Below are 55,851 nucleotides of genomic sequence, written 5' to 3'. Positions count from 1 at the left end.
GTCACGCTGCGTCTTTACTCACGCGACTAGGGTTGCAAAAAGGTTAGCTATTAGGCCCCGCGGTTAAACCCGGCGAATAGGGCCGTCGCGCCCTGCCGGGTAAACTGTGGACTATGAATAATGACGACGTCCAGCGCCCACCGAAGCTCGACAAGAAGGCTTATGAGGCCGAGCTTAAAAAGCTCCAGGCAGAGCTCGTCGAAATGCAGCAGTGGGTAGTAGAAACCGGTGCCCGAATTGTCATCGTGATGGAGGGGCGTGACGCTGCCGGCAAGGGGTCGGCCATTAAGCGCATCACGCAGTACCTGAACCCCCGTACCTGCCGTGTTGAGGCTCTGCCGGCCCCAACTAGCCGTGAGCAGGGTCAGTGGTACTTCCAGCGGTACGTCGAAAAGCTGCCGACTGCTGGTGAAATCGTGATTTTCGACCGCTCCTGGTACAACCGTGCCGGCGTTGAGCGGGTCATGGGCTTCTGCACCTCCCAGGAGTACCGTCGCTTCTTGCATCAGGCGCCGATTTTTGAGCGTCTGCTGGTCGAAGATGGCATTATCCTGCGTAAGTACTGGTTCTCTGTGTCGGACGAGGAGCAGGTTGCCCGCTTCAAGTCCCGCCGTGAGGATCCGCTGCGCCGCTGGAAGCTCTCGCCGATGGATTTGGAGTCCATCACCCGCTGGGAGGATTACTCCCGTGCAAAGGATGAGATGTTCATCCACACCGATATCCCGTCCGCACCGTGGTTCACGGTTGAGTCTGAGGATAAGAAGCGTTCGCGTATCAATGTCATCAACCACCTGTTGACGACCATTCCGTACGAGCGCATTCACCGCGATGTTCCGGAAATCCCGGAGCGTCCGGAGTCGGAGGGAAGCTACGAGCGTCCGCCGCGCACGGAGTTCCGCTATGTGCCGGACGTTGCCGCCAATCTCGAGGCTGACCGCGTAAAGGGCGCAGGCAAGTCCGATAAGAAGGGCAAGAAGCACAAGAAGGGCAAAAAGGACAAGAAGAGCAAGAAGAAGTAGCTCCTTAGTCTCAGTGAGGTTCTGGTCGTCAGAACCTTCGCAGCAGAACCTTCCCGTCAGAACCTTTCCCTGGTTAGTTATCTGTGTCACACTGGGTGACATGACTGCTACTGATAACGGTTCTGGCACTGCACGCACCGAGGTCGATGAGCCGAAGGTGCTGCGAGAAGTCCACGGGCGATCTGGTCACCTTCGGCTGAATAGGCCGAAGGCACTTAATTCGCTCGATTTGGATATGGTCACCGAGGTCGTCGAGGGGCTCCGCGCATGGCGTGACGACGACTCGGTGGACCACATTGTTGTTTCATCCGGTCACCCCAAGGCGTTTTGTGCCGGTGGTGATGTGCGCGCAGTTCGGCAGGCTGTGCTCGATGGCGTTCCGGAGCAGGGGGAGGAGTTTTTCCGGGATGAGTACGAGATGAACGCGATGATTGCGGAATTCGCGCAGTCCAAGCCATATATCGCGATTATTGATGGCATCGCTATGGGCGGTGGCCTTGGTGTTTCCATGCACGGCTCCCACCGAATCGTGACCGAGCGTGCCAGCGCTTCCATGCCAGAAATGGCAATCGGCTTTATTCCCGACGTTGGAATTACCCACTTTTCGCAGCATGTGAACACGCGGTTAGGAGGGCCCTCGTCGGCAATCGCGAGGTTTACCGGGCTGACCGGTTACCGCCTAACTGCGGCGGACATGCTGTGGTCTGGATGGGCGACACATGCGGTGCCATCCGCGCAGCTGGACGAGTTTGTTGCGGCTCTGGACCGCGATGGAATTGATTCGGCGCTCGCGGAGTATGCGCTCGATGTGGACTCAGCTGAGGCTCGTGATCTGCTCGGGGATCCGCAGTTGGCCGAGTGGAGCGACTGCATTGAGGCTTGCTTTGGGGCTGATACCTGGGCGGAGATTGAGCGAGCTCTCAACGAAGCCGCTGAGGCGGGCTCTTGTGCATCGTCAACAGTGGAGACTTTTCGCGACCTGCTGGCACCCGCCAACCCGGAAAGTCTCGTAGCGGCCGTGGAACTCTATGCGGCTAACTCGGCCCACGAGGTCACCTTGCAGGAGGCGCTAGACCGGGAGATGAAGCTTGGCGCTTACATGCGTCAGCACCCCAATTTTGCCGAGGGCGTGCGGGCAGTGTTGGTGGATAAGGACCGCGACGCCGCCTTTAAGCCCGCTACCGTGCAGGAAGTTGATGTCGAAGAGATTCGACAGCACCTTCGTTAGCTGGCTATGCGTTAGACAAAGCTGTGGCGGCCAGTCGTCGGCGCGAAATCATCGGCAATCATGGCCGCCAATTCGAGATAACTCTGGGTGGTGGCGGGCTGGAGATTGTCCAGCTCGATATTGGCACCATTCGCGATATGCGGATCGTAGGGGATGACCTGTACTGCGCGGCAGCGCTGGGCAAATAACTCGTGCACGGTCTCTGTGGACAGTCCCTGTTTATTTAGCTCGTTGACCACCACGACAGTGGTAGAGACCAGCCGTTCGAAGCCGTGCGCTGAAAGCCAGTCCAATGTCGTCCAGGCGCTTTTCACGCCGTCCAGTGCAGGCGTGGTGACCAGCACCAGACAATTGGCCGCAGACAGAATCGAAGCGGAGATGGGCTGCGTCAGGCCGGTACCGCAGTCTGTCAGACTCACGTTGTAATGCCGCCGAAGGATGTCGAGGGCCGCGCAGTATTCGCCGTCGGAAAGCGCGATCGTCGATGTCGGATTTTGGTCGCTGCCGACAACCTCCAGCCGCGATGGCGTGTGCGATGTATATGTACGGACCTGCGCGTATTTGTCCGTATCCGGGGCTCGGAGCAGATCGCGAATAGATGCGGGATTGGCTGCGGTGACGCGTGCGCCGAGGGTGCCAAAGTCCGGATTCGCGTCGATCGCGACGATTCGGTCACTGCGCAGGCTTGCAAGCGTGGCGCCCAGGCACATGGTTGTCGACGTCTTGCCAACGCCGCCCTTCACGCTGATAACAGCGATGTTGTAGTCACCGTAGATAGGCTGTCGCACCCGCTCTATCAGCTCGCGTTGCTTGCGTGCCGACGATGATTCCCGCGGTGAAATTGCGCCCCAGGTGGCCTTATGAACCCAGCTGCGCCAGCCCGACTGTGGTGCCTGCCGCGAGTTCAGGCTAGCGGCCAAGTCTGAGACGGAAACTGCGTGATTGACTGCGTGTTTGGTGGAAGTCATAGACTTCATCCCCTCCCCAAAAATCCCCAAAGTATGTCCCCGCCGTCGTTTTTACCACGCAGCCAGAACGACGGCGACTCCAAAGAAGGCATCGAGAATTCCGACCTGTTTCGGAGTCCACGGCCGAGCGCGGCGAGCGCCGGAGATTGGCATGGCAAAAGACCTGATGAGAAGCCCAATTGCGACGATGGGCACACCGATGCTGATGAGGTTCCGGTCGTGGAGGAGGAGCCACCCGATGATGGCCACGGCGGTAATGAGAACGTGATACGTGACCGAGCCAATGAGCCACTGGCGGTTGCCGCGCTTGCGAATCATAGTTTTTACATAGGGCACGGTGCCGACGAAATATCCAGCGTAGATAGCCGCAATTGCCCAAGCTTTCGGGGTTGGTCCGGCGATGATAGGCACCATGAGGCTAGCGGCCAGAACGGTGGAGACACCAGAGAGAAGTGAGCGCGGTCGGCGGCGGTAGGTCTCCCAAATAGCGATAGCGGCAAGAGGGGCAATGAGGGCGACCCAGGTGAGGAGGGAAACGTCGGCAAGCAGTGTGATGCAGCCGGCGACGGCAGTGAGCGCGGTGTATGTGGCGGCGGGTGCGAGGTGGCGGCGTTGGCGACGAGAGCGGAGCCAGACGCTCACGGCGAAGAATGCGAAGTAGCCGAGCAGCCAGGTCGCGGTGACGGCAAGGCCTGTCCCTGTGGGGGTGAGGGCGAGAGCGGTCAGCGGGGGAATGGTGACCATGAACCAGGCGCCGTGCTGGTCCGGAACCCAGCCAGCGGAGCGCTTGTGATGGGAGCGGCGGGCGGGGCGGGGAGGACGTGGTTGGCGGGGCTTTTGGCTCATACTACGCATTGTAGATGCGTAATTATGTCGAGGCTGTATTAGAACCTCATATTGAAACCTCATTGAATAAAATGCACATGCGCGCAAGGCGACAGTGCTAACGTTGAACTCGCATTCTCAGGGCGAGGTGAAATTCCTCACCGGTGGTGATGCTGCGGCTGACGCAGACAAGTCCACGAGCGCCCTACCTGTGGCCAGAAGGGTCGTCAGGTAGGGGACAAGCAGATTTCGGTTGGAATCCGAAACCGACGGTCATAGTCCGGATGAAAGAGAAGGAGTTGAATAATTCGTGGAATACGTGTCGGATTTTTTGGTGGGTTTCCTCACTGCACAGCTCAGTGTGGCGGGAGCGCCAATCTTGATTCGTGAAATTGTCGGTAACCTCTTTGGCCTGGCGTGTGCCTTCCTAGGTATGAAACGGAAGGTATGGGCTTGGCCGGTCGGCATTATCGGAAATGCCTTGCTGTTTACCGTCTTCCTCGGCGGAGTTTTCCACACGCCGCAAAATCTTGATCTCTATGGCCAGGCGGGGCGTCAGGTCATGTTTATCGTCGTCAGTCTCTACGGGTGGTTCAGCTGGGTCAAGAGCCGCAATCAGAGCGGTGACGAGGTCGCAATTGAGCCGCGGTGGGCGACGGCATCGGAACGCATTGGGATGATTACCGTGGCTATCTTCGCCACTGTGATCTGTGCCAATGTCTTTGAGATGCTGGGCTCGTGGGGGCCATGGGCCGATGCCTGGATTTTCGTCGGTTCGATGTTGGCGACCTGGGGTATGGCCCGCGGGTGGAACGAATTCTGGCTAATTTGGATTGCCGTTGACGCCGTGGGAGTGCCGTTGCTGCTCAAGGGTGGCTACTACCCGTCGGCGGCGCTGTACCTCTTCTACGGATGCTTCGTTATTTGGGGCTTTGTCTCCTGGGTTCGCCTCGAGCACCAGAGCGACAATGACCAGCAGAAGAGCTCCGAGACCGACCAAGTACCGGCTTTGGCAGCAGCCGAGCGGTAGGATAGTCCAGGTGAGCTTCCGACCAGATAACTCCCGTACCAACCGCGCCCATCAAGCCGAAGAGCGTGCCCGCAGTCTCGTGCAGGACGTCCTCGACCGCGAGGAGCGGGTACGCAACAATCTGGCCAGCGCTGATGTCGACCCGTGGACGATGCGTTTCGTCGTCGATGAGTCGATTTCTGAGGGCGCAATCATCACCTGGCGCAATGAGGCCACTCGTGCCCGCCGCATCATGCGCCGCTATGACATTCAGCGGGGCTACCGCGAGAAGTTGCGCGAAGTTGAAAAGCGCATCGATGCCATGTTGCACCTCGCGGAATCGCTGGAGGAGTCGTGGGACGCCGCGGCACACGCTTCGAAGAGGCTTTCCGACGCGGAGGCCCGCGATGTCGCCGCCTTTGAGCGTGAGCGCGAGCGGCAAAATGACGCGGCAGAGACTAAGCGGCAGCGTGAGGAGAAGGTCCGCAAGTTCCGTCGGAAAGCGGAAAATATTGCTACCGACGCGTGGGACGCGGGCCGTGACGCGCTGGAGAAGCTGCCGCCGCTGTCGTCTTCGTTGAAGGACATCGCGGCCAAGTTCCGTTCGCGGGGCTCGGAGGAGGAACCGCGCGAGGTACGGCGGGCAACTGCCCGCGACCTGCGCAAGGAGCCCCCGCTGCCGGAAGACTAGCGCTCCTCAGCTTTAGCTGCCTGGACTACCTCGGCGAGCTTGGAAATCTCCTCGTGAGAGGGGCGGATATCGGGATGCGTGCGACAGTAGTCCAGCAACAAATAGCCAGCCGTGCGAATGCGACGATGGCCGTCCCAGTGCGGAGCGGCGATTTTGGGGTCGTTGGTGGCCAAAGACGAGATGGCCTGGCGCTCGCTGAGCAGCTCGTACTGGAGGTCGCGACGAATATCGAGTGCCTGATTCGGAGTGCCGGTTAGCAGCGCGCCGAGAAGAGCACCCATCTGTCGATAGCAGCGCGGAATATGACGCAGGTAGTGCTTCTCAATGCTCTCGGTCGGCCAGAAGTGCAGGACAGCGAGAGCCAGCGCGCAGGCGATACCGACTTCCAAAACACGATCGGTCACAATCGGTGCGAGCTCGCCAGCGACATTTCCGCCCAGCAGCAGCGCCAGCGGAGTGGTGACGATCGTCGTCAGCGCATAGTTCTTCACCACGAGAATCTCCGCGCCGAATTGGCAGGCTGCAAGCGCGATAAGTAGCGTCCAGCTGTCCAGGCCAAAGGAAAAAAGCAGCGCATAGAGGAAAATTCCGATAATCGAGCCCACCATGCGGTGAATCCCTCGAATCGAACCGGCGGTGCGGTCGGGGCCCCACTGTAGAGTCATCAATGCGCTGACCACCGCCCAGTCAGGCCGGTCAAGACCGACGAGCACGCTGATGAGACCAGCTAAGCCGCCAGTAATAGCCACCTTTGCCGCAGTCATTGACGCATGGGAATAGCGATCGAAAGAGCGGAAGATTCGGTAACTCACGCTTGGTCGCGCGAGTGGAATGGTTGTCTGTGTCTCGTCGATAAGGTTAGGCGTGTCCACGATGTCCACAGCGCTGCCGTGCACGCCCAAGCGGCCGCGGATAGCAATCAGCCGCTGATGAGCAGCAATGACACGGTTGACCAGTTCCGTATGGGAGGGCTTGACGATTTTGCTGCCACGGATGATGCCTGCGTCGGCAAGCGATTCCCATGCGTCGGTGAGTGCAGTTTGCGCCTGGTGATGAACGGCGAACGATGTCGAGTCTGACTTTTCCATCGCCTCGATGGCTGATTCAAGGGATTGGACGGCCGCCATCTCGGGGCCGTGCGGATTCCACAACCGCGGTGCCATGCCGATGACTATCGCCGAAAGCACACCAACGGTAGCCCACATGGCGGTTTCAACCGGGTTGAAGCCAAGGCGGGCGACCATTGTTGTGCCGCCGGAGACCATCACAATGAAGAATGAACCTGGCGATGGCCATCACGCGCAGACGACTGCGGTAGGGGTGGCCTTCGCCATAGATGACCACGCACCCACCAGCGGCGATAAGGAGCATCTCCGAGCCATGTCCGGTGAGAAGTGCCACGGCACCCGGCAGGAATAGCGCGAGTGCTGCGCGGAGGGCACCTGGCCATCTCTGCGCACGGGAGTGGAAGGCAGTAAAAAGTTGCCATGCACTTGGTTGTGGAGGAAGCTCAACCGTTTGGCTCAATGTTGGTGAAATCTCCTTAAAACTCTAGTCAGCGACCAGCGTCTCGAGCGTGAACTCCGGGTGCTCCTTCTCAATGAAGGACAGCTTCCACTTGTCGCCGAAGAGGGCGATGAGGGCGCCGTCGGAACGCGTGAAGATCTCCACGCCGCGCTGCTTTGCCAGCTCAGGCGCGGTCTCTTCGTCCGTGCGGCGGGCGACGGAGTAGGGGATGGGCTCGGCGATGGTCTCGACGTTGTACTCGTTTTCCATGCGTGCCATCATGACCTCGAACTGCATCGGGCCGACCGCGGCCATCACCGGGGCGGCATCGCCGCGGGTATCGTTGCGCAGAATCTGCACCACGCCCTCGGCATCGAGCTGATCGACAGCTTTGCGGAACTGCTTGTACTTGCCCAGGCTCTTGGCGCGCAGAGTGCGGAAGTGCTCGGGCGCGAACTGCGGCATCGGCTTGAATTGAACCTTGCGGCCCTCGTAGATCGTGTCACCCGGCGCCAGTGAACCCGCATTGACCAGGCCGACAATGTCGCCCGGGTAAGCCGTCTCCACAGTCGAACGTGTCCGGCCGAAAACGGTCAAAGCATACTTTGTGGAGAAAGTACGTCCCGACTGCGCATGCGTGACCTGCATGCCGCGGTCAAACTCGCCAGAGACAACGCGCATGAAGGCCAGCTTGTCGCGGTGGTGCGTATCCATACCCGCCTGCACCTTGAACACGACGCCCGAAAAATCATCCGTCGGTTCGCGCTTTTCGACGATAGCCCCCTGGCCGCCAGCCGCTGCAGCGGCAACGGCAGCCGGGTCGGACTCGCGGGCACCAGGTGCCGGAGCCAGCTCGCAGAGAGTGTCCAGGATCTGGTGGACACCCCAGTTCAGCATGGCGGAGGCGAAAATCACCGGAGAGGTGTCGCCAGCGAGGTACATCTCCTGGTCGTGGTCAGCGCTATCGGCGGAAAGTAGCTCGGACTCCTCGGCTGCCGTCTCCCAGGCGTCGCCCTGCTCTGCGGAGGCCTCATCTGGGGTGAGGTGACGCTCAGCGGCGATAGTGGCGCCACCGGCAGTGCGCTCGAAGCCAATGAACTGCTTGGCCTGGCCGTCCTCACCACGCTCCAACAGGCCGCGGAAGTCGCCGGCCTCACCAACTGGCCAGTACAGCGGAGTCGGTTGCAGACCAATCTCCGCGACAATCTCATCCATCAACTCCAGGGGAGCCTTACCCGGGCGGTCCCACTTGTTGATGACGGTGACGATGGGAATTCCGTTGGACTTACAAACCCGGAACAGTTTCAACGTCTGAGGCTCGAGACCCTTGGCACCGTCGACAAGCATGACAGCGGCGTCGACAGCGGTGAGCACACGGTAGGTGTCCTCGGAGAAGTCAGCGTGACCAGGCGTATCGACGAGATTGATCATGTACGGCTCGCCGTCGTGCCCCTCTGGCTGGTACTCGAACTGCAGCGCGGAAGAGGCAATCGAGATGCCGCGATCCTTCTCCATGTCCATCCAGTCGGACACAGTCGACTTACGGCCGGCCTTGCCGTGGACAGCACCGGCTTCGTTAATGACATGAGCATGCAGCGCCAGCGCCTCGGTGAGCGTGGACTTACCGGCATCCGGGTGTGCGATGACGGCGAATGTGCGGCGGCGTGCGGCTTCTTCGGCGAGAGTGGTCACAGGGAAACTACGCTTTCCTTAAAAAGAAAATCGGAATAAGGGAATCGGGTTCAACCTTTCTAACTTACCGCTCCAGTGGGGTAAGGGGTCAATTGCAGTTAGAGGTTGAACAGCTCGCGCAGCGTCGTGATGACGCCTTCCTCCGCGTTCGACGGTGCGATGTCGGTGGCGCGGCGTTTGATTTCCGGGTGACCGTTGGACATGGCAAACGAACGGCCTGCGTGGTCGATGAGCTCGAGATCATTCAGGTAGTCAACGAAGCAGACAGTTTCGGCAGGAGAGACACCTAGGGCCTCCTGCAGGGCGGCGAGTGCCGTGCCCTTGTTGGTGTTGGCATCGATGAGGTCGACCCAGTGGGCACCGGAGACTACCGCGCGCAAGTGCGAGCTTTGGGAACGCAGGTAATCGGCCGATTCCTCTTCGACGGAGTAAGGATCAAAGGCGGCAATTTTGACGATGCCGTCCTCGGCGGCAGCGGCGATGACATCATCGACCTTCTGCAGCTTCAGGTAGTACTTGGCGGCCTCGTTGAACTGCAGCTGCTGAACTTCCTCCGGAATATTGAAATGCGGCGGGAAAAACTCCACGTATGCGCTGGCAGCGCCGCAGATAATAACCGACAGGGGAGTACGGCCCGCCGCCACACGGTTGTCGTTGAACTGGCGGATCGCGTGTACCAACTGAGTGACGATGTCGTGGTCGATACTGGTAACCGAAACCACCTCGCCCGCATCCGCGACATAGTTGCCGTTTTCCGCAATGATTGGGATGCGGTGTGCAATGGGGGCGAACTGGTCGGCCAGAGTTGCGTACTGGCGGCCCGACGCGGGAGCGAAGTGGACACCGCGGTCGAGCAGCTCCGTGACTACCGGCCAAAAGGACTCCGGGATTTCCTTGTCTTCATTTAGTAGAGTCCCGTCCATATCCGTGACTACAAGGCGGTATGGCGGCTGGGCGGGAGATTGCTGCTGGATATCCAGGGGTTCCGTCATGGCTCTTATTCTAACGGGTAAGTAGGGTTCAATTTTCTTCCTTGAGGTGTCTCCCGGTGTCTCCCCCGATTGGGTGAAAGCTGGGCCACAATACGGGGTACCCAGTTGAGGGCGATAGCCGGTGAATAGCGTGTGCGGGGTATTTTGAGGGGGAACTCATACTCATTTAAGCCAGGAGGATTTATGTCGGATTCGGCCCCCATCAAGCGCAATGACTGGAATGAGCGCATCAGCCTTGCAGAGCAGATGATCCCCCTCCTGGGACAACTGCGCCGCAACAATGATGTCGTGACTTCAATCTTCGGCCGCCGACTGGAAAACGTTACCGAGACCGGCATCATTAAGTCGCACCGCTACGCCCGTCGCATCACCTCGCAGGAGCTGCCCCTGAGTCAGACCCTGCCGATTCTGCAGGAACTGGTGAAGATGGATCTCGGCACCGCCTCCATTGACCTGGGCGCCCTGGCTACCAGCTTCGAAGAGGAAGGCGGCGATCTGCGCGCATTCCTCGAGCGTGAGCTTGCCGACGTCATCGGTGCCGGGACACAGACCCCGAAGACCGACATTGTCCTCTACGGTTTCGGCCGCATCGGCCGTCTGCTGGCTCGCATTCTGCTGGCTCGTGAGGCACTGTTCAACGGCCCGCGCCTGCGCGCTATTGTGGTTCGCCAGAATGGTGAGGACGACATTGTCAAGCGTGCTTCGCTGCTGCGCCGTGACTCCGTCCACGGTGCATTCGACGGCACCATCTCGGTTGACCGCGAAAACAACATTATTTGGGCAAATGGCACCCCGATTCAGGTCATTTACTCCAATGACCCGGCAACTGTTGACTACACCGCCTACGACATTAACGATGCGATTGTCATCGACAACACCGGTCGTTGGCGTGACCGCGAGGGACTGTCACAGCACCTTCAGTCCAAGGGTGTTTCCAAGGTTCTGCTTACCGCGCCGGGCAAGGGCGATGTGAAGAACATCGTCTACGGAATCAACCACAACATCATCGAGGAATCTGACAACATTTTGTCGGCAGCTTCGTGTACTACCAACGGCATCACCCCGGTGCTGAAGGTCGTCAATGACAAGTGGGGTGTCGAGTTCGGTCACGTCGAGACCGTCCACTCCTTCACCAATGACCAGAACCTGATTGACAACTTCCACAAGGGTTCCCGCCGTGGTCGCGCAGCCACCCTGAACATGGTTCTCACTGAGACTGGTGCCGCAAAGGCCGTCGCCAAGGCTCTGCCGGAGTTCGAGGGCAAGCTGACCGGTAACGCCATCCGCGTTCCCACCCCGGACGTTTCCATGGCGGTGCTGAACCTGACCCTCGACACTGAGGTCGACCGCGACGAAGTCAACAACTACCTGCGTGAGGTTTCCCTCAAGTCCGTTCTGCGCCAGCAGATTGACTACATCCACTCCCCGGAAGTGGTTTCCACCGACTTCGTCGGCTCCACCCATGCTGGCATCGTCGATGGTCTGGCTACCATCGCCAACGGTAAGCACCTGGTGCTCTACGTCTGGTACGACAACGAGTTCGGTTACTCCAACCAGGTCATCCGCATTGCTGAGGAGATCGCAGGCGCTCGTCCGCGGGTCTACCCGAAGCGCAAGCACATCGACGAGCTCTAAGGCGGCGGACCTGAGCTTGAGCTGCTGAGCCCTCGAACGCCCTCTTCCCCCCCCTCCAAAACCACGGGGGTTGAGGCGATGGGGAGGGCTTCGAGGCGCTCGTCGACGTGCCGGACGGGGGCGGAGAGATTTTCCTGTCCATCGACGACGACCTGGATTCCGCGTATGAGCCGTTCGAGTTGGTGAGGATTGTGAACCTGCCGGAACTGGGCGACGAGGATCTGGTTTTCGGCCTCCAGTTCCGGGCCTCCGGCGACATCGAGCACCGGCGGGGGGATGAAGATCCGGGAAAGTGATTTCGGGATCGTCGAATACGGCTCGGCGGAAGTGGCCCTGTTCGGCGTCTAGGGGACGGCCGCCACTCGGTCCCGATCCGCGTGGGGGTCCCTATGTGGATTGTCAACAGTCAGGCGGGACTTTCACGTACATCGCATGGGGGTGTTGTAGCCATCACTGATCGCCGGTCCGCATCATGCGGGCCGGCGGTGATCAACGCAGCGGCCTACGCAGCCGTGGCGATGTTTCTAGCAGGGATTTCTCGGAAGAACTCACACCGAGTCAACAGAGCACAGATGACATTGCAGCAGCTCCGGGCAAGCCACATCACCGCGGCATTGTGCTTCTGTCCTTCACCCCGTTTACGCAGGTAGTAGTCGCGCGATGCGGGATGGCAGTTCGACGCGATCCACGCCGATCGAAACATCGCGTTTTTCAACTGTTTATTGCCGGCCCTGGTGGGAAACTCGCCGCGGACCGACGTACCCGACTGCCGGGTGGTCGGCGCGATGCCGGCGTAAGCGGCCAAGTGCGCGGCATCGGCGAAGTCCTGGCAATCGCCGATGGACAACACGATGTTAGAGGCAGTCTTGATGCCTACGCCGGGCATCGACATCAAGACCTGGGCAAGAGGGAACGATTCGAGCATCTCCTCGACTTGCCCGGCGATCGTGTCGCGCTGTGCTTGAAGCGCTTTGATGTTCGCCGCCAGCTGGGAAATGACCAATTCTGCTGCCGCAGTGCCGGGTACCGTGACAGTTCGCTCGGCAAGGGCGGCGAAAAATGCGTCAACCAGGGCAGCAGGGGCCTTCTTGGCGCGGTTGCGTATCCACTTCAGGACCCGGCCTCGACCTGCGGCGGCCAGTTTTGTCGGACCTTCGTAGTGGATGAGCGAGTCCAGCACCAGCGTGCGGGAGAGAATCTCGCCTGCAAAGACGCGCTCGAGTACGGGGCGAATCTCTGTGAGCACGCTGGGAAGGCGGTTTTTCGTTCGGGGGGGGCGGGGGTAATTTCAGTAAATTGAGCCTGGCGTAAGGCGATAAGCATTGCCTAACCTAATACTGTTTCAGGTGGTGTTCCCGATCGGGAATCGGCAACGGAAGCGAGGCGGCGACGATGAACGGAAAACGTGGATCGACCGGAGAACCCCTCTCCGGAGGGGGAGCCGGGGACGCGGTGGCGTCGCAGACGGATGACGGGCGGTTGGTGCACGTCGCACCGGTCGCAGCGGGTGGCCGACCATCCACCCGCGACATGCTCGTCGCCGCCGCGATCGGCGTTGCGGGGTCTCTCATCATCGTGCCCCTGACCTACCTGCAGGTGTTTGCCGGCATCGCCCACATTTATCTCGTCGCGGCGACGCTCGGGTTGTGGTTCCTGCAGTGCGTTGTTCCCCTCATCGTCGTCCGCAAGCTTGGCGCGAGCCTCATCGCGTGCCTTGCCATGGGCGTCGTGTCCGCGGCGACCACCCCGTTCGGCGTCGCCGCAATCGGGGCGCTGATTATGGAAGGATTGCTCATCGAGCTTCCGTTCATGGTCACCCTGTACCGGCGGTGGACGCGTCCCCAGTTCGTGGCCTCGGCGATGTTGTTCTCCGCGCTGATGGGAACGATGGCCCCGCGCGCAGTCGGCGTCGACTCGCCGACCACGCCCATGACCCTGATCAGCTTCGCCGTAGCCTTGGCATCGAGCTTGGTGTTTTTGGTCCTGGGCTTTGCCGTCGCAAAGGGGCTTCGCAGCCGCGGGGTCACCCGGTGACCGGCGGAGCACCCGCGTGCGCCGGTGCGACACGCGGGACGGCCCCGGCCCGGTTACGGGTTAGTGGTGCAGGTGTGCGGCACGCCGATGGGCGATGGGCACCCGACATGGTGGATCTCTCCTTCGATTTCGGCACGATCAACGCCATCACGGGGCCCGTGGGATGCGGAAAGACGAGCCTGGCCCACCTCATCGCTGGACTGATCCCCTCGCACATCCCCATCGACCATGCCGGATTCGTGCACATCATCGATGCCGACGGCACCGAACGCCCCGTGGACGGGGACCGGGTCACCTTCGTCGGGCAAGACCCGGCGACGCAGGTGCTCACGCTCCGAGTCGTCGATGACGTGGCCATGGCCCTCGAGTTTTCCCTCGTGGAAGCCGGTATCGTCGCCAAGCGATCAGCCGAGGCTCTATCGGAGGTCGGGCTGTCAGAGCTCGCGGAGAAGGATCCGTGGGCTTTGTCGGGCGGGCAACGCCAGCGGATGGCCATCGCCGGTGCGGTGGCCAGGGCGCCGGAGGTCATGATCTTCGACGAGCCCGCGGCCCACGTCGACGAGGACGGTCGCCGGTCGCTGTTCGCCGCCATCCGTGATTTGCGGGCCCCGGGGCGCGTTATCCTGCTCATCGAGCACGACCTCCGCCCGTTCGACGGGTGGGTCGACACGGTGACGGTCCTCGATGCGGACGGGAGCGTCGCCGCCCACGGAGCGCCGGATGGCATCGCGGTGAAGGGCATTGCGACGACGGCCGCGACCGCCGGAACGCCGGACGCCAGTACGCCGGGCACGGGGGCGCCGGACCGTCCCGATCCGGAATCGGAGGCGGATGCCGTTCCACTGCTGGCCTTGACCGGAACCCACGTGGCCCGAGGCGGGGAGAGGATCCTGAACGGGGCCGATCTGACACTGGAACGGGGCGAGATTCATGCCCTAGTCGGTGCCAACGGAGCCGGTAAGTCCACCTTGCTGGCGGTGCTGTCGGGCCAGATGACGGCGGGAGCGGACCTCCGGATTGACGGCGCGTCCGCCCGGCGCGTGCCCGACGCCTTCGCGTCGTTGGCGTTCCAGAACCCCGAGCACCAGTTCACCCGCGCGACCGTCGCCGCGCAAATCGACTCCGCGCTGGCCGGCACGGACCCGCACGGACCACTCGGCGCCGATGAGCTGCGGAAACTGCGGGAAGCCCTGTGCCCCCGGGCACTTGACCCCGTCTCGCCGTTCGTCCTGTCGGGCGGACAGAAAAGACGGTTGGGCATCTTCCTGGCGGTGGCGGCCAATCGCCGTTTGCTGCTTCTCGACGAGCCGTTGGCGCACCTGGATTCGCCGAGCTCGCGCATCGTACTGGATGCCCTAGCGGAATACGCCGGGGCCGGCGGAACCGTTGTGTTCACGTGCCACGACCGCCGTGCTGCGCGAACGTGGGCGGATCGGGCGAGCATCGTCGCCGAAGGGAAGGTCGCCTGGTCCGGTCCCGCAGCCGACGTGCCGGCTTCCCCGGAGTCGTCCCGGCGGGATCGTGCACTGCCCGCGGCCGGCGCACGGACGTCCTTGGACGAAAGCCCCTGGACCAGTGGATCCGCCGCTCGAAGGCGCGCGGGGTTGAACGCCATCACGATTGTCGCGGCGGTGATGCTCGTCCTCGTCGCCGGGCTGCTCTCCGGCGGAGACGCCGTTCTCGCCCTGACGGGGGTCGCGTTCCTCGCACTCGCTGCGATCGCGGAACGCGACGTTCGGGCGACGGCGGGGAAGGTCCTTCTCGTCCTGTTAATCGGGGTGTTCTTCGGCCTGCTCGGGTGGCGCTCCGAGTTCTACGGAGGTGGGGATGCGGCGGAGGCCGTCCGCCACGGCATCCATCACGGACTGCTGCTGACGGCCGTGTTCGCGGGGACGGTCCTGGTCTCCGCGTGCATGCGCGTCGAGGAGCTTTTCGACGCCATGGTGCAACGCCTCCGGGTGCCCTACACATGGTGCACCATAGCGATTTCCGGGGTGAGCATCGCGGCGTTCCTGCGCAGCGAAATCCCCCATCTGACATGGGCGATTAGATTGCGCTCGATGCGACCGGGGCAGTCTTTCCGCTCCGGCTTCATCCGCGCGACGACGCCCGCGCGCATCGCCTTTCCCCTGTTCGTCAGCGCCGTGCGCTGCGCCGAAAAGCTGTCCCTGACCCTGGCGATGCGCAACTTCGGCCGCCATCCGCGGCGCACCTTCCGCACCGATTACCCCTGGCGAGTGCGTGACGGGTTCGTGGCCGCAGCGTCCGCCGCGGCCTTCGTCGCCGCCCTGGTGTCCGCAGTGACTTGACGGGCACCCGGAACCGGCGGGTCCCGGGCCCGCGAGCGTTTCCGAGCTTGTGCGGAGACGCGCCCCACCCAGTTTCTTCACCCTTTCCACCCTTCAGACACATCCGCCGGGTCACGCCATGCGGCCCGGTCCGCCCGGCACCGGCATGGCGCCGACAACCGAAAGAGGTACCAATGAACACGATCCGGACCATCAGCGACGTGCTTCGGGACAAGGCCGATGAGACGAAAAAGGGGATCACCTTCGTCGAGAATCGGCGGGACGTCTTCGTCCCGTATGGCCGGGTCCATGCGGAGGCGGTGGCGGGCCCGGTTGACGTCGACAGGGTGCGGACGCTCTCGGACATGATGCCCGGGGCCCCGATCCTGGTCGACGAACGCAGTCACACGCTGCTCACCGGCGCAAACGGTGCCGTGGTCGTGGGCGAGGACCGGCTGCTCGACGTGTCCATCGTCAATGACGCTGCCGCGGAACCGGGTGCGGCGATGCCGGGTGATGCTGAATCGGACTTCTCTCAGGCGGGGGACGTGGATTCCGGGGATGGCTCCGGGGCGGTCCCCGCGTTCCCGGTGCGAGGTGGGACGGCCGGCGAAGCCCTTATCCAGTTTTCGTCCGGCTCCACGGGATCGCCAAAGGGCGTCATCGTAACCAACGAGTCCGTGCTGAACGGTCTGCACGCGACGATCCCACGCCACGCACACCGGTACGAGAACAAGATGCTCACGTGGCTACCTTTGACCCACAACCTTTCGCTGATCGGCTTCCACGTCTACGCCCTTTTTCGTGGTTACGACCAGGTGTTGCTGCCGGTTTCCGAGGTGGTCGCCGATCCCCCGAGGTGGTTCGAGGCCGTGACCAGGCACCGGCCGAGACGACCGTCGTCCGGGCGACCGGCCCGGGTTCCTACAAAATGACCGCGGCGATTGCTGCCGCCACCGTTGTGGCGGTCGCGGGGAAGCCGGTCGCGCCGGGGTGCCGGGATCTCGTCGGCCACCCCCGGCTCCTCGAACCGGTCCTCGCCTTCGCCCGCGATGCGGGCATCCATATCGAGGTGCCGCATGACAACCCGACCACGGGGCCGCTGCCGACAGCGGCCCACTGCGATACCAAAGGAAAGGGGAAACGATGACGGATCAAGCTGAACGAGGTGCGGCGATTGTCGTCCGCGACCTCACGAAGAGCTACCCGATTGCGGGCAAAGCGGGCACCCCGCCCGAAGGCGGGGCAGGTGCCCCGCCGGACGGCGGCCGCAAGGGAAAGCGCGGTGCCCGGATGCGCAAGCATGTGCTCGACGGCGTGAGTTTCACCGTGCCCACCGGGGCGATCGTGTCGTTCCTCGGCCACAACGGTGCAGGCAAGACCACCCTCATCCGAATCCTGTCGACGCTCATCACCGCCGACTCCGGCGAGGTGAGCATCTTCTCGCGCGATGTGAAAGAGGACCCGGCGGGCGTGCGCGCTGACATTGCCACCACCGGCCAATTCGCGGCGATCGACGAGAACCTCACCGGCCGGGAGAACCTGGAGTTCTTCGGGCGGCTGCGCGGACTCGACCGCGCCGCCGCGGCCGCCCGCGCGACGGAACTGCTCGCGCAATTCTCGCTCGCGGACAGTGCCTCGACGTTGGCGTCGGCCTATTCGGGTGGCATGCGGCGCCGCCTCGACATCGCCGTGTCGCTGTGCGTCGTGCCCAGGCTGCTGTTCCTCGACGAACCCACGACGGGGCTGGACCCGGTCAGCCGCGAAGAGCTGTGGGGCTTCATCCGGCAACTGCGGGACGACGGAATGACCCTGGTGCTGACCACCCAGTACCTGGAAGAGGCGGAGGCGCTGGCAGACCACGTCCATCTGCTCAAGGATCGCCGCATCGTCGCCAGCGGAACGCCGGAGGAATTGCGCCGCGACTTCGGGTCGCACGTGCTCCGCGTGTCCTTTGCCACCGCCGCCGAGGCGGAGGCGTTCGCCCGCTGCCTCGGGGGAACGTGCCTGGACGGCGCCCGCGTCGCGGGGAAGTCGGTGTCCCTCGACGTCGACCCCGGACCGCGGGTCCTCGAGGCGGTGGCGCAGGCGATGGAGGCCTCGGAAGCGTCGCCGGATTCGCTGAGCGTGTCGCCGCCCACCCTCAACGAGGTGTTCATATCGATGAACGCAGGGGGTGCGGCGCGATGAGTGCGACGTCGGTCGCGGCGTTTCTCCGCCGGGATCTGCTGCTGTTGCGACGCAACACCGCGTCGCTGATCTCCATGTTCGTAGTTCCGCCGCTCTTCCTGCTGTGCCTGTACGCGGTGTTTGGGTACTCGGCGGGGCAATCCGGCTTCGGGTACCTGCGTTTCGTGCTCGGCGGCTGCCTGTTCCAGGCGGCGATGTTCACCGCCGCGGCGTCGGCGATGGCAGTGGGACAGGACGTCGAGTCCGGGCTCGTTGACCGCGTGCGCGTGTTGCCCGGGGCCACAGGCGGCTATGTCGCCGGCAGGCTCGCCACCGATGTGCTGCGGATGTCCGCGTCGATCGCGGCGCTGCTGGTCGTCGCGTGGTCCTGCGGCCTCGACATGGCTATCGGTGACGTCGCGTGGACTGTCCTGTGGTCGCTGCTCGCCGCGGCGGTCCTGTCCCTGGTCACGGACGGGGTGATCCTGATGGTGCCCGCCCCGGTGTCGACGGCCTCATCGATTCAGGCGCTGGAAATGCTGCTGCTCATGTTCTCCACCGCGTTCATTCCGGCGACCGCTTTGGACGGCTCCCTTCGCGACGTCGTGCGCCACATGCCTTTTTCGCCGGTGATCGAGGTGATTAGGGCGGCGTCCCCGGACGCCTTCCCGGATCGCGCCGGGGAAGAGGCCGCCCTGTGGCTCGGTGTCGCGGCGGTCGCCGGAATCGTCCTGTTCATCCGCCGGTTCACCTCGAGGAGCGAATCATGATCGGCCCCATCTTCGTGCATCTGCGGCGCATCGCCCACATTTGGCTGCGGCGCCCCGACTTCTGGTTCATGACGTTCATTGCTCCGCTCGTGTACCTGTTCATCGTCAACTGCATGTTCGGTGGCCTGGTCAGGCAGCTCACCGGAGAGTTCGAACTCCGGAACGCGGTCATCCTGGTCGTGACGGCGTGGGCGTTCATCCTGGCCATCACGGGATCGTCCACCGTGTTCGTTGAACGCAGCAATGGCTTCCACGAGCGGTTAATCACCATGCCGTCACCGTACGCGGCCGTGCCGGCCGCACGGATCATTGCCGAGTTCATCCGGATCATGGCGATGACGGCCGTCGTCGCGGCGGTGGCCGCCTTGCTTTCCGACGACCCCCCGGAGGTGTCCTGGTGGTGGAGGATCGCGGTGACCGGCGCGATGGTTGCCGCGGCGGCCGCATGCACCGGCACGTACATCGCGTTCTCCATCACCAGCCCCCAGGGTTCTGTGGCCCTCATCCCGTTAATCATCGTTGCGATGTTCGTCAACACGGTGCTCATGCCTGCCGACCACTTCCGTCCCCTCCTGCGCGGAATCGCCGGGCACACCCCCGTATCCGCGGCCGGCGAGGCCGTCAACGGCACCGGGGCTGCGGGTCTGGTGGTCTGCGCGGCCTGGTTCTTAGGCATCGCCGTGCTCGCGGCGTGGGGCATCGCCGTGAAAACGAGGCCGGGGGAGTCTGCATGACGGGCACGTCCACGGGGGCATCGCCGCCGACGACGGCCCGCGAACCCGAGCACCTAACCCGAAACGGCCGCGCGGACGCGGCCCACACACCCCGGAGACAGAACCAGATGAAGTCGATTGCCCAGATCGTCCAGAACAACCGCAGACTCCTTGCGGCCTACGAGGACAAGGTCCAGCCGAGGTTCCTCAGCCGCTATGCGCGTGAACCGATGGACGCCGCCGCCGTCGAAGGGCTCGGGGCCCGGACGGAATTCCACGTCGCCGACGTCCTCGCGCCACTCGCGGGAGAGCCCGGCAGGACCGATGAAATCTGGGTGTGCGGCGCGCTCCACCAAATGAAGGATGCGGGTGCCGCACTCGGCAGGGTTGCCGGGCTGCTCGCCGACGGCGGCATCGCTTACGTGCAGACGTTCGCCGAGGATCCCGACGTGAACGAGCGGGTCGACATGGCCGTCATGGCGAAGATGGGCCACCGGGTGTTCCGGGGCAGCGAGCTCGAGGACCTCGCCGAAGCCAACGGGCTGAAGCTGGGCGGAGCCTCACACGCCGGCATGGTGTACTTCTGCACTCTCACGAAGAAAAGCGCGATCGGGGAGGCGGGCAAGTGAGCGCTGTGGACGGGACCGTAGGCCCGTGGTCGCTGCTCGCCCCGATCCGGACTCGGATGCGTGCGGTGGTCGCGTTATCCGTCCTGTCGTCGGTGGCTACCGTCGCTTCGCTGGTCGGCATCATCGACATCGCGATGACGTACCCGGAGGCCCCGGAGCATCGGACGTGGTTGGCCGTGGCTGTCATCGTCGTCGCCGCAACGGTGCGCATGGCCGCGGACGGCGCCGCCGGCATGCTCTCGCACCGGGCGGATAACGACCTGCAGCTCCACCTCCGGCGCCGGCTGGTCGCCCAAATCCGGAAGTTGCCGCTGGGCTGGCTGGACGCCCGGCGCTCGTCGGGAATCATCGGGTCGGTTGAGAAGGACGTCGCGGCTGTCCACCAGCTCATGGGCCACACCGTCGGTGAGACCGTGGTGGCGGTGCTGGTTCCCCTGCTTTCCCTCATCGCGCTCGTCGCGGTGGATTGGCGGATCGCGGCGGTGGCGGTCGTCCCGGTGCTGGTCACCTTCGCCCTGATGGGCGTAATGATGTCGCGTGGCGCCGGCCTTCAGCGCGACTACGAGCGAGCCTCCGAAGGAGTGACGGCCGCGGTCATCGAGTTGGTGCGCGGCATCCCGGTGATGAAGTCCTTCGGACGCGCCAACCAGGGCTCGGGCCGCTACGATGCCGCGGCGTCGTCGTTCGTCCGCGCGTGGTCCGCCTGGTCCCGGCAGTCGAACATCTATCTTGGGCTCATCGACGTGGTGACGTCTCCGATCACGGTCCTCGCAGTGGTGTGCGGCGCCGGCCTCGCTCTGAGGGACGCCGCGGGCGGCACACCGGAAGGTCTCGTCGCCGGGCTGGTTCTCGGCCTTGGACTCTCCGCAGCGATCGTGCGGGTAGCCATGAACTCCGAACCCATCATCGCGGGGATTGCCGCCCTGAAGTCCATCGCGGAGGTGCTGGGCACGCCGCCGATCGCCGAGCCCGCCGATCCGGTGCCCGTGCGCGGAGGCGCGCTCGAGGTCCGGAACCTGGTCTTCTCCTACGGCGATGGGCCGCGGGTCCTCGACGGGATGTCCGCGACGTTCGAACCGGGGACCCTCACTGCGCTGGTGGGGTCCTCCGGTTCCGGAAAGTCCACCGTCGCCCGGCTGTTGGCGCGTTTCCACGACCCCGTTGAAGGCTCGGTGCTGCTGGGCGGCGCCGATCTTCGCGACATTGCCGTGCGCGACGTGCACCGCTCGGTGTCGGTGGTGTTCCAAGATCCGCAGTTGCTCACGCTGCCGTTGCGGGAGAACATCCGGCTGGCCAGGAGAGACGCCACCGACGGCGAAATCATGGCGGCCGCGAAGCTCGCGAACCTCGATGCGGTCATCGCGGCGCTGCCGAAGCGTCTGGATTCGGTGGTCAACGTCGACGTGACCTTTTCCGGTGGTGAGGCGCAGCGCGTGGCCATCGCGAGGTCGATCGTCACGGACGCGCCGGTGCTCATCTTCGACGAGGCAACCGCTTACGCGGATCCGGCTTCCGAGGCCCTCATCCAGTCCGCAATCGAGCGTTTGGCCCGTTCGCGGACGGTGATTGTGATCGCGCACAGGTTGAGCACGATCCGCAACGCCGACCGCATCCTCGTTCTCGATGGGGGAGCGGTCGCGGAGGCGGGTACCCACGACGAGTTGCTTGCGCGCGGTGGCCGCTACCGGGATTTGTGGCGCGCGTTCGCGCTCGACGACGAACCATCCGCCCCGCGGGGCACTGAATCAGACGATGAAAAGGCGGGGAACCGATGATTCGGGACTTGTGGTCGATGACGGATCGGCGTTCGAGAATGACGCTGGCGTGGCTCATTGCGTTGGCCGCGCTTGCCGCGCTGGCCCAGGGCGCAGCGTTCGTCGCGCTGCTGCCGCTGCTGTCGGCTCTGGCCGAGGGAGATGATGCGACGGCGTGGCGTTTCACCGGCGTCATCGCCGGCCTCGCGGCCGCCCATGCGGTGCTGTCTCTCGCCGCGGGGACGGTCGGCAGGGCGAATTCCGCAGCGGTGCTGTCGTCCCTGCTGCGTTCCCTGGGCGAACGCGTGCTGACGTTGCCACTCGGGTACGTCACCAAGTCCACGGCCGGCCGCTTTTCGGAGATGGCGTCGTCGGGTATCGCGTTTGCGGCGTCCGTGCCGCACGTGATCCTGCGGCCCGTCATCGCCGCGGTGGTTGCGCCGACCGTCATCGCCTTCGGAATTCTGGCGGTGGATTGGCGCGTCGGTTTGGTTCTCGTCGCGTCGGCGCCGGTGATCTTCTTCGCCTACCGGGCCATTGGCCGGGTCGGCGGGGAGTCGGACGAAGCGCATGCTGACGCCGTCGCTGCCGTCTCCGGCAGGCTGATCGAGTTCACCCGTTGCCAGCAGGCGATTCGCGCCGCGAGCGACGGTTCGGCGGCGGACGCGATGGTGGATGAGGCGATCCGGGCCCAACACGATGCGTTCGCGAAGGCGACGTCGACGCAGGGGGCGGCCATCGGACGGTTGAGTTCGGTCGTCCATGCGGTGTTCACGGCGGCGGTAATCGTCGCTGTGGCAGTCGCCGCGACGGGCGGGATGACGCCGGCGCATTTGGCGCCAATGCTCATCGTGGTCGTCCAGTTCACCGGACCGATCACCACGGCGGGAGCGTTGTCCGGCGGTTTCGGTGCGGGCCGCAACACGTTGGCTGCGTTGCGTGACCTGCGGGCAATCCCCGCCCTTCCCGAACCTGCCGCACCGGAGCCGCCCGACGGGCATGACGTGGAGTTCCGCGGCGTGAGCTTCGGGTACGGGGATAAGAAGGTTCTCGACGGCGTCAGCTTCCGTGCACCTCAGGGAGCGCTGGTTGCCGTAGTGGGACCGTCGGGGGCGGGCAAGACGACGGTCATGCGGCTGCTGTCGCGTTTTCATGATCCGGACTCGGGGGAGATCCTCATCGGCGGGGTGCCCTTGCCTCGGATCGGCACCGACGGCGTGAACTCGCTGGTGACCCCGGTGTTCCAGGAGACGTTCCTTTTCGACGCGTCCGTGCGGGACAACGTGGTCTTCGCCGACCCCGAATTCGGTTCCGGGCCTGGTGACGGGGACCGCTTGCGCGAGGCCGCCCGGCGTTCCGGGGTGGACCGCATCGTGGAGCTGCTGCCTTCCGGGTGGGATACCCCGGTGGGGGAGGAGGGGACGCTGCTGTCGGGAGGCGAGCGGCAGCGCCTCGCCATCGCCCGGGCGCTTTTGAAGGATTCCCCGGTGGTGCTTCTCGACGAGCCGACGTCCTCGCTGGATGCGGCCACTGAGCGGGCGATCGTCGGCACGATGGAGGCGTTGCGCGGCGATCACACCGTGATCGTCGTCGCCCATCGCCTGCGCACCGTCCGCGATGCCGACCTCATCGTCGTGCTTTCGGAGGACGGGACGGTCGCAGAACGGGGTACGCACGATGAATTGCTGGCGAAGGGCGGTCGCTACGCCGAGTTGTGGGCGTGCCGGACGGGGAGCTCCCCGGGCGCCTGATCCTCATCACCTGGTTGATGCCCTCACGGGCGCCCTGCCGCAGCTTCCCGAATCCCACCGCCAGGCGCTCGGTGGACAGAGCGAAACCGCCGACGAAAACGCCGAGCAGCACGAACACCGACGAGCTGTAAAGACTGAAGCTCCCGGGAACGCGAAAATAGCCCCCTTTTCTCATCCCAGTGAAAGTTGGGAGGGAAGGGGGGCTCGTTGCTGCCATTTGCCTCTATCTGCTACCGCCCGTGCACCTGGTTCTGAGCAATTTCCAGCCCGTGGCTGGCGATTAGCTCCACTGCCTCCGCCGCGGTGGGCAGGGTGAAAGCGAGTTCCTCGCGCTCCTTGGCATTGAAGTTGCGCAGCACATAATCAGCTGGATCCTGGCGGCCCGGAGGACGACCAATGCCAATGCGCACACGCATGTAGTCCTTCGTGCCCAACGACTTCGAGGTCGAACGCAGCCCATTGTGGCCATTCTCGCCACCGCCACGTTTGAGGCGGACCACGCCCGGGTCCAGATCCAGCTCATCGTGGACCACCACGACGTCGGTAGGTGCGATGTTGAAGAACTTCGCCAGCGCCGCGACCGGCCCACCCGACAGATTCATGTACGTCCGGGGTTTAGCCAGAATCACCTGTCGCTCGCCACCATCGGAGGTTTTAAACCGAGTCTGCACAATCTCAGCGTTGGACTTCTTGTGCACGCTAAACGACGACGGCATCGGAGAAGTCCGGCTAGCTAGTTCATCTAGCACCAGATGTCCGACGTTATGGCGGGTGAGTTCATATTTGGGCCCAGGGTTGCCGAGGCCCACGACAAGTAGAGGCGTGGTGGAGGCGTTCATGAGTTCAATCTTGGCACACTGTGCACGGTGTTTTGATTTTGGGGAGTGCAAAAAAGGGACGGACAAGAGCGTCCGTCCCTTTTTTGTTAGCTAAGCGTGAAAGCCTGTATTGGCTCAGTCAGCTAGAGCTATTCAGCGCTGAAATTACTCAGCGGATTCCTCAGCTGGCTCATCCGGGGTCTCAGCCTCGCCCATGCCCTCGATATCGGCATCGACGTCACCAGCCGGCTCTTCCTCCGGCTCGACAATGTTGAAGATGAGCAGGTCAGCGTCGTCGGTGAGGACCAGGCCCTCCGGCAGGGTAACGTCGCCGGCGTGAACCATGGTGCCGACCTCTGCACCCTCGACGGAGACCTCGATCTCTTCCGGAATAGCCAGAACCGGTGCGTTGACCAGAATGGTCTCGGCATCCTGCATGAGCAGGGCGCCCGGAGCGAGCTCGCCAGTCGGAACGACCGGAACCTCAACCTCAACCTTCTCGTCACGGTGAATGGCGAGCAGGTCAGCGTGGTCGATGTCGAGGGTCAGCGGGTTCTGGTCAACAGCCTTGACCATGGACAGCTGGGACTCACCCTCGATGTTGACGTCCAGAACAGCGTTGACACCGTGGTTACGGATGACAGCGTGGAAATCCAGAGTGTCAACGAGGATGTGCTTCGGGGCATCCAGGTCAGCGCCGTAGATGACAACCGGGATGTCGCCAGCAACGCGGGCACGGCGAGCGGCACCCTTGCCGAACTCGGTGCGGTTACGAGCATCAATCTTGATGATGTTGGGCTTTGCCATGAAAATGGACTCCTAAACGATTCGATATTGAGTCGTCGAGTCGAGCACGTGCCGCATCCATGCCACCGTGGGCGCAAAAGTTGGGCTGCGAGCGTCGCGTCGATAACGGCAACCACCTACTGTGGCCGCCCTCGCCGAGACTTACCGGAGAAATTGTAGTGGACTAACAGGTCAAACAGCAAACCCCGCCACCACCAGCAAAACTAGGTTGCTGGTCGCGGCGGGATGCCCGTCGGCAAGCGGAAAGAACTTATGCCTGACCCTCGAAGAGGGTGGTGACGGAACCGTTTTCGAAGATCTCGTGGATCGTCTTAGCCAGCAGTGGTGCGATTGGCAGGACGGTCAGGTTGTCCCAGCCCTCGGTGGACTGCGGCAGGGTATCGGTGGTGATGACCTCGCGGGCACCGCACTTCGACAGGCGCTCGCGAGCTGGGTCAGAGAAGACGCCGTGCGTGGTAGCGATGATGACATCCTCAGCGCCAGCCTCACGCAGCACCTTGACAGCGCCGGCGATGGTGCCGCCGGTGTCAATCATGTCGTCGATGAGCAGACAGGTCTTACCGGAGACCTCGCCGACCACGCGGTTGGCGACAACCTGGTTCGCGACATCGACGGAACGGGTCTTGTGAATGAAGGCCAGCGGGGCGTCGCCCAGGGTGTTGGCCCACTTCTCGGAAACCTTCACACGGCCGGCGTCAGGGGAGACCACGACCAGGTTGTCCAGGGAGTAGTTCTTCTTGATGTACTCCGACAGAATCGGCATGGCGTGCATGTGATCGACCGGGCCGTCGAAGAAGCCCTGGATCTGGTCGGTGTGGAGGTCCACGGAGACGATGCGGTCAGCGCCGGCGGTCTTGAGCAGGTCTGCGACCAGGCGAGCGGAAATCGGCTCACGGCCACGGTGCTTCTTGTCTTGGCGGGCGTATGGGAAGAACGGCAGGATAGCGGTGATGCGCTTGGCCGAACCGCGCTTGAGCGCGTCAATCATAATCAGCTGCTCGATGAGCCACTTGTTCAGCGGTGCCGGGTGCGCCTGCAGTACGAAGGCATCGGAACCGCGGACGGATTCCTCGTAGCGCACGAAGATTTCACCGTTGGCAAAATCACGAGCGGTCATCGGAGTCAGCTCTGTGCCGAGCTCCTTGGCAACTGCCTCGCCCAATTCCGGGTGTGCCCTTCCGGAGAAGAGCATGAGGTTCTTTTGGTTATCGATCCACTGGCCGGTCATCTGCCGTCTAGCCTTCCTGGTCTTCCTTGTTGTTGTCAGCGTTGTCAGCTACCTGCGCCGCCTGCGCTGCCTCAGCAGCAGCGGTACCTGGACGCTTCCGCTCGACCCATCCCTCGATGTTGCGCTGACGGCCACCACTGACCGCCAATGCTCCCGGAGGAACGTCGTCCTTAATAACAGTACCTGCACCTGAGTACGCACCATCACCCACGGTCACCGGAGCGATGAACATGGTGTCGGAGCCGGTGCGAACATGCGAGCCGATAACGGTGCGGTGCTTGTTGACGCCGTCGTAGTTCACGAACACGCTGGAGGCACCAATGTTGGAGTGCTCGCCAATCTCCGCATCGCCGACGTAGGTCAGGTGCGGAACCTTCGAACCGTTTCCAATCTGCGCGTTCTTCGCTTCTACGAAGCCGCCGAGCTTCGCGCCGACACCGAGTTTGGTGTTCGGGCGAATGTAGGTGAACGGTCCGACCGTCGCATCCTCGCCGATCTCCGAATCGGAACCGTGTGTACGTACGACGCTGGCGCGCTTGCCGACGACCATGTTGGTCAGCGTCGTGTCCGGTCCCACGGTGGCCCCGTCGCCAATCACGGTCTTGCCGTGCAGCTGCGTGCCCGGCAGAATCGTGACGTCGCGGCCGATTTCCACCTCAACGTCAATCCACGTGGTGTCCGGATCGACGATAGTGGCGCCCCCGCGCATAGCTGCCTCGCAGGTGCGACGGTTGAGCTCACGGCCAAGGGTAGCCAGCTGGACGCGGTCATTGACACCGGCGACGACGGTGGCGTCGGCGAGGCGGTGACCGCGTACTGAGCGGTCGGCCTCACGGGCGATGCCGATGACATCGGTGAGGTAGAGCTCGCCCTGGGCATTGTTGGTGTCCAGCTGCTTGAGAGCGTTTGCCAGGGTCTCGGCATCAAATGCGTAGACACCGGAGTTGACCTCGGTGATCTCGCGTTCCTCGTCGGAGGCGTCCTTTTCCTCCACGATGCGCAGAACTTCGCCGTCGGCGTTGCGAACGATGCGGCCGTAGCCGTGCGGGTTGTCAGCAGTGGAGGTCAGCACAGTCACGGCAGCGCGTGGCTTGCGGTTGTGCTCTTCGAGCAGTGCCTGGAGCGCTTCGGAATCCAGCAGCGGAACATCGGAAGTGGTCACCAGAATGGTGCCATCGAAGTTCTGCAGCTCGGGGTGCTCCAGCGCGCACTGAACAGCGTGGCCGGTACCGTTTTGCTCGTCCTGGTGGGCAATGACGACACCGTTGGAGTGCTCGGTATCCGAAGCCCAAGTCCCGATGGCGTCGATTACCTTTTCGCGCTGGTGGCCAACGACAACAGCAATCTCATCCGGATTAATGCCCTTGGCGGCATAGAGCGCGTGCTCCAACATGGTACGACCGCCGATAGCGTGCAGCATTTTCGGCGTATCGGATTTCATTCGGGTGCCTTGACCCGCGGCGAGAATGACCACAGCGGTGGCCGAACCGTTCGACATGAAACTTGCTACTCCTCGGTCAGGGTGCATCACGGTCACGGCGGGGCGAAAAGTCACTTCTTAATTAAGGGGCCGGCCCCCCGCTTGCTCTCCCACCAGGACTCGAACCTAGAATGCCGGTACCAAAAACCGGAGTGTTGCCATTACACCATGGGAGAATGGGGCAAACGCGAAAAATTGCATGGCTGATTCGACTCAGCCAACTCGCTTGCGCCTGCGATATACGATAGCAAGACTTTAGCCACTAATCTAAAAGCATGGCCTCCAATTCTCCGAGACGACGTATGACCGGTCCACAGCGCAAAGCTCAGCTGACAGAAGTCAGCCGTGGAATCTTTGCCGCCAAGGGGCTTGATGCCGCCTCAATGGAGGAGATCGCTGCCGCAGCCGGGGTCTCAAAGCCGGTTGTCTACGAGCATTTCGGCACCAAAGAGCGGCTCTACCAGGCAGTCGTCGACCAGGAGATGAAGACCCTGGAGGCCACGATTAGGGAAGCGTTGTCCCTGGGACGCTCGCGTTACCGCATCGAACAGGCGGTGTTGGCACTGCTGACTTATGTGGAGGAAAACCCGGAGGGATTCTCGATTATTTCTCGCGACCCCGGCGTGGCGGGTGGCTATGAGACGCTGCTGAATAATGCCACTGAGTCGGTTACGCCTATCCTCGCCGAGGCTTTCAAACGCGCCGGCTTCGACCCGGCCATGTCGGTGCTCTACGGAAACTGCATGGTCGGTATGGTTTCGCAGACCGCTCGCTGGTGGATGGAGAAGCGCAGTCCGGATAAGGAGACAGTGGCGGCGCACATCGTGAACCTGTGTTGGAACGGGCTGGCCGGCATGGAGGGTTCTCCGACTCTGCATGGCTCCGCTGATGTGCCAGCGGCCGCTGAGGGCGCGAAGTTCGGCGCAGGTGCCGCAGCGGACCCGATGCAGGTGGCGGAGAACGGCTAACCAGCACGCAGGGTGGATCCGGGGTGCATGGTTATATTGGGGCTATGCCAACTTCTGCGTCTTCCTCGGCGAAAGCCACACCCAGCATTCTGCCGAACCCGCTGTCGGGGCTGGAAAGCCTCGTTGTCACGGATCCTCAATTTGTCGGCGTGCTCGGGCGCATCGGCGAAGACGAGCTGGCGCTCACGGGTGCGGACGCGGTGCGTTCGCACCTTATTTACGCCATGTCTACGAAGGTGCCGGTGCTGGTCATCACGGCTACCGGCCGTGAGGCGGAGGACCTGACTGCCGAGGTCAAGTCGATGATCGGCGACCGTGTAGCTATGTTCCCCTCGTGGGAGACGCTCCCGCATGAGAAGCTTTCGCCAGCGGTGGATACCGTGGCGCAGCGTCGTAAGGCGCTTTACGACGTTCGCCGGGGCAAAGTCGACGTTCTGATTGCGGCGGCGCGCTCGTTGGTGCAGCCGATTGTGGACGACCTCGAGGCTGAAGCCAGCGCCCCCATTCACGTCCAACTGGACCGGGACTGCGAGAACCTGGTTGAGCGGCTGGTGCATCACGGCTATTCGCATGTGGACATGGTCGGCAGGCGTGGCCAGTTTGCCGTGCGTGGCGGCATCGTCGATGTTTTCCCTGCGACCGAAGAGCTGCCGGTACGTATCGAGCTCTGGGGTGATGAGGTCACCGACCTGCGCGCCTTTTCCGTCGCTGACCAGCGCACGATCTCTGAGGTAGAGGTCGACCAGCTGGATATCTTCCCGTGTCGTGCACTGCTTATCGACGACGACGTTAAGGCCGCCGTGGAGAAACTCGCCACCACGCGCTCGGGTCAGGTCCAAGAAATGCTCACCCGCATCGGCGACGGCCAGTGGGTGGAGGGCATGGAATCGCTGATTCCACTGATTAGTCAGCATCCGATGAAGATGCTCACCGAGGTCATGCCGGAGAAAACTCATGTGCTCATGTGCGGGCCGGAGCGCATTCGCTCTCGCGCACAGGACCTTATCAGTGCAGGCGAGGAGTTTATGGCCGCAGCGTGGGAAACTGCTGCGATGGGTGGCTCGGCGCCAATCGCCACGGATGGGCTGGAGCCCAGCGCGTACCGCAGCTTGGCCTCTATCCCGATGCCCACTTCGTGGCATATTTCCCCGCCCGGCATGTTGGAGGCGGGAGTCACCGAAGATGATGTGCTGCCGCTGACCTTTGAGCCTGGGCCCGCGCCACGCGGCGACTTAAAGGAAATTGGTCACCTGATGAAGCAGCTGCGCGATGCCACGGTCGCGGGGGAGCGAGTGGCGTACGTGGCGGCGACGCCCGCGGGGGCGCGTCGGCAAGCGGAAAAGTTTAGGGAAGCCGGAATTGCGACGCGCATGGCGGCGGGCCCGGAGTATCCCGAGTCCGGAAGAATTACCGTCTACCAGGGTGTTTTGCACGGTGGCCTGGTGTTCCCGCGAATCCCCGGTGGCGCGCTGACTCTGATTACCGAGCAGGACATCACAGGTAACCGCATCGCGGAAGGCGCGCTTGGTGGGCGCCGCAAGCCGGCGAAGCGCCGTGGTCGGGTGGACCCGCTGGCGCTGAAGGCCGGTGACTATGTCGTGCACGACACGCATGGCATTGGTCGGTTTGTGAAGCTCACTGAGCGCACCATCGGCACGGGCGAGGATCAGGCACGCCGCGAGTACGTGGTGCTCGAGTACGCACCGAGCAAGCGCGGAGGTCCCTCGGACCAGCTCTACGTGCCGATGGAGAGCTTGGATTTGCTGTCGCGCTATGTCGGCGGCGAAAAGCCCACCCTGTCGAAGATGGGCGGGTCGGACTGGAAGTCCACCAAGCGCAAGGCCCGTGGTGCCGTCCGCGAGATTGCGGAAGAGCTGGTCAAGCTCTACGCCGAGCGCCAAGCCGCGCCGGGCCACGCGTTCGCGCCGGATACGCCATGGCAGCAGGAGATGGAGGATAACTTCCCCTTCACCGAGACCGAAGATCAACTGCAGGCCATCGACGAAATTAAGTCCGACATGGAAAAGCCGGTGCCGATGGATCGCGTGCTCATCGGCGATGTCGGCTACGGCAAGACCGAGGTGGCACTGCGTGCTGCCTTCAAGGCTGTTCAAGATGGCCGTCAGGTGGCAGTGTTGGTGCCGACCACACTTCTGGCGCAGCAGCACTTGACCACTTTCACCCAACGTATGGAGGGCTTCCCGGTCACCATCCGTGGACTGTCCCGCTTCACCTCGCCGAAGGACTCCAAGGAGGTCCTCGAAGGGTTGAAGAACGGGACGGTCGACATTGTTATCGGCACGCATCGTCTCCTGCAGACCGGCGTGCAGTGGAAAGAACTCGGCCTGGTCATCGTTGACGAGGAGCAGCGTTTCGGCGTCGAACACAAGGAACACATCAAGGCGCTACGGCACCACGTCGACGTACTCACCATGTCCGCAACGCCAATTCCGCGCACGCTCGAAATGTCGATTGCTGGCATCCGCGAGATGAGCCAGATTCTCACCCCGCCGCAGGACCGTCACCCGGTGCTGACATACGTCGGCGCGCAGTCCGACAAGCAGGTCGCCGCTGCTATCAGGCGAGAGCTGCTTCGCGACGGCCAGGTGTTCTACCTGCATAATAAGGTGGAAACCATTGACAAAGTCGCCCAGACTATCCGCAATTTGGTGCCCGAGGCCCGCGTGGTAGTGGCCCACGGTCAGATGGGGGAGGAGCAGCTGGAGCGCACGGTCGATGGCTTCTGGCAGCGCGAGTACGACGTGCTGGTGTGTACCACCATCGTGGAGACCGGCCTGGATATTGCCAACGCCAATACGTTGATTGTGGAAAACGCCCACCATATGGGTCTTTCCCAGCTGCACCAGCTGCGTGGTCGCGTGGGCCGTTCCCGTGAGCGCGCCTATGCCTACTTCCTCTACCCGGAAAATCAGACGCTGACGGAGACTTCGTACGACCGTCTGTCCACGATTGCGCAGAACAATGACTTGGGTGCCGGTATGGCTGTGGCCATGAAGGACCTGGAAATGCGCGGTGCCGGAAATATCCTCGGTGCGGAGCAGTCCGGTCACATTGCCGGTGTCGGCTTCGATATGTACGTCCGACTGGTTGGCGAGGCCGTGGCCGCGCTGAAGGCAGTGGCCGATGGTGAAACTCCGGATGCTTCCGATAACGAACCGAAGGAAGTTCGGATCGATTTGCCGGTCGATGCGAATATTCCAGCCGAATATGTGTCGTCGGAACGCCTGCGTCTAGAGGCGTACCGCAAATTTGCTGCCGCCAGTGCGCTGGACGATATCGACGTAGTGCTCGAAGAGCTCGTTGACCGTTACGGAACCCCACCCATTGAGGTGGAGAGACTGGCGGTTATTTCACGACTTCGAATTATTTGCCGGGAATTCGGCGTGCATGAAGTTCAAGCCATGGGTGCGCACATTAGAATAACCCCTATGGAGCTTGCTGACTCCAAGCAGGTGCGTCTCAAGCGCCTGTATCCACAGGCGACCTATCGTGCGGCAACGCGCACGGTTTCCGTCGGAATGCCGAAGGAAGGGCGAGGGTTGCGGGCAAAACCTGTCCGCGATATTGCATTGGTGCAGTGGGTAGCAGACTTCTTGACATCGATGGCGGGAATTCCACGTATGGATATCTCGCACATGGGAAAGGACTAGAAACCGTATGACTATCATCAAGCTCGATAGCCGCTTTCCAACAGCGATTCCGCTGGAAGCCGCTAGCCTGCTGACCGGTGAAGTCAGCTACACCGAAGAAGTCCCGATCCGTGTGCGCTGGGCAATCGCCGACGCCGGTGGGCACTCGGTGTCCCAGGCGGAGATTCTGGTCACCACCGATATGGAAAACGACGAGGTACTCGATCGCCTCGATGCGGGCGAGAAGGTCTACTCGGTCGAGCTGGATGATGCGCCGGACCCAGCAGCTCCGGCAGCTCAGGTTGCGGCGGCTCCCCAGCAGGACTCGGTGAAAGAACCTGAGCCAGAACCGGTTGCAGAGCCAGGGGCAGAGCCTGTTGCAGAACCGCTGACTCCGCAGGAACAGCTTGCCGCAGCTCGTCTGCCCCACGTCGTCGAGGCCGTGGACATCATGGCGGCCGCACGGCGCACGGGGCAGTGGGAAGCTCGCCAGACGCACAAGAGCCTGCTGCCGTATCTCATTGAAGAGACCTACGAGTTTGTCGACGCAGTCGACGAGGGCGGTGACATTCGTAGCGAGCTGTCAGATCTGCTGCTGCAGATCCTCTTCCACGCTGAAATCGCGGAGGACTTCGACTTCGACGATGTGGCGACCGACTTTATTTTAAAAATGCGCGCTCGTCAGCCGTACCTCTTCGACGGCACTGTGGCCGAGGGAGAGATGGTGTCGGAGGAAGAACAGGAGCGACTGTGGGCTTACGGCCGCGGACGTCCGCGCTCGAACCCAGCTACGCAGTTGCCAGCTCTGACTTTGGCTGAGGAGGCCATCCGCCGCGCACGTGCGCTGGGACTTTCCGATGCAGACATTCCTGTGGAGATTCTGGTTCCGACCCCGGGGCTGGAGACTGAGTCCGGTGCTGAAGAGCGGACCCGACAGGCTTCACGCGCATTCCTGGCTGAGCTGGCTCAGATGGAGAATCAGCAGGCCGGCAGAGCTGAGCAGTGGGCAGCGGGCAGCGAAGATAACGAAGAGGCTGAGGACCTCGGCCCGTCGGAAAGCGACAGCTAGTTTCCAGCAAAAGTGATTTCTGTCCTCGAGTTTGAGTGATTTTTACGGTTTACCCCGTAGAGTAATTCCCCATGCCTTCTAATTCTCCCTTTGATGAATACGCGCACCCCGCACCCCGCGGGGCGAAGTCGCGTGGCCGCAGTAAGGGGAAAAAGAAGTCCTCGAGAGGCTGTGGCTGCCTCGGTCTAACCTCCCTGGCGGTGCTGATTATCATTGGCACGGTTGGGGCGTTGGCGATGTTCACTGGCCCCGTTATCCCGTCGTTGACCAAGAAGCCGATTCCGGAAAATGTGCCGCCTGCTGCGGCTGAGCCACCGCCGATGATTGATGTCAACGCGCCCGGGCGCACCTCGGAGCAGCTCCGACAGTGGGCGCAGCAGATTTCCCCGAAGACTGGTATTTCTGAGGACGGTCTCCGTGCCTACGGCAACGCATATGTGATTGCGGCCGAACAGTTCCCGAACTGCCACCTGGAGTGGAACACGCTTGCGGGACTGGGCAAAGTGGAGACTAATCACGGCACGTACTCGGGCAATTGGCTCAAGCCGGCGCATATCGGTGCCGATGGGGTAGTTCGCCCGACGATTATCGGTCCGCCGCTGGACGGCACGAGTGGGTTTGCTGAGGTTCTTGATACTGACAACGGCGAACTCGACGGTGACACAGAGTACGACCGCGCTGTGGGGCCGATGCAGTTTATTCCTGAGACCTGGCATCGTTTTGCGATGGATGCCTCTGGTGACGGTGTCGCCGACCCTAACAACATCGACGACGCAACTGCGACCACGGCACGGATGCTCTGCAGTGGGGAACGCGACCTCGCCACCCCGGAAGGGTGGGCATCTGCAATTCGCTCGTATAACCAGTCTGAGCAGTATCTTCGCGATGTTCGGGACGCTGCGGCGAACTATGCGCTGAATCAGCCCGCATAGGGTGCAAAGGATTTAAGGCGAAGGTTGGCAAACCGTGCCACAATTGGAGTCATGTGCCGGAACGGTTCCGGCGGAAAGGTGACCTATGGCTGCAATCATCGAGTTGAACGCACGCGAAATTCTGGACTCCCGTGGTAACCCGACCGTTGAGGTTGAGGTGCTGTTGGAAGACGGCGCTGTGGGCCGCGCTGCGGTTCCGTCCGGTGCCTCCACCGGCGTTCATGAGGCACACGAGCTCCGCGATGGCGGAGACCGTTACCTGGGCAAGGGTGTCGAGAAGGCTGTCCGCGCTGTGCTCGAGGAGATTGAGGACGCAATTATTGGCCTCGAGGCTGAGGACCAGCGTCTGGTTGACAAGACCATGATTGAGCTGGACGGCACCGACAACAAGTCCCGCCTGGGTGCTAACGCAATCCTGGGTGTTTCCATGGCTGTTGCCAAGGCTGCTGCTGAGTCCGCTGGCCTGGATTTGTTCCGCTACGTCGGCGGCCCGAACGGTCACGTTCTGCCGGTTCCGATGATGAACATCCTCAACGGTGGCGCACACGCTGACTCCGGCGTTGACGTCCAGGAGTTCATGATTGCTCCGATTGGCGCCCCGACCTTCAAGGAAGCACTGCGCGTCGGTGCTGAGGTCTACCACGCACTCAAGAAGGTCATTAAGGACAAGGGCCTGTCCACTGGCCTCGGTGATGAGGGCGGCTTCGCTCCGTCGGTTGACTCCACCAAGGCTGCTCTTGACCTGATTGTTGAGGCAATTGAGGCTGCAGGCTACAAGCTGGGCGACGATGTCGCTCTGGCTCTCGACGTCGCTTCTTCCGAGTTCTTCAAGGACGGCAAGTACCACTTCGAGGGCGGCGAGCACACCGCTGAGGAGATGGCAGCTGTCTACGCTGACCTGGTTGAGAACTACGCCATCGTCTCCATCGAGGATCCGCTGCAGGAGGATGACTGGGAGGGCTACACCACCCTGACTGCTCAGCTTGGTGACAAGGTCCAGATCGTCGGCGACGACTTCTTCGTCACCAACCCGAAGCGTCTGGCAGAGGGCATTGAGAAGAAGGCCGCTAACGCTCTGCTGGTCAAGGTCAACCAGATTGGTACCCTGTCCGAGACCTTCGAGGCCGTCGCAATGGCTCACAACGCCGGCTACAAGTCCATGATGTCCCACCGCTCCGGTGAGACTGAGGACACCACCATCGCTGACCTGGCTGTCGGCCTGAACTGTGGCCAGATCAAGACCGGTGCTCCGGCTCGCTCCGAGCGCGTTGCTAAGTACAACCAGCTGCTGCGCATCGAGGAGTACCTGGGTGACGCTGCTGTCTACGCTGGTCGCAGCGCATTCCCGCGTTTCAAGTAAAGAGCTGAGGCGCTGCGAAAGCTGCGTCTAGCACTGCCCGTCCGCACCACGCACGTGGTTGTGGGCGGGTTTTTGTTATTTCATCGGCTGGCGGTCGGGTAGAGTGTGGGGCATGAGTGCATCGGACCGATCTCGCCGCGGAACACAGTCGCGCCCTGCAGGGGCGGGGCAGCGTTCGGCAGCGGCAATCGCATCGGGAATGCGCTCGCTGAGCACGGCACAGAAGATCGGTATTGGTCTGCTGGTGCTTTTCTTAGTATCTGTTCTCGCAATTCCGCTGCGGACTTTTGCACAACAGCAGGCGGATGTAGCCGCAACGCAGGACAATATTGCTCGCATGGAACAGCGAATTAAGCAGTTAGAGGATGAAAAGGAGCTGTACTCCAACCCCGCCTATGTTAAGGAGCAGGCACGTCTGCGCCTGGGGCTGGTAGAGCCGGGGGAGACCCCATTCCGTATCCTCGATCCGGCCGTGGGCGAACAGCCTGTGACGCAGCCGGAGGAAATTCCGCAGCACCAGGCCAAGAAGTGGTACGAGACGCTGTGGGATTCCATTTCCATCCCGCCCGAACCCGAAGAGACTCGCCCTAATCCGGGGCGCGATCAGGCAACGAGGCCAGAGAGCTTGCCGACGGTACCGGAGTCCTAAACCTCCGTAGGGCTACCTGGGGCCTCTCGGTGAGGTTGCATGCGCGGCGGAGTGTGCCGTCGTAAAGCGAAGCAACGCGCTTGTAAGGCGACTGTGAGATTATGTGTCAGTAAAACGGAAGCAAAAGGAGTGTGACCGATGTCTGTGGATACCGCAGATTTGGAAGTGATAGCGGAGCAGCTCGGACGTGAACCACGGGGTGTAGTGGACATCTCTTACCGCAGCCCCGACGGCACTCCTGGTGTGGTCAAGACGAAGCCTCGTTTGGACGATGGCACTCCGTTTCCCACGCTCTTTTACCTGACTGATCCGCGTTTGACAGCGGAGGCCTCCCGGTTGGAGACGACCGGCGTGATGAAAGAAATGACCGCGCGTCTGGAAAGCGACGAAGACCTCGCCGCCGATTACCAGCGCGCGCACGAGGCGTTTCTGGCAGAGCGCAATGAGATGGAAGACCTAGGCACGGACTTCTCCGGTGGCGGAATGCCGACGCGCGTGAAGTGCCTCCACGTTCTTATTGCCTACGCGCTGGCCAAGGGGCCGGATCACTTCCGACTGGGTACTGAGTCGGTGGCGCTGGCGGCGGAGAACGAGAAACTGCGCGGCACCGCGATTCCCGCAGATTGGCCCACGATTGCCGAGCTCGGTATTGCGTATCCGGGGGTGGAGGGATAAATGACGACCCTCGCTGCCGTCGACTGCGGCACTAATTCGCTTCGCCTGCTTATCAGCCGGGTCGAGGTTGTCGATGGAGTTCTCGAAATCACAGAACTGCACCGACTGATGGAAATCGTCCGCCTTGGCCAGGGCGTGGATGCCACTGGCATGCTGGCTCCAGAGGCGCTGGAGCGCGTGCGGGAGGCTCTGACGAAGTATGCGGAGCTTATGCAGGTCGAAAAAGTGCAAGCAGTCCGAATGGTGGCGACATCGGCGACACGCGACGCAAGCAACCGCGACGATTTCTTCGCCATGACCCGCGAGATTCTCGCTCCGTGGGGTGCAGAGGCCGAGGTCATTTCCGGCGACGAGGAAGCCGCGCTGTCCTTCCGCGGGGCAGTCGATGACTTGGAGCCCGAGCTCGGTCCGTATTGCGTCATTGACGTCGGCGGCGGCTCCACCGAGGTTATTGTCGGTGACCACGATGGTACGGTAGCCGGCTCTGATTCCGTGGCTATGGGCAGTGTGCGCTTGACCGAACGGTTCCTGCAGGCCTCGCCACCGACGGCGGAACAGGTCCAGGAGGCGCGTTCGTATGTTGCGGAACTGGCCGACGAGATTGTTGCGAAGGTGCCTGTCGACAAGGCTCGCACCATCGTCGGCTGCGCCGGGACCTTCACCACCCTGTCGGCGCTGGCACAGGGCCTAGAAACCTACGACCCGGAGGCAATCCACCTGTCGCAGCTGCGCTTTGCGGCGTTGCGTGCGTTGACAGCATCCGTCGTCGAGACCGATGCGGAATCCCTTGCTGCGAATCCGGTCATGCACCCGAAACGCGCGGATGTCTTCGCCGGTGGTTCCATCATTGTTGACGGTCTGATGGACATGTTTGAGGCGCTGCCACTTTCCGAGGCAGCCAAGGAAGAGCAGCGCTTTTTCTACATCAGCGAGAAGGATATCCTCGACGGAATTGTGGCGAGTTTGGTAGACACCCATATCGCCCATTAATCTTTCTTAGGGGCCCCTATAGCCCAATTGGCAGAGGCAGAGGACTTAAAATCCTTTCAGTGTGGGTTCGAGTCCCACTGGGGGCACCAAAAGGCCAGGTAGAAGCGTTTTTCTGCCTGGCCTTTTGCTATTTGTGTGCGCTCCACACATATTACGGCAGGACGTTGAACTTCTTGCCGAGAACAAGTGCCGTGTTGAACACCTTCGAGTACAGCTCACGCGGCATCTGTGGCATCGACACCGGGGAAAGACGCTGCACGGTCACCGTCTGCGCATCGGTGTACTTCAGCAAGCCGCCCGCTGCTTGACGACGGCCCACACCCGAATCCTTGAAACCACCCATCGGGGCATCGACAGACGCGAAGGCCGCAGCAAAACCATCGTTGACATTCACGGTGCCGGCCTCAAGCTGTGGAGCCAGCTCCTTTGCACGACGCGGGGAGGTCCACAGCGAAGCGTTGAGGCCATAACGGGAATCGTTGGACTTGGCGATAGCCTCATGGACATCCGAGACACGCTGGAGGACTACCACTGGGCCGAATACCTCTTCGGTCAGCAGCGCGACGCCCTCCGGGACGTCGGTAAGCACGGTCGGCTCGTAGAACAGCGGTCCTAGATCCGGGCGAGGACGACCACCGGCCAGTACAGTGGCGCCGGCCTCGATGGCCTCGTCGACCATGGACTTGACGATGTCGAACTGGCCCTGAGACTGCAGGCAGCCCATTTCGGTTTCCCACTCGTAGCCAGCGCCGATGGACATTGCCTTCACGCGGTCGGTGAATGCCGGGACGAATTCGTCCCAGACGGAGTCCACGACATAGATTCGCTCAATGGACACGCACAGGTGACCGGAGTTGGTGAAGCAGCCGATGCGCGCGCCCTCGACCGCGCGGTTGATGTTGGCATCCTCAGCGACAATCAGCGGGTTCTTGCCGCCGAGCTCCGCGGAGAAACTAATCAGGCGCTCGCCGCACTGCTGTGCCAGTGAGCGGCCGGTCTCGGAGGAGCCGGTGAACATCAGGAAGTCGCACTGGCCGACAATGCCCTGGCCGACAACGCGACCTGGGCCTGGAATGACCTGGAAGAGATCCTCCGGAAGACCAGCGCGGTAGAGCAAATCGACAGCGAAGAGAGCGGTAAACGGAGTGGTGCTGTCCGGCTTGAGCACGATGGCGTTACCAGCCATCAGTGCAGCCAGCGCGTCGGAAACCGCGAGAGTCAGTGGGTAATTCCACGGAGCAATAACACCGACGACGCCCTTTGGGTGGTGGTAGACGGTGGTCTTGGAAAGTACTGGGACAGCACCGTGTGCTCGCTTCGGCTCAAGCAGTTTCGGGCCCTGATTGCCGTAGTAGCGGGCGGTGATAGCGGTGTGTACGAGCTCCTCGTGGGCACTGGCGCGGTTCTTGCCGGTCTCGGCCTGCAGCAGGTCCAGCACCTGGTCGCAGTGGGTAAAGAGCAGGTCGTGGAAGTGGTGCAGCACTTCGCCGCGCTTTTCCGGTGCCATGCGGGCCCACTTCTTCTGCGCCGCACGGGCACGCTTGAAGGCCTCGTCGACATCGGCCTGGGTACCGACAGGAATCTGCGCCAGCTCCTGGCCGGTAAATGGCGCCGAGATAGTGGCGGTCTTCGACTTATCAGCTACCGTGACGCGCTGAAGAAGGCGGGCAACGAGCTCGTCGTTAAGCGGATTGCGGATGGTAGTTCGGTTTGTCGTAGCAGTAGATGCTGTCATGGCACAGATACTACTGTTGCGCGGCGCCCCGAGATAGTAAATTTGGCAAAACTACAAAAACTTAGAAAACTTTAGTAAGTAGTCCAGCCCATCCGACGGTTGCGGTCCGGGTCGCGCGGGCCATCGTTGCCGAACTCGAACGGTTCGTGGCCGTCGACATCGCCGTAGCGCATCTCCGGGTCATCATCCAGATCGTCGTCGACGTCGATGTCCGGCTTTTCCTCGGCCAACCGCTTGCCGAGAGTGTCATGCGGAGAAGCGCCCCGCCAGCGGTCCGGCGGATCCATTACATAATTCTCGCCATCACCGGTGAGGAAGTCGCCATCGAGTCCCTCTGAGCCATCGAGCGTGGTCTCGTCGAAATCACCAGTGGTATCCGGATCGTAGTCAAGGCCATCAGACATCTTGACCAACCTCCTGTTTCATAATCACTCATGTGGTGCCCACGCCTGGCGACTGTGAGTTTTTCCGCGATTACAAAATCACCGCCAGCAGGCGAGGAATTACCTTGATACTAACTGTTTTTCAGGGTTGGGAACAATACCTTTACATCGCCCGTTGTAGAAAGTGTAGGCAAACGTAAGCGCGTGTGCCTGAATACAAAACGTAAGAAAAACTGAGAAAAGAAAGAAGGACGACGTGCGCGAAAGCAGCAATCCTGCATTCAGTTCACTTACTAAGACCGTCGCCCGCGGACAGGCGGGCGCACATCACTACGGCCAAGGTCAGATGGGCGCTGGCTACGGGGATAACCCGTACCAGTCGCAGGTTGCCGCCGACTACCGTCCGATGACGGTCGACGATGTCGTTTCCAAGACCGGCATCACGCTGGCAACCATCATCGTTTTGGCTGCGGTCAATTTCTTCATTGCCGTCAGTGTCTCCACCAGCCTGGCCATGATTCTGACCATTGTCGGCGCCATCGGTGGTCTGATTACTGTTTTGGTTTCCACCTTCGGCAAGAAGTACGGCTCCGCGCCGGTTACCCTCACCTACGCGGCCTTCGAGGGCCTCTTCGTCGGTGGCATCAGCTTCATGTTCACTGCTCCAATTCAGGGCGTTGCCGCTGGTGCGCTGATTATGCAGGCCGTGCTGGCTACCCTGGGTGTCTTCATCGGTATGCTCTTCGTCTACAAGTCGGGCGCTATCCGCGTGACCCCGAAGTTCACCCGTTTTATGAGTGCGGCTCTGATTGGTGTCCTGGTCCTCATGCTGGGCAACCTGGTGCTCTCCCTGTTCGGCCTGGGCTTCCCGCTGCGTGACGGCGGCATGCTGTCGATCATCTTCTCTCTGGTCTGCATCGGCCTGGCAGCCTTCAGCTTCCTGATTGACTTCGATCAGGCTGATCGCCTGGTTCGCGCTGGCGCTCCGGCTCAGTACGCCTGGGGTGTCGCCCTCGGTCTGGCTGTGACCCTGGTCTGGCTCTACACCGAGATTCTGCGTCTGCTGTCCTACTTCAGGGACTAAACGCTAGAAAACTAACTAACGCACAAGCGCCGGGTAGCCCGTTATTACGGGTTGGCCGGCGCTTTGTTGTTATCTGATGAGCTGCTTTCTCGATTCGCATTAAACACGGACGCGCGGTGGGCCAATCGACCGGCAGTCAACATTTTGACCAATCGGGCTGTGCAGTGTGACGTCGTAAAGCGCGATATTGAAGCGGGAGAGGGTACAAAAATGGACCGATAGGCCATATGGGCTTCTATCGGTCCAAGAATCGGGCGCTGTGGCCCGAGATCGCCGCCTGGGTTGAGGCGGTCTAGCGCCGGGGGTAAGTAACCTCAGCGCTTAGGCATCCATCTCCGGGTTGTACGGCTCAGCCTTAACTACGGTGACAGACACTTCGTCGCCGCTCGGGGAAGCGTAAGCGCGGGTCTCGCCCTCCTTAGCGCCGACCAGAGCCTTACCCAGCGGGGAATCGGTGGAGTAGGTCTCCAGGTTCGGGTTGGAGGAGTCAGCGCCACGGGTACCGATGAGGAAGGTCTCGGTGTCGTCCTCGTCGCCGTCGTAGTAGACGTGGACCACGGTGCCAACCAGAGCCACACCGGACTCCTGCGGAATCTCGCCGACAGTGGCGCGCTGGAGTAGGTCTTCGAGGTAGCGGATGCGTGCCTCTTCCTGTCCCTGCTGCTCGCGGGCGGCATCGTAGCCTGCGTTTTCCTTCAAGTCGCCCTCTTCGCGGCGCTCGTTAATCTCGGCGGCGATGACCGGGCGGTTTTCATATAGCGCCTCAAGCTCGGCCTTGAGCTTGTCGTAGGACTCCTGGGTGAGCCATGGGCTATTGTTCTTTGCCTCAGTCATGGTTCCTCCTGTGTTTTTGGCTATTTAATACAAAAGCGGCCCCGCGTGGGGCCGTCGGCTGCGTCACAGGATAGCACTGTCACGCCACATGGCAATAACAGGCGCGTCGGAGTGTTGTCGCGCACGCTTTACGACGTGCCCCCGCAGCGCATGATCCTCAGTCGCGAAGGGAGATTACTTCGCAGGTGCGAGGAACTCCGGAATGTCGGTGGAACAGCCATAGACATCGCCTGCGACGGCCAGCTCGCGGGTGGCAATGGGGACGTCCATCCGCACGGTAGCGGGGCCGCCGCCCGGGATGAATACGTCGCGACGCCCGACCTCTGCCACGTCATAGTTCAGCGCGTAGATGATGCAGTAGCTATCCAGCTCCGGCTTTTCGCGGGTGACGTCCAGCGTGAAGATGAACTGTTCATCTTCCTTCCCTGGAGTGCGGCTCCAGCCCGCTTGCGTTGCAGAGACATCCGGGGCGGAGACGCGGTTCATCTGAACGAAGATGTATGCGCCGGCGATGACGAGCATGCCAACAATAGCGATGACAACCAATTTCGCAGGGAGAGTGCGATTATTATCCCCATAGCGCTCGCGCTCTCGCTTCGGCGCTGCGGTATTTCGGGTGTTTCGCTCCGAACTTTCAGCCATGCTTTTTAGCCTATCGGAGTTCTCAGTCGACGTGGTAAAATGTTGACAGTTAAACAATATTTCTGGTGTGGCGCGGTGTCCTGCTGCTATGTCGTTCCGCCGAGTAGCGATGCTGCGTGGTCATATGATGGTGCAGCGCTATAGTGGGGCGGTATTGAAACGGTGCTGGAGTAGCATCGTTGCGGTCGAAGGGCTCCGGCCTTGGCCAGAAAACATGGACTGAGATAGTAGCGGGAGTGACTTCAATTGACACTTCGTCTGATGGCAATTCACGCTCATCCTGATGACGAATCGAGCAAGGGCGCCGCAACGATGGCCCGATATGCGGCGGAAGGGCATCGCGTCAAAGTGGTGACCTGTACCGGCGGTGAGGCCGGTAGTATTCTCAACCCTGCGATGGATCGGCCGGAGGTGCGGGAGAATATCGCCGCGGTGCGCGTTCACGAAATGGCTGCAGCCGCTGAGACTCTCGGCGTTGAACATGAGTGGCTCGGCTTTACCGACTCCGGTCTGCCTGCGGGCAACCCGGTGCCGGTGCTGTCGCACGGAGTGTTTGCTCGCCAATCGGTCGAGGATGCGACCAAGCCTCTCATTCGGGCAATTCGCGAGTTTCGTCCGCACGTCGTCATTACTTACGACGAAAACGGTGGCTACCCGCACCCGGACCACATCATGACCCATATCGTGTCCATGCGCGCGTGGCTGGAGTCTGGAACGGATAAGTACCCCGAGCTCGGTGAACCATGGGAAATTTCCAAGCTCTACTACACCCACGGTTTCATCAAGGCGCGTCTCATCGCGCTGGACAACTACTACCGCGACAACGGTTTGGAAAGCCCGCTGGCCGAGTCCTTCCGCCGTTGGACTAAGACTCCCGGCGACATCATGACCCGCGTGACCACGCAGGTTGAGTGCGGCGATTACTTCCAGCAGCGGGATCAGGCGCTGCTGGCGCACGCTACGCAGATCGATCCGAACGGGCCATTCTTCGCCGTGCCGGTAGACATTCAGCAGCGCGTTTGGCCGACCGAAGAGTTTGAGCTTGCCCGCACTCGAGTGCAGACCGAGCTGCCAGAGACCGATCTCTTCGCCGGTATCGACCCCGACGCGGAATAGTCCGGAATTAACGCTAAGCTGGAACTCATGATTGAAAGCTTCGATGCCTTGGCGGCTCGCACGACAATTTTCCTGGCGCAGAACCCCACTGGTCCGCGGGGTGCTGACTTCGGAAAGGCCTCTCCTGTTGGCCTGCTCATCATTGTCGTTTTGCTCATCGTCATCCTGGCTCTCGGCTGGGATCTCTCGCGGCGCGCGAAGCGCATGGCCGCTCGCCGGAAGTTCGCCGAGGCGCACGACATGGATCCCTTTGATTCCGAGGCTGTGGATAAGGCGATGGCTGCAGCAGAGCAGCGTCGTGAAGCGGAGTAGTCAGCGTCAAGGTGTGTGCGCGTCGCTTGACGACGGGCAGTTGCGCGCACCCCTGATTGTTTCCCGTGTGGCGGGATTTGGAGTTCGAATTGCGGGATTCTAGGCAGTGCGCTACAGTCAAGCGCATGCGTATGTGGCGATTTTATTTTTCGAAGGCTCCGGAGGCAGTGACGACATAGTCACAGCCGGCGGCTAATCGTCACGTCGCCACCAACCGGAGCCAAAGGCAGCAGCCCCACCAATAGGGGCGCTGCCTTTTGTCGTATCTACAGCCAAATACATGCGTAACGCCCCAGAGAAAAGAGACCTCAGATGACCCCTCCAACTTCCCTCGAAGCCCCCGCCTCTACCGCGAACCGCCGTGTCGTAGCCTTCCACGACCTGCCCTCCCCAGAAGAGGTCATGGCCAAACAGCCACTGACCCCGAACCTAGTTAACGAAGTGGAGCAGTCGCGACTCGACATCGCCCGCGTCATCGCCCGCGAGGACAATCGCCTGCTGGTCGTTGTCGGCCCGTGCTCCATCCACGACCCCGAGGCCGCCATCGACTACGCCCGCCGCCTGAAGGCCACCGCCGATGAGCTCGACGAGGACCTGCTGGTCGTCATGCGCGTCTACTTCGAAAAGCCGCGCACCACCGTCGGCTGGAAGGGACTCATCAACGACCCCGACCTGGATAGCTCCTTCAAAATCAACAAGGGCCTGCACATGGCCCGCGAGGTACTCATCGAGGTCCTGCGCACCGGCCTGCCCGCCGGCGCCGAATTCCTCGAGCCCAACAGCCCGCAGTACATTTCCGACGCCGTCTCCTGGGGTGCAATTGGTGCGCGCACCACGGAGTCGCAGGTCCATCGTCAGCTCGCTTCCGGACTTTCCGTGCCCATCGGCTTCAAGAACGGCACCGACGGCAACGTCCAGGTCGCCGTGGACTCGCTGGTCTCCGCAGCAAACCCGCACTTCTTCTTCGGCATGAACGACCAAGGCCGCGCCGCCGTTGTCGAAACCGCCGGCAACCACAACTGCCACATCATCCTCCGCGGTGGCACCTCCGGCCCGAACTGGGACGAAGAATCGCTTAACGACGCCGAAGCGCGCCTGAACAAGGCCGAGCAAACCGTCAGCATCATGGTGGATGCCTCCCACGCCAATTCCGGAAAATCCGAGGTGCGCCAGGCCGAGGTCGTTGAGGAGCTCGGCAAGCTCATCGGGGGCGGCGACGAGCGCATCACCGGCATCATGATGGAGTCCTTCCTCGAAGCCGGCGCGCAAAAAATTACCGATGGTCGTAAGGGCCTCGTATACGGCAAGTCCGTCACCGATGCCTGCATGGATTGGGAAACCACCGACCGGCTGCTGCGTACGCTTGCGGCAGAAGTCCGGAAGCGTCGGCAGGCACGCGACTAAGCACAAAGTGGCCGTGCCCATTGGGTAGGGTTACATATGTGAAAGAAAACCAGCCGTCCTCACTCCGGCGGATTGCGTATCCGCTCTACGAGCGCAAACTAGCCCAAGAGCTAGAAGGAAAACCTCGCCCCAAGCACGTTGCCATCATGGCCGATGGCAACCGCCGCTGGGCGAGGGAGGCTGGCTTCACCGACGTAAGCCACGGCCACCGCGTCGGCTCCCGCAAAATCGCAGAATTCGTCGGCTGGTGCGCCGAGCAGGAAATCGAGCTGGTCACCATCTACCTGCTCTCCACCGAAAACCTCGGGCGCGACCCCGAAGAGCTGGAGTTACTGTTCGACATCATCGCCGACGTCGTCGACGAATTGGCGCAATCGCCTAACGACGTGCGCCTGCGCATGGTCGGCCACCTCGAGCTCCTTCCGGAAAGAATGACCGCCCGGCTACGCCACGACGAAGAAGTCACTGCGAACAACACCGGCATCCAGGTCAACATCGCCGTTGGCTACGGTGGTCGGCAGGAAATCGTCGACGCAGTACGCAGAATCATCCGGGAATCAGTCGCCGAAGGAATTGATGCTTCCGAGCTCGAGGAGAGCATCACCACCGACGCCATTTCTCGCCGCCTCTATACATCCGGACAACCGGACCCCGATCTAGTCATCCGCACTTCCGGAGAACAGCGGCTCAGCGGCTTCCTTCTCTGGCAAACCGCCTACTCCGAGATTTGGTTCACCGATACCTACTGGCCCGAATTCCGCCGCATCGACTTCCTCCGCGCACTTCGAGACTTTTCGCAGCGCTCACGCCGCTTCGGCAAATAACCTCCCTACATCCGGAAAAATTTCCGGATGTTAGAGTTTGCGCATCCGGACCCTCGAAACCTTGTGGTCCCGAGACTTCGTAAGAACTAATGACGCCCGCACTCGAGTGGGCAAAATATTTTCCGTCAGGTTCGGCAAGTTCACCTGCTGCCAAATGCGTCGGGCCACCTCGGCCGCAGCTTCGTCGTCAAGCGTGGCGTAATCCGCGAAGTGCGCGCCCGGAGCGCGAAACGCCGTCTGGCGGAGACTGAGGAAACGATTAATGTACCAGCGTTCGATGTCCGCGCGCGGGGCATCGACGTAGACACTGAAATCGAAAAGATCGGAAATCATCAGCGTCGGGCCCGTCTGCAAAACGTTGAGCCCCTCGAGAATGAGAATGTCCGGACGATCGACATCGACGAACTCATCCGGCACCCGGTCATAGAGCGTGTGCGAATACACCGGCGCCTTCACATGCCGCGCCCCCGACTTCACCGCCGTGACAAACCGCATCAACGCACGCTGATCATACGACTCCGGATACCCCTTGCGCTGCATAATCCCACGGCGATTCAATTCCTCAGAAGGATAGAGGAAGCCATCAGTAGTAACCAAGTCCACCCGCGGATTAGTCTCCCAGCGCTCGAGCAGGACCTGCAGCAAACGCGCCGTCGTTGACTTGCCGACCGCCACCGAACCCGCGACGCCGATAATAAACGGCACCGACGCCCCCTTCGAAGGATTTTCCCCAAGAAAGTTCGACGTTACGGCGTTCAGCTCCCGATGCGCCGCCACACGCATGTGAATCAGACGAGAAAGCGGAAGATAGACCTCGGCGACTTCGTCCAGGTCGATGTTTTCACCGATACCGGAAAGTCGTTCAGCTTCCTCTTCCGTCAGCACCAGAGGCATATTCTTGCGCATTTCGCGCCACTGCTCGCGTTTGAACTCGACGTACGGGCTGGGGGATGTTGCGCGCGTCATACTTCCAATTGTGCCAAGGGGGTGCCGAAAACCGGAAAACGAGTCAATAAAGGGGGCATACCTGAATGGTGCTGCTTTCGTGGTTTGCCCCATAAAGGGCTAGCATGGCCTGTGGCATTGAAGTTTCATTGAAAGGTCGAAAACCTACTCATGACCGGGTCTAACAATAACGATGTCCGCTACCAATCGCTGCGTGAACTCGATCCCGACCTCGCAGAGGCAATGGCAGGGGAGCTCTCTCGTCAGCGTGACATGCTCGAAATGATTGCCAGTGAGAACTTTGTTCCACGTGCAGTGCTGCAAGCTCAGGGCTCGGTTCTGACCAACAAGTACGCCGAAGGCTACCCGGGCCGTCGTTACTACGGCGGCTGCGAATACGTCGACGTCGTCGAGGACATGGCACGCAACCGCGCCAAGGAGCTCTTCGGCGCTGAGTTCGCCAACGTTCAGCCACACGCAGGTGCGCAGGCAAACGCTGCCGTTCTGCATGCGCTGATCAACGCCGGTGACAAGATTATGGGCCTCGACCTGGCACACGGCGGTCACCTGACCCACGGCATGAAGCTTAACTTCTCCGGCAAGCTCTACCACGTCGCCGCATACGGTGTGGACAAGGACACCATGCGGATCGATATGGACAAGGTGCGTGAGCAGGCGCTCGCAGAAAAGCCGGATGTTCTCATCGCAGGTTGGTCGGCGTACCCGCGCCACCTCGACTTCGAAGCTTTCCGTTCCATCGCCGATGAGGTCGGTGCGAAGCTGTGGACGGACATGGCGCACTTCGCAGGCCTGGTTGCCGCCGGTCTGCACCCGTCGCCGGTTCCGCATTCTGACGTTGTGTCGACCACCGTTCACAAAACCCTCGGTGGTCCACGTTCGGGCATGATTTTGGCTAAGCAGGAGTACGCCAAGAAGCTGAACTCCGCTGTTTTCCCGGGGCAGCAGGGTGGTCCGCTGATGCACGCCATCGCCGGCAAGGCCGTGGCGCTGAAGATTGCTGGTACCGAGGAGTTCAAGGAGCGCCAGGAGCGCACTCTCGCTGGTGCCCGCATTCTGGCTGAGCGTCTCACCGCTTCCGACTGCGCCGAGGCTGGCGTCGATGTTCTCACTGGCGGCACCGATGTCCACCTGGTTCTGGCGGATCTGCGCAATTCTGAGATGAACGGCCAGGAGGCCGAGGATCTGCTCCACGCTGTTGGCATCACCGTTAACCGTAATGCCGTTCCGTTTGACCCGCGTCCTCCGATGGTTACATCCGGACTTCGTATCGGTACTCCGGCGCTGGCCACCCGTGGTCTCGACGAGAAGGCCTTCACCGAGGTCGCCGATGTCATCGGTACTGCTCTCGCCGCCGGCAAGAATGCGGATGTTGACTCCCTGCGTGCTCGTGTTTCGAAGATTGCTCAGGAATTCCCGCTTTACGACGGTATCGAGGACTGGAACCTCATCTGATTCTGCGTTTTTGCAGCGCAAGTACCCGTTCTAGCAGTGCGCTAGGACGGGTTTTTGCTTTCATCCGGATAGCGGGTTTTAGTCCGGAGGTGGTGGCTCCGGCCCGAGCTGTTTCGTCGTGCCCGCTCGGTATCCGGCGTAGGACCTCCCGGACATTGATGTCACGAATGAGTTGCTAAACAGTGGCGGCCGAGTTTTATCCGGCGGGCGCCATCGAATATGTCCGGATGTGGGGATTCGTTCTAGGTGGCCGTTGCGTCCTTCCCGGTCGTCGTCGTTAAGCCCGTTGTGTTCGCGGCAGACCATGGTGAGGTTGTCCAGCGTGGTTGTGCCGCCGTGTTTGTGGGCGACTAGGTGGTGCGCTTGTCCGCTATAGGCGGGGCGTTCACAGCCGGGCCAGGCGCAGATGGGGTTGTCGATGAGCATCGCGATGCGCTGCTCTTCAGTCGCCAGGCGGGGGTTGCCGATGGGAAATAAGTCCGTAATGGCGCTGTGTTCGTCGTAAAGCACGGCCCACCCGGTGTCGGCGAGTAGGGCGTTGAGGAAGACGTCGGGGGCGAGCGCAGAGCCGTTGGTGGTGGCGGCGAATCGCGGGCTGTAGTCGATGAGGTCTTGTGCGGTGATGATGATGGCGGGTTGGTAGCGCATTTCATCGAGCTTGTCGACGGGCATTGCGGCATCGGCATGCTCGAGGCGCTCGGCAAGCGCCTGACCGACGCAGCGGTCGTGGGAAAACTCCGGATGGGACTTCCGGATTTCTGCGGCGCGGATGGTAAGCGGCGACAGGAGATTGTCGAGCATATCCGAGGGGCCGGAGATATGAAAGTGCTTCATTCCCCGGATGTCTACCTTCCGGGAAAACCGGGCGCGCAGGTGCTGGGGTGGTTCGTCTTCGGTGTTGAGCTCGGTGAGAGTTTCCCGCATGTAGAGATCGAGTTCTTCGAAGCCGAGACGCTCGGCGGCTGCGACGAATGTGAGCCGCAGGTTGTCGTGGAGTTCTGCGTTGTTGGCTTGGCGGCTGCGCTTGTCGATAAGCACGCAGGTGTCCAGGCTGAGCCCGAGTCGGCGGGCCAGAGCTGTGGCGTCTTCGCGGGCTTTGGTGTTTTCCTCGGTGTCAGCGGGTTGAAGATAGTGGGTGGCGACGCGTAGCAACAGCCGGAGGCGCGCCGGGTCAAGGCCGAGTGTTGCCGCCAGGTGGGAGGTGGCGTCGTGGCCGTCGGGACGCGCGGCGTGGAGTTCCGCCAGCGTGTCCATTCCGCGCGAGGCCAGTGTGGCGAGCGTCCCAAGAACTGTCATGCCTTTGAAGGTAAAAGTCCGGATGTAGGGGGACAACGCCTATGGGGGCAGGCTGTGGATAAGTCAGCCGGTTTAGCAGTTATCCACATCCGGACTTTTCACCGCGCAAACGCACCGCAGCTGCACCGCCGTACCGCCGCACCACGCGCTGCCGTCTGTTACGCCCCGAAGTCACGCAGGGCGCTGCCGGTGAGGCGGAAGGTGTCCCATTCGTCCATGGGGAAGGCGCCGAGGGAGCGGTAGAAATCGATGGAGGGTTGATTCCACTTCAGGACGCACCACTCGACACGTGAGTAGCCTCGCTCCACGGCAATTCGCGCGAGGTTCTGCAGCAGTGCTTTGCCCTTGCCGGTGCCGCGTGCCTCGGGGCGGACGTAGAGGTCTTCGAGGTAGATGCCGTGGGTGCCTTCCCAGGTGGAGTAGTTGAGGAACCACAGTGCAATGCCGTCGAGGCGCGGGCTGCCTCCAACACCGCCATCACCGCCACCAACACCGCCATCACCGCCACCGGCGCCGTCGTCCAAATTTCCGGATGTGGAGTCGACGACGTGGCAGAAAATCGCGGGGTTGTTCCCGAAGAGCTGTTCGCGCAGGCGCTCGGGGGTCAGTCGGACGGCGTCGGGTTCTTTTTCGTAGGCTGCCAGGTCTTTGATGAGGTCGACGATCTCGTGGACGTCGTCAGGCGTGGCGGGGCGTGGAAGTGTCATGTGTCCCTTGTTACTCGCGGCGGGTGATTTGGTGCAAAAGTGCGTCCGAGGCGGGGGAGATTGCGATAACCTGCGAGGTTATGAGCAACGTTACTCAAGAATTTTCCGACGGCATTCTAGCCATCACCATCGACCGCCCGGATGCATACAACTCCCTGGATAAGAATCTCCGCTTGGAGCTAAAAGCCGCTTTTGAGCGTGCGCAAGAGCCGGACGTGCGCGCTGTTATCCTGCTCGGCGGGCCGAAGGCGTTTTGTACGGGCCAGGATTTGAAGGAGCACATCTCTGACCTGCAGTCGGGCGCTGGCATGGGCAAGGTTGTCGAGGAGTACAACCCGATGGTCGCGGAGCTGACCGCGATTAACGTTCCGGTTATTGCCGCTATCGAAGGTGCTGCGGCGGGTGCCGGTTGGTCGCTGGCGCTGCACTGTGATTTCCGTATCGCTGGCCCGAAGGCGTCGTTCAAAGCGGCGTTCCCGTCGATTGGCCTGGCCACGGACTGTGGCATGTCGGCGCTGCTGCCGCGCATGGTCAGCGACGCGAAGGCGCGCGAGCTGTTGTTCTTCGATAAAAAGGTGCTTGCCGACGAGGCCCTGAGCCTCGGCCTGGTTACTGAAGTGGTGGATGATCCAGCGGCTCGGGCACGTGAGCTGGCAGCCCAGTTTGCCGCGGGCCCGACGGCCGCACTGAAGGAGATCAAGACTCTGCTGCGCCGGGACACTCTGGCCGCTGCGGCGGCGGAGGCGGATGCGCAGGCACGCCTGGCGGTCTCGGCCGACCATAAGGAAGCGGTGGCCGCTTTCTTGGAGAAGCGACCACCGCGTTTCGTAGGTGAGTAAGTCAGATACCTGGAGTGGCAGGGGAGAGGTAGTAGTGAAGACCTACTGCTCTTCCTGCGCTCCTAGTACTTCGCTGGTGAGTTCTGGGTGATCTCCCAGCTCACCGGACACCTCGTCGGGGTGCTTGGATAGGCTAACCAGCGCGACCGCCAGGCCGCCCCAGATGACGATGATGAACAGTGCCATCATGACAATTGCGATACCGGACATTTGGCTTAAACCTCCTGATTTTCCGGAGTGTGCTTGCGTGGCAGGTGTGAGGTCCGCTTGAAATCTGGCGTCACGCCGAAGTCCGAGCCCGGAGGGCCGTCGAGACGGTGTTGGCCGCGCCAAGGCAGGATGGCCATAATCAGAGCGCCGATGAGAATCACGCCGATGACGCCCCAACCAAAGATGTCGATTTGGGTGTCGGAGTAGCCTTCGTAGTTTTCCTGGAAAAGTCCAATGAGCTCCTGGAACAGGATGACGGCGAGAATGACCGGCGTGATGTTTCCGACGAAGATCTGCCACATGGTGCCGACCTTGAACGAGGACACGGCGTTGAGGTGCATGGCGAACTCGTTGGTGCGGCGCAGGATCCAGTCGATTGCGATGATGGTCAACAGCGCAACCAGGACGATACCGACGTTGTTGGTGAACTTATCGACGATGTCGAGGGTTACTAGACCTGAGGTGGTCGGGAAGGCCAGCAGCGAGATAACGGCCATGGAGCCACCGACAGTGAGAGTGGCCTGGACGCGGCCGAGGTTCAGCTTGTCCTTGACTGCGGAGACGACGACTTCGAGTAGCGACATCAGGGAGGTCACACCGGCGATTGCCAGGGAGAGGAAGAACAGCAGCCCGAAGACCGAACCGATGACCTTGGGCATCTCAGAGATGACCGTCGGGAATGCGATGAAGGCAAGACCAATACCGGAGGTTGCGACCTCGTCAACGGCCTGACCCGACTGCGCTGCCATGAAGCCCAGGGTGGCGAAGACACCGATACCGGCGAGAACCTCGAAGGAGGAGTTTGCGAACGCGGTGACCAGGCCGGAACCGGTGAGGTTCGTGCGTGGCTTCAGGTAGGAGGCGTAGGTCAGCATAATGCCGAAGGCCACGGACAGGGAGAAGAAGATCTGGCCGTAGGCGGCAATCCATACGCTGGAGTCAGTCAGTGCGGACCAGTCTGGGGTGAAGAATGCATCCAGGCCCTTTGCAGCGCCGTCGAGCGTCAGGGAGTAGATGACCACTGCGACGAAGAGGATGGTCAACAGCGGGATGAAGATAATCGAGACCTTGCCGATGCCCTTGTCCACACCAGCGGCCAGAATGCCGATGACGAGTACCCAGACAATGAGCAGGACGATGGAAATCGAGGGGACGAAGTCCAGAGAGAAGACGCTCTCGGTGTCTACTTGGAGGAAGTCCTTCATGAAGTGGGTCTCGGCATCTGGGCCCCAGCTCTTGCGGATGGACTTCCAGGCGTAGATGAAGGACCACGCGATAATAACGGCGTAGTAGACGGTAATGAAGAAGGCGATACCGACCTGAATCCAGCCAATTGGCTCAGCCCAGGGCTTGATGCGACGCATCGACTTCGGTGCGGACCCGCGGAAGCGGTGTCCGATGGCGAAGTCGAGGAAGAGCAGTGGGATACCTGCGGTCAGAAGTGCGACCAGGTAGGGGATAAGGAAAGCGCCACCGCCGGAGTCATACGCGACATAGGGGAAACGCCAGATGTTTCCAAGCCCGACTGCCGAGCCGATAGCGGCGAAAATGAAGGCTGCTCGGGTGGAAAACACCTCCCTTCGCTGAGGGGTAGCGGTCGAGTTGGTTGTGCTCATACCTCTGGAACTCCAATCCTTCATCTCCGGTCACGCGCTCGCGCGGCCTAGGAGGGAATTTGGTGAAGTGCATCACCATTACCTAACAGAATCTTAGTATATGAGATGGGTATCTCATTGTATAGTTTCGGTTTTGTAGGGGGTAATGTTTTTAGTGGGGGTGTGGCACGGGGGGGGGAAGGGAGCTCTAATCAAGCCTCGTAAATAATCGCCAGCCACCTACTTTGAGGTATGCAAAAACCCCGCCAGGAAGACCTGACGGGGTGTGGGGGCGAATCGGCTAGGCCGACGTGCGCTGTTTACTCTGCGCCGCCCTTGGCGATACGACGGAAGATGATCTCCTTCATGATCTCGTTGGTGCCACCGTAAATGGTCTGGACCTTGGAGTCGAGGTAGTGAGTGGAGATTGGGTACTCGAGCATGAAGCCGTAGCCACCGAACATCTGCAGGCAGCGGGTAACGATGTCCTGCTGCTCCTCGGTGGTCCAGTACTTGGCCATGGAAGCGCCGGTCTCGTCCAGCTGGCCTGCGTTGTGAGCCATAACGGCCTGGTCAACGAAAGCCTGCAGGGCGGTGACGCGGGTAGCGATATCAGCCAGGTAGTGGCCGTGAACCTGGTGCTGGATGATCGGGCGACCGAATGCCTCGCGCTCCTGAGCGTACTTGTAAGCCAGGGTCCAGGCGCGGCGGGAAGTTGCGACAGAGCCGCAAGCCAGGGTCAGGCGCTCGTGAGCGAGGTTGGTGCGGAGGTAGCCGAAGGCAGCGCCCTCTTCGCCGAGCAGGTTCTCAGCCGGAACGCGGACGTTGTCGAAGTTGAGCTCAGCGGTGTCCTGAGCCTTCAGGCCGACCTTCTGTAGCGGGCCAGCCTTGGTGAAGCCCTCGAGGTCGGCGTCGACGATGAACATGGAGACACCAGCGCGGCCCTTGGATGGGTCGGTGATAGCTGCGACGAGAGCGAAGTCGGCCATCATGCCGTTGGAGATGAAGATCTTGGTGCCGTTGAGGACGTAGTGGTCGCCGTCCTTCTTGGCGAAGGTGCGCATGCCCGCCAGGTCGGAACCTGCGCCCGGCTCGGTCATGGCGAGGCAGCCGATGGTGTCGCCGGCGTTCATGGAAGCCAGGTACTTCTGCTTCTGCTCTTCGTTGCCGAACTTAGCCAGGTACGGAGCGACCAGGTCGTTGAGAACGCCGAAGGAAACGACGATGGAGCCACAGTCAGCGTTGGAAAGCTCCTCGTTCAGGACCTGGTTGTAGCGGAAGTCCATCTCTCCGCCGCCGCCGTATGCCTCCGGAGTGGACATACCAATCAGACCGAGCTCGCCGGCCTTCTTGAAGACCTCGCGATCCGGCTGACCTTCCTTGTGCCAGCGCTCTACGTTCGGGGTGATTTCCTTCTCGACGAAGCCGCGAACCATGTCGCGGAACATGTTGTGCTCTTCTTCGAAGTGAGTACGGGGCAGAAAGTCCTTCATGACATGCTCCTAGAAATATTGTCGTGGAATTTTTGTCTTAAGGCCTTTTCGTACGTCGCAGATAAACGCTGCAGATAAACGCGATGGCCTCGGTTCATCGTCATAGTGACTATGACTGTTGTACCCCATTATGCATGAGTGTGATGAGAGACACTTGTTTTTTTAAAAGTTTTTTCCCGATTGGTGATGTGGAATCGCTTGACGACGGATATTGCGCCCAGCCTTCCCGGAAAACTACCCCCGTTGCGGTTGGGGGTTGCTATTGAATTCGGACTATCGCCGACGGTCGGCAATATTAGGTAATGCTAACCTACAAAGCCAGGTGGATGGCTATTTTTGTCATGTCTGCCAGTCGGGCCGCTGGGACTTTGGGTGGAGAGTGTAAGCGTTTGAGATGGCCGTCATGGGGGTGATTAACGAAACATTCTCGTTTTCTTATTTCCATTAGTGCTGGTGGTCGTTAGTATGAGCATCAGGTGGAGACCGGTTCCCTTGATTATCCGAGCTTCTTCCACTGCAGTCATAGCAACCTCCAATTGCACTCGAAAAAATGACGCGACCCGTGCGCCGTCCCTGTGGAATGGACAGCGAGCAGGTCGCGTCATTTTTTTTATTGCTGCGATTAGGCGCGGGTTAAGTGACAAAAAGTGTGTCTGATTT

At 61.6% G+C, this 55,851-nt stretch carries 53 protein-coding genes, 2 tRNA genes and 1 riboswitch (1 of these 56 only partly in view); of the genes, 34 read left to right on the top strand and 21 right to left on the bottom strand.

The genetic code is table 11. The annotated features are described in order from the left end of the window. From ftsX to HMPREF3053_RS02245, 3 genes are all read left to right on the top strand, one after another. Positions 1–30, top strand: the 3' portion of a protein-coding gene (gene ftsX / locus HMPREF3053_RS02255) for a permease-like cell division protein FtsX (protein ID WP_016423232.1). The gene continues 873 nt to the left of window position 1, outside the view; only the last 30 of its 903 coding nucleotides appear in the window; its start codon lies off the left edge, out of view; its stop codon occupies positions 28–30. A gap of 83 nt (positions 31–113) precedes the next feature. After that, positions 114–1,019, top strand: a complete 906-nt coding sequence (gene ppk2, locus HMPREF3053_RS02250) for a polyphosphate kinase 2 (protein ID WP_049172194.1) — start codon at positions 114–116, stop codon at positions 1,017–1,019. A 100-nt stretch (positions 1,020–1,119) separates the two neighbouring features. Beyond that, the gene (locus HMPREF3053_RS02245) at positions 1,120–2,247 is read left to right on the top strand and encodes a 3-hydroxyisobutyryl-CoA hydrolase (RefSeq protein ID WP_070595379.1); all 1,128 of its coding nucleotides are present in this window, start codon (positions 1,120–1,122) and stop codon (positions 2,245–2,247) included. 11 nt (positions 2,248–2,258) lie between these two features. Here HMPREF3053_RS02245 and HMPREF3053_RS02240 read toward each other — a convergent pair whose 3' ends face one another. After that, a complete protein-coding gene (locus tag HMPREF3053_RS02240; RefSeq protein WP_224433563.1) occupies positions 2,259–3,215 on the bottom strand; it encodes a MinD/ParA family ATP-binding protein in 957 nt (318 codons plus the stop codon). 51 nt (positions 3,216–3,266) lie between these two features. After that, complete coding sequence (locus HMPREF3053_RS02235) at positions 3,267–4,061, bottom strand: YwiC-like family protein (protein WP_065421705.1); 795 nt, start codon at positions 4,059–4,061, stop codon at positions 3,267–3,269. A 109-nt stretch (positions 4,062–4,170) separates the two neighbouring features. Next, positions 4,171–4,340, top strand: a riboswitch (FMN riboswitch). 10 nt (positions 4,341–4,350) lie between these two features. On the opposite strand from HMPREF3053_RS02235, the gene pnuC reads away from it, so the two are divergent. Next, positions 4,351–5,070 carry a nicotinamide riboside transporter PnuC gene (pnuC, locus tag HMPREF3053_RS02230; RefSeq protein WP_070767202.1) on the top strand — a complete coding sequence of 240 codons (720 nt, stop codon included), beginning with the start codon at positions 4,351–4,353 and terminating at the stop codon, positions 5,068–5,070. Between the two features lie 10 nt (positions 5,071–5,080). Next, positions 5,081–5,740: a hypothetical protein gene (locus tag HMPREF3053_RS02225; RefSeq protein ID WP_016423226.1), complete on the top strand. Its 660-nt coding sequence runs from the start codon at positions 5,081–5,083 to the stop codon at positions 5,738–5,740. Here HMPREF3053_RS02225 and HMPREF3053_RS02220 read toward each other — a convergent pair. Further along, positions 5,737–7,005 carry an FUSC family protein gene (locus tag HMPREF3053_RS02220; protein ID WP_246819362.1) on the bottom strand — a complete coding sequence of 423 codons (1,269 nt, stop codon included), beginning with the start codon at positions 7,003–7,005 and terminating at the stop codon, positions 5,737–5,739. The genes HMPREF3053_RS02225 and HMPREF3053_RS02220 overlap by 4 nt on opposite strands. A gap of 4 nt (positions 7,006–7,009) precedes the next feature. Here HMPREF3053_RS02220 and HMPREF3053_RS11185 point away from each other — a divergent pair, with 4 nt between their 5' ends. After that, on the top strand, positions 7,010–7,159 hold the full coding sequence (locus tag HMPREF3053_RS11185; RefSeq protein ID WP_246819360.1) for a hypothetical protein: 150 nt from the start codon (positions 7,010–7,012) through the stop codon (positions 7,157–7,159). 132 nt (positions 7,160–7,291) lie between these two features. Here the strand turns inward: HMPREF3053_RS11185 and HMPREF3053_RS02215 are convergent, their stop codons facing one another. Together HMPREF3053_RS02215 and HMPREF3053_RS02210 are read right to left on the bottom strand one after the other, a co-directional pair. After that, positions 7,292–8,938: a peptide chain release factor 3 gene (locus tag HMPREF3053_RS02215; protein ID WP_070767201.1), complete on the bottom strand. Its 1,647-nt coding sequence runs from the start codon at positions 8,936–8,938 to the stop codon at positions 7,292–7,294. A gap of 98 nt (positions 8,939–9,036) precedes the next feature. After that, positions 9,037–9,930 carry a Cof-type HAD-IIB family hydrolase gene (locus HMPREF3053_RS02210; protein ID WP_070545969.1) on the bottom strand — a complete coding sequence of 298 codons (894 nt, stop codon included), beginning with the start codon at positions 9,928–9,930 and terminating at the stop codon, positions 9,037–9,039. Positions 9,931–10,113: 183 nt separating this feature from the next. Between HMPREF3053_RS02210 and HMPREF3053_RS02205 the strand changes: the two genes are divergently transcribed. Together HMPREF3053_RS02205 and HMPREF3053_RS02200 are read left to right on the top strand one after the other, a co-directional pair. After that, positions 10,114–11,565 carry a glyceraldehyde-3-phosphate dehydrogenase gene (locus HMPREF3053_RS02205; RefSeq protein WP_049172209.1) on the top strand — a complete coding sequence of 484 codons (1,452 nt, stop codon included), beginning with the start codon at positions 10,114–10,116 and terminating at the stop codon, positions 11,563–11,565. A gap of 107 nt (positions 11,566–11,672) precedes the next feature. Continuing rightward, complete coding sequence (locus tag HMPREF3053_RS02200; RefSeq protein WP_070767200.1) at positions 11,673–11,861, top strand: hypothetical protein; 189 nt, start codon at positions 11,673–11,675, stop codon at positions 11,859–11,861. Between the two features lie 206 nt (positions 11,862–12,067). Here HMPREF3053_RS02200 and HMPREF3053_RS02195 read toward each other — a convergent pair whose 3' ends face one another. Then, positions 12,068–12,811, bottom strand: coding sequence for a transposase (locus tag HMPREF3053_RS02195; protein WP_070767199.1), 744 nt, complete (start codon positions 12,809–12,811; stop codon positions 12,068–12,070). 206 nt (positions 12,812–13,017) lie between these two features. On the opposite strand from HMPREF3053_RS02195, the gene HMPREF3053_RS02190 reads away from it, so the two are divergent. From HMPREF3053_RS02190 to HMPREF3053_RS02145, 10 genes are all read left to right on the top strand, one after another. After that, positions 13,018–13,599, top strand: coding sequence for an ECF transporter S component (locus tag HMPREF3053_RS02190; protein ID WP_246819359.1), 582 nt, complete (start codon positions 13,018–13,020; stop codon positions 13,597–13,599). A 107-nt stretch (positions 13,600–13,706) separates the two neighbouring features. Next, positions 13,707–15,908, top strand: coding sequence for an ATP-binding cassette domain-containing protein (locus HMPREF3053_RS02185; protein WP_246819358.1), 2,202 nt, complete (start codon positions 13,707–13,709; stop codon positions 15,906–15,908). Between the two features lie 173 nt (positions 15,909–16,081). Beyond that, positions 16,082–16,822 carry an AMP-binding protein gene (locus HMPREF3053_RS02180; protein WP_070767196.1) on the top strand — a complete coding sequence of 247 codons (741 nt, stop codon included), beginning with the start codon at positions 16,082–16,084 and terminating at the stop codon, positions 16,820–16,822. Continuing rightward, positions 16,819–17,037: a hypothetical protein gene (locus HMPREF3053_RS02175; protein ID WP_224783744.1), complete on the top strand. Its 219-nt coding sequence runs from the start codon at positions 16,819–16,821 to the stop codon at positions 17,035–17,037. Before HMPREF3053_RS02180 ends, HMPREF3053_RS02175 begins: the two co-directional genes overlap by 4 nt. After that, complete coding sequence (locus HMPREF3053_RS02170; protein WP_070767195.1) at positions 17,034–18,077, top strand: ABC transporter ATP-binding protein; 1,044 nt, start codon at positions 17,034–17,036, stop codon at positions 18,075–18,077. The genes HMPREF3053_RS02175 and HMPREF3053_RS02170 overlap by 4 nt, the downstream gene beginning before the upstream one ends. Further along, positions 18,074–18,826 (top strand): ABC transporter permease, encoded by a 753-nt coding sequence (locus HMPREF3053_RS02165; RefSeq protein ID WP_070438218.1) that lies wholly within the window; start codon positions 18,074–18,076, stop codon positions 18,824–18,826. Before HMPREF3053_RS02170 ends, HMPREF3053_RS02165 begins: the two co-directional genes overlap by 4 nt. Continuing rightward, a complete protein-coding gene (locus HMPREF3053_RS02160) occupies positions 18,823–19,560 on the top strand; it encodes an ABC transporter permease (RefSeq protein WP_070767194.1) in 738 nt (245 codons plus the stop codon). Before HMPREF3053_RS02165 ends, HMPREF3053_RS02160 begins: the two co-directional genes overlap by 4 nt. After that, positions 19,557–20,168, top strand: a complete 612-nt coding sequence (locus HMPREF3053_RS02155; protein ID WP_246819357.1) for a methyltransferase domain-containing protein — start codon at positions 19,557–19,559, stop codon at positions 20,166–20,168. Before HMPREF3053_RS02160 ends, HMPREF3053_RS02155 begins: the two co-directional genes overlap by 4 nt. Then, positions 20,165–21,943 carry an ABC transporter ATP-binding protein gene (locus HMPREF3053_RS02150; RefSeq protein WP_049189756.1) on the top strand — a complete coding sequence of 593 codons (1,779 nt, stop codon included), beginning with the start codon at positions 20,165–20,167 and terminating at the stop codon, positions 21,941–21,943. The genes HMPREF3053_RS02155 and HMPREF3053_RS02150 overlap by 4 nt, the downstream gene beginning before the upstream one ends. Next, positions 21,940–23,673 (top strand): ABC transporter ATP-binding protein, encoded by a 1,734-nt coding sequence (locus HMPREF3053_RS02145; RefSeq protein ID WP_070767193.1) that lies wholly within the window; start codon positions 21,940–21,942, stop codon positions 23,671–23,673. Before HMPREF3053_RS02150 ends, HMPREF3053_RS02145 begins: the two co-directional genes overlap by 4 nt. A gap of 230 nt (positions 23,674–23,903) precedes the next feature. Here the strand turns inward: HMPREF3053_RS02145 and pth are convergent, their stop codons facing one another. The 5 genes from pth to HMPREF3053_RS02120 form a co-directional block, all read right to left on the bottom strand. Then, positions 23,904–24,512, bottom strand: coding sequence for an aminoacyl-tRNA hydrolase (pth, locus tag HMPREF3053_RS02140; RefSeq protein ID WP_049189754.1), 609 nt, complete (start codon positions 24,510–24,512; stop codon positions 23,904–23,906). Positions 24,513–24,656: 144 nt separating this feature from the next. Then, positions 24,657–25,298 (bottom strand): 50S ribosomal protein L25/general stress protein Ctc, encoded by a 642-nt coding sequence (locus HMPREF3053_RS02135; protein ID WP_038626221.1) that lies wholly within the window; start codon positions 25,296–25,298, stop codon positions 24,657–24,659. Between the two features lie 250 nt (positions 25,299–25,548). Beyond that, the gene (locus tag HMPREF3053_RS02130) at positions 25,549–26,526 is read right to left on the bottom strand and encodes a ribose-phosphate diphosphokinase (protein WP_016423206.1); all 978 of its coding nucleotides are present in this window, start codon (positions 26,524–26,526) and stop codon (positions 25,549–25,551) included. A 7-nt stretch (positions 26,527–26,533) separates the two neighbouring features. After that, positions 26,534–28,024 carry a bifunctional UDP-N-acetylglucosamine diphosphorylase/glucosamine-1-phosphate N-acetyltransferase GlmU gene (gene glmU, locus HMPREF3053_RS02125; RefSeq protein ID WP_049172238.1) on the bottom strand — a complete coding sequence of 497 codons (1,491 nt, stop codon included), beginning with the start codon at positions 28,022–28,024 and terminating at the stop codon, positions 26,534–26,536. A gap of 87 nt (positions 28,025–28,111) precedes the next feature. Beyond that, positions 28,112–28,182: transfer RNA gene (locus HMPREF3053_RS02120), tRNA-Gln, on the bottom strand. A 99-nt stretch (positions 28,183–28,281) separates the two neighbouring features. Between HMPREF3053_RS02120 and HMPREF3053_RS02115 the strand changes: the two genes are divergently transcribed. From HMPREF3053_RS02115 to HMPREF3053_RS02075, 9 genes are all read left to right on the top strand, one after another. Beyond that, positions 28,282–28,974: a TetR/AcrR family transcriptional regulator gene (locus tag HMPREF3053_RS02115; protein ID WP_141744756.1), complete on the top strand. Its 693-nt coding sequence runs from the start codon at positions 28,282–28,284 to the stop codon at positions 28,972–28,974. 44 nt (positions 28,975–29,018) lie between these two features. Then, entirely contained in the window at positions 29,019–32,645 is a 3,627-nt protein-coding gene (gene mfd, locus HMPREF3053_RS02110) for a transcription-repair coupling factor (protein ID WP_070767192.1), read from the top strand. A gap of 7 nt (positions 32,646–32,652) precedes the next feature. Then, entirely contained in the window at positions 32,653–33,693 is a 1,041-nt protein-coding gene (locus HMPREF3053_RS02105; RefSeq protein WP_070767191.1) for a MazG nucleotide pyrophosphohydrolase domain-containing protein, read from the top strand. Positions 33,694–33,764: 71 nt separating this feature from the next. After that, a complete protein-coding gene (locus HMPREF3053_RS02100) occupies positions 33,765–34,625 on the top strand; it encodes a lytic transglycosylase domain-containing protein (protein ID WP_070767190.1) in 861 nt (286 codons plus the stop codon). An 85-nt stretch (positions 34,626–34,710) separates the two neighbouring features. Then, a complete protein-coding gene (gene eno / locus HMPREF3053_RS02095; RefSeq protein ID WP_048733955.1) occupies positions 34,711–35,985 on the top strand; it encodes a phosphopyruvate hydratase in 1,275 nt (424 codons plus the stop codon). Between the two features lie 112 nt (positions 35,986–36,097). Further along, on the top strand, positions 36,098–36,634 hold the full coding sequence (locus HMPREF3053_RS02090) for an FtsB family cell division protein (RefSeq protein WP_048733957.1): 537 nt from the start codon (positions 36,098–36,100) through the stop codon (positions 36,632–36,634). 138 nt (positions 36,635–36,772) lie between these two features. Next, on the top strand, positions 36,773–37,309 hold the full coding sequence (locus tag HMPREF3053_RS02085; RefSeq protein WP_069359271.1) for a DUF501 domain-containing protein: 537 nt from the start codon (positions 36,773–36,775) through the stop codon (positions 37,307–37,309). Continuing rightward, complete coding sequence (locus tag HMPREF3053_RS02080) at positions 37,310–38,299, top strand: Ppx/GppA phosphatase family protein (RefSeq protein ID WP_069359270.1); 990 nt, start codon at positions 37,310–37,312, stop codon at positions 38,297–38,299. Between the two features lie 12 nt (positions 38,300–38,311). Further along, positions 38,312–38,388 (top strand) — tRNA-Leu (locus HMPREF3053_RS02075). A 62-nt stretch (positions 38,389–38,450) separates the two neighbouring features. Here the strand turns inward: HMPREF3053_RS02075 and HMPREF3053_RS02070 are convergent. Further along, a complete protein-coding gene (locus tag HMPREF3053_RS02070) occupies positions 38,451–40,034 on the bottom strand; it encodes a succinic semialdehyde dehydrogenase (RefSeq protein ID WP_038626196.1) in 1,584 nt (527 codons plus the stop codon). Positions 40,035–40,105: 71 nt separating this feature from the next. Continuing rightward, entirely contained in the window at positions 40,106–40,438 is a 333-nt protein-coding gene (locus HMPREF3053_RS02065) for a hypothetical protein (protein ID WP_048733964.1), read from the bottom strand. Positions 40,439–40,673: 235 nt separating this feature from the next. On the opposite strand from HMPREF3053_RS02065, the gene HMPREF3053_RS02060 reads away from it, so the two are divergent. Next, positions 40,674–41,501, top strand: coding sequence for a Bax inhibitor-1/YccA family protein (locus tag HMPREF3053_RS02060; protein ID WP_048733966.1), 828 nt, complete (start codon positions 40,674–40,676; stop codon positions 41,499–41,501). A gap of 321 nt (positions 41,502–41,822) precedes the next feature. Here HMPREF3053_RS02060 and greA read toward each other — a convergent pair whose 3' ends face one another. Both greA and HMPREF3053_RS02050 read right to left on the bottom strand, forming a co-directional pair. After that, on the bottom strand, positions 41,823–42,335 hold the full coding sequence (greA, locus tag HMPREF3053_RS02055; RefSeq protein WP_070767189.1) for a transcription elongation factor GreA: 513 nt from the start codon (positions 42,333–42,335) through the stop codon (positions 41,823–41,825). Between the two features lie 174 nt (positions 42,336–42,509). Continuing rightward, a complete protein-coding gene (locus tag HMPREF3053_RS02050) occupies positions 42,510–42,977 on the bottom strand; it encodes a DUF4307 domain-containing protein (RefSeq protein WP_070767188.1) in 468 nt (155 codons plus the stop codon). 261 nt (positions 42,978–43,238) lie between these two features. On the opposite strand from HMPREF3053_RS02050, the gene mca reads away from it, so the two are divergent. The 4 genes from mca to HMPREF3053_RS02030 all read left to right on the top strand — a co-directional run bounded on the left by mca (position 43,239) and on the right by HMPREF3053_RS02030 (position 46,633). After that, positions 43,239–44,093, top strand: a complete 855-nt coding sequence (gene mca, locus HMPREF3053_RS02045; protein WP_070546065.1) for a mycothiol conjugate amidase Mca — start codon at positions 43,239–43,241, stop codon at positions 44,091–44,093. Between the two features lie 27 nt (positions 44,094–44,120). Further along, positions 44,121–44,405: a hypothetical protein gene (locus HMPREF3053_RS02040; protein WP_016423190.1), complete on the top strand. Its 285-nt coding sequence runs from the start codon at positions 44,121–44,123 to the stop codon at positions 44,403–44,405. Between the two features lie 312 nt (positions 44,406–44,717). Further along, complete coding sequence (locus HMPREF3053_RS02035; protein ID WP_070429187.1) at positions 44,718–45,809, top strand: 3-deoxy-7-phosphoheptulonate synthase; 1,092 nt, start codon at positions 44,718–44,720, stop codon at positions 45,807–45,809. A gap of 38 nt (positions 45,810–45,847) precedes the next feature. Then, positions 45,848–46,633, top strand: a complete 786-nt coding sequence (locus HMPREF3053_RS02030; RefSeq protein ID WP_038626180.1) for an isoprenyl transferase — start codon at positions 45,848–45,850, stop codon at positions 46,631–46,633. A 30-nt stretch (positions 46,634–46,663) separates the two neighbouring features. Here HMPREF3053_RS02030 and coaA read toward each other — a convergent pair whose 3' ends face one another. After that, on the bottom strand, positions 46,664–47,599 hold the full coding sequence (coaA, locus tag HMPREF3053_RS02025; protein ID WP_038626177.1) for a type I pantothenate kinase: 936 nt from the start codon (positions 47,597–47,599) through the stop codon (positions 46,664–46,666). A 150-nt stretch (positions 47,600–47,749) separates the two neighbouring features. Here coaA and glyA point away from each other — a divergent pair, with 150 nt between their 5' ends. Continuing rightward, positions 47,750–49,051 carry a serine hydroxymethyltransferase gene (gene glyA / locus HMPREF3053_RS02020; protein ID WP_005510713.1) on the top strand — a complete coding sequence of 434 codons (1,302 nt, stop codon included), beginning with the start codon at positions 47,750–47,752 and terminating at the stop codon, positions 49,049–49,051. A 78-nt stretch (positions 49,052–49,129) separates the two neighbouring features. Here the strand turns inward: glyA and HMPREF3053_RS02015 are convergent, their stop codons facing one another. Together HMPREF3053_RS02015 and HMPREF3053_RS02010 are read right to left on the bottom strand one after the other, a co-directional pair. Beyond that, positions 49,130–50,347 (bottom strand): HNH endonuclease signature motif containing protein, encoded by a 1,218-nt coding sequence (locus tag HMPREF3053_RS02015; RefSeq protein WP_246819356.1) that lies wholly within the window; start codon positions 50,345–50,347, stop codon positions 49,130–49,132. Positions 50,348–50,505: 158 nt separating this feature from the next. Next, complete coding sequence (locus tag HMPREF3053_RS02010; RefSeq protein WP_070767187.1) at positions 50,506–51,054, bottom strand: GNAT family N-acetyltransferase; 549 nt, start codon at positions 51,052–51,054, stop codon at positions 50,506–50,508. Between the two features lie 80 nt (positions 51,055–51,134). On the opposite strand from HMPREF3053_RS02010, the gene HMPREF3053_RS02005 reads away from it, so the two are divergent. After that, entirely contained in the window at positions 51,135–51,893 is a 759-nt protein-coding gene (locus tag HMPREF3053_RS02005; RefSeq protein WP_070767186.1) for an enoyl-CoA hydratase-related protein, read from the top strand. Positions 51,894–51,935: 42 nt separating this feature from the next. Here HMPREF3053_RS02005 and metS read toward each other — a convergent pair whose 3' ends face one another. From metS to HMPREF3053_RS01990, 3 genes are all read right to left on the bottom strand, one after another. Then, a complete protein-coding gene (gene metS / locus HMPREF3053_RS02000; protein WP_038626160.1) occupies positions 51,936–52,103 on the bottom strand; it encodes a methionine/alanine import NSS transporter subunit MetS in 168 nt (55 codons plus the stop codon). Between the two features lie 5 nt (positions 52,104–52,108). Then, positions 52,109–53,719 (bottom strand): sodium-dependent transporter, encoded by a 1,611-nt coding sequence (locus HMPREF3053_RS01995; RefSeq protein WP_070767185.1) that lies wholly within the window; start codon positions 53,717–53,719, stop codon positions 52,109–52,111. A 299-nt stretch (positions 53,720–54,018) separates the two neighbouring features. Next, the gene (locus tag HMPREF3053_RS01990; protein WP_048759734.1) at positions 54,019–55,191 is read right to left on the bottom strand and encodes an acyl-CoA dehydrogenase family protein; all 1,173 of its coding nucleotides are present in this window, start codon (positions 55,189–55,191) and stop codon (positions 54,019–54,021) included. Positions 55,192–55,851 lie beyond the last annotated feature (660 nt).

The organism is Corynebacterium sp. HMSC064E07 (assembly GCF_001815745.1).
Taxonomy (GTDB): domain Bacteria; phylum Actinomycetota; class Actinomycetes; order Mycobacteriales; family Mycobacteriaceae; genus Corynebacterium; species Corynebacterium jeikeium_D.
This window is presented reverse-complemented; position numbering and strand designations above follow the sequence as displayed.

Excerpts from the sequence above, each read along its gene's own strand:
- mfd (WP_070767192.1), top strand. The coding sequence starts at position 29,019 with ATGCCAACTTCTGCGTCTTCCTCGGCGAAAGCCACACCCAGCATTCTG.
- HMPREF3053_RS02145 (WP_070767193.1), top strand. The coding sequence starts at position 21,940 with ATGATTCGGGACTTGTGGTCGATGACGGATCGGCGTTCGAGAATGACG.
- mca (WP_070546065.1), top strand. The coding sequence starts at position 43,239 with ATGGCAATTCACGCTCATCCTGATGACGAATCGAGCAAGGGCGCCGCA.
- HMPREF3053_RS02100 (WP_070767190.1), top strand. The coding sequence starts at position 33,765 with ATGCCTTCTAATTCTCCCTTTGATGAATACGCGCACCCCGCACCCCGC.
- HMPREF3053_RS02035 (WP_070429187.1), top strand. The coding sequence starts at position 44,718 with ATGACCCCTCCAACTTCCCTCGAAGCCCCCGCCTCTACCGCGAACCGC.
- HMPREF3053_RS01995 (WP_070767185.1), bottom strand. The coding sequence starts at position 53,719 with ATGAGCACAACCAACTCGACCGCTACCCCTCAGCGAAGGGAGGTGTTT.
- HMPREF3053_RS01990 (WP_048759734.1), bottom strand. The coding sequence starts at position 55,191 with ATGAAGGACTTTCTGCCCCGTACTCACTTCGAAGAAGAGCACAACATG.
- glmU (WP_049172238.1), bottom strand. The coding sequence starts at position 28,024 with ATGTCGAACGGTTCGGCCACCGCTGTGGTCATTCTCGCCGCGGGTCAA.
- HMPREF3053_RS02105 (WP_070767191.1), top strand. The coding sequence starts at position 32,653 with ATGACTATCATCAAGCTCGATAGCCGCTTTCCAACAGCGATTCCGCTG.
- glyA (WP_005510713.1), top strand. The coding sequence starts at position 47,750 with ATGACCGGGTCTAACAATAACGATGTCCGCTACCAATCGCTGCGTGAA.
- eno (WP_048733955.1), top strand. The coding sequence starts at position 34,711 with ATGGCTGCAATCATCGAGTTGAACGCACGCGAAATTCTGGACTCCCGT.
- HMPREF3053_RS02245 (WP_070595379.1), top strand. The coding sequence starts at position 1,120 with ATGACTGCTACTGATAACGGTTCTGGCACTGCACGCACCGAGGTCGAT.
- HMPREF3053_RS02180 (WP_070767196.1), top strand. The coding sequence starts at position 16,082 with ATGAACACGATCCGGACCATCAGCGACGTGCTTCGGGACAAGGCCGAT.
- pth (WP_049189754.1), bottom strand. The coding sequence starts at position 24,512 with ATGAACGCCTCCACCACGCCTCTACTTGTCGTGGGCCTCGGCAACCCT.
- HMPREF3053_RS02210 (WP_070545969.1), bottom strand. The coding sequence starts at position 9,930 with ATGACGGAACCCCTGGATATCCAGCAGCAATCTCCCGCCCAGCCGCCA.
- HMPREF3053_RS02005 (WP_070767186.1), top strand. The coding sequence starts at position 51,135 with ATGAGCAACGTTACTCAAGAATTTTCCGACGGCATTCTAGCCATCACC.
- HMPREF3053_RS02155 (WP_246819357.1), top strand. The coding sequence starts at position 19,557 with ATGACGGGCACGTCCACGGGGGCATCGCCGCCGACGACGGCCCGCGAA.
- HMPREF3053_RS02185 (WP_246819358.1), top strand. The coding sequence starts at position 13,707 with ATGGTGGATCTCTCCTTCGATTTCGGCACGATCAACGCCATCACGGGG.
- HMPREF3053_RS02235 (WP_065421705.1), bottom strand. The coding sequence starts at position 4,061 with ATGAGCCAAAAGCCCCGCCAACCACGTCCTCCCCGCCCCGCCCGCCGC.
- HMPREF3053_RS02240 (WP_224433563.1), bottom strand. The coding sequence starts at position 3,215 with ATGACTTCCACCAAACACGCAGTCAATCACGCAGTTTCCGTCTCAGAC.
- ppk2 (WP_049172194.1), top strand. The coding sequence starts at position 114 with ATGAATAATGACGACGTCCAGCGCCCACCGAAGCTCGACAAGAAGGCT.
- greA (WP_070767189.1), bottom strand. The coding sequence starts at position 42,335 with ATGACTGAGGCAAAGAACAATAGCCCATGGCTCACCCAGGAGTCCTAC.
- HMPREF3053_RS02170 (WP_070767195.1), top strand. The coding sequence starts at position 17,034 with ATGACGGATCAAGCTGAACGAGGTGCGGCGATTGTCGTCCGCGACCTC.
- HMPREF3053_RS02040 (WP_016423190.1), top strand. The coding sequence starts at position 44,121 with ATGATTGAAAGCTTCGATGCCTTGGCGGCTCGCACGACAATTTTCCTG.
- HMPREF3053_RS02070 (WP_038626196.1), bottom strand. The coding sequence starts at position 40,034 with ATGACAGCATCTACTGCTACGACAAACCGAACTACCATCCGCAATCCG.
- HMPREF3053_RS02160 (WP_070767194.1), top strand. The coding sequence starts at position 18,823 with ATGATCGGCCCCATCTTCGTGCATCTGCGGCGCATCGCCCACATTTGG.
- HMPREF3053_RS11185 (WP_246819360.1), top strand. The coding sequence starts at position 7,010 with ATGAAGAATGAACCTGGCGATGGCCATCACGCGCAGACGACTGCGGTA.
- HMPREF3053_RS02080 (WP_069359270.1), top strand. The coding sequence starts at position 37,310 with ATGACGACCCTCGCTGCCGTCGACTGCGGCACTAATTCGCTTCGCCTG.
- HMPREF3053_RS02205 (WP_049172209.1), top strand. The coding sequence starts at position 10,114 with ATGTCGGATTCGGCCCCCATCAAGCGCAATGACTGGAATGAGCGCATC.
- HMPREF3053_RS02115 (WP_141744756.1), top strand. The coding sequence starts at position 28,282 with ATGGCCTCCAATTCTCCGAGACGACGTATGACCGGTCCACAGCGCAAA.
- metS (WP_038626160.1), bottom strand. The coding sequence starts at position 52,103 with ATGTCCGGTATCGCAATTGTCATGATGGCACTGTTCATCATCGTCATC.
- HMPREF3053_RS02085 (WP_069359271.1), top strand. The coding sequence starts at position 36,773 with ATGTCTGTGGATACCGCAGATTTGGAAGTGATAGCGGAGCAGCTCGGA.
- HMPREF3053_RS02130 (WP_016423206.1), bottom strand. The coding sequence starts at position 26,526 with ATGACCGGCCAGTGGATCGATAACCAAAAGAACCTCATGCTCTTCTCC.
- HMPREF3053_RS02175 (WP_224783744.1), top strand. The coding sequence starts at position 16,819 with ATGACCGCGGCGATTGCTGCCGCCACCGTTGTGGCGGTCGCGGGGAAG.
- coaA (WP_038626177.1), bottom strand. The coding sequence starts at position 47,599 with ATGACGCGCGCAACATCCCCCAGCCCGTACGTCGAGTTCAAACGCGAG.
- HMPREF3053_RS02065 (WP_048733964.1), bottom strand. The coding sequence starts at position 40,438 with ATGTCTGATGGCCTTGACTACGATCCGGATACCACTGGTGATTTCGAC.
- HMPREF3053_RS02135 (WP_038626221.1), bottom strand. The coding sequence starts at position 25,298 with ATGGCAAAGCCCAACATCATCAAGATTGATGCTCGTAACCGCACCGAG.
- HMPREF3053_RS02050 (WP_070767188.1), bottom strand. The coding sequence starts at position 42,977 with ATGGCTGAAAGTTCGGAGCGAAACACCCGAAATACCGCAGCGCCGAAG.
- HMPREF3053_RS02015 (WP_246819356.1), bottom strand. The coding sequence starts at position 50,347 with ATGACAGTTCTTGGGACGCTCGCCACACTGGCCTCGCGCGGAATGGAC.
- HMPREF3053_RS02220 (WP_246819362.1), bottom strand. The coding sequence starts at position 7,005 with ATGGTCTCCGGCGGCACAACAATGGTCGCCCGCCTTGGCTTCAACCCG.
- HMPREF3053_RS02165 (WP_070438218.1), top strand. The coding sequence starts at position 18,074 with ATGAGTGCGACGTCGGTCGCGGCGTTTCTCCGCCGGGATCTGCTGCTG.
- HMPREF3053_RS02090 (WP_048733957.1), top strand. The coding sequence starts at position 36,098 with ATGAGTGCATCGGACCGATCTCGCCGCGGAACACAGTCGCGCCCTGCA.
- HMPREF3053_RS02010 (WP_070767187.1), bottom strand. The coding sequence starts at position 51,054 with ATGACACTTCCACGCCCCGCCACGCCTGACGACGTCCACGAGATCGTC.